This window comes from Paracoccus sp. 22332, from assembly GCF_052045125.1.
GTDB lineage: Bacteria > Pseudomonadota > Alphaproteobacteria > Rhodobacterales > Rhodobacteraceae > Paracoccus > Paracoccus haematequi_A.
Genome location: NZ_JBQEOI010000009.1, coordinates 1 through 54,024 on the forward strand (window position 1 = coordinate 1; position 54,024 = coordinate 54,024).

Genomic DNA, 54,024 nt, shown 5'->3' on the forward strand with positions numbered 1-54,024 from the left:
ATTGCCGTCGGTCAGGGTCACGTCCACATCATAGGGCACACCCGCGTCTTCGGCCCGGTTGACATAGGTCTTGCCTTTCGACCCATCCGGCCAGGACCAGTCGAAAATCGGCTCGGGCCCGGCGACCAGGCTAAGCGGCGGCGGCAGATGAAGCGTCATCGTCTCGCCCACAGCCGGAGTGCCGGTGATGTAGGGATCGCGCAGCAGGACCGGACCGAAAACCAGGGGCGCGAAGTCGATCTCCCACTCGCCCATCATCTCCGAGGGCGCGGTCGGGCTGGACAGGGCCAGGGTTTCGGGTTCCGACCCGGCGTCCACGTTCGCGATGGCGAAGATGCTGGATGGGGTGACGATCAGGTCTGGCAGCGCCGGGCTGACCTCGAAGGTCCACGGACTGGACGCGTAGCCATCTGCCGTCGCCGCGATAATCAGCGCACCGGCTGCGACGGGCGTAAATGTCCACTCGTTCATCTGGCCGACCCGCGTGGCCGTGATTGCCGTCTGGCCCTGGGCGATGGTCGGTGGGCCGTCGATGGCGGTGTTGAAGGTGACGCTGGCGGGCTGACCCGCCACCAGCGGGTCGGGGGTGATGGCGGCTTGGAGGGTGGGGATCTGCGTCACTTCGACCCAATTGGACCAGAGCGTGATCTCCCCCTGGCTGTTGAAAAAGCGCGTCCCGGTGCGGATCTGGTGGCCCACATCAAAAACCGCGTCGTCAACAAACAGGGTTTCGCCACTGGCTCCCTGGATGATCTGCGCTGCCGCATTGCTGTCCGCGCGCATCGCCCACAGCGGTGGTCCCATTTCCGGCGGGGGGTTGCTGGTCACAACGCCGGGCGACTGCCTGGTCACCGTCCCGCCTAGGACCGCGCTGCCGGAAAGCACGGGGTCGGATACGCGGGCGGGCGCTTTCAGCGCAGCCAGCGTCGATCCTTCGAACGCAGGTCCGGCCGCACGCGCAATATAAGGGGTTGGCGATTCCGCCAGATCGGCGATGGTGAAACTGCCACTTCCATCATGGAAACGATAGGTTTCCCCGCCATCCAAGCTGACGACGACGCCATCGGCTTCAATATCCGCCATTACAGCAACTCCAGGGTAAGGCCGCCGATCGCGGCGGAAATCGAGTGATCGGGGAATTTCCCGAGGTTCTGGACAGCGATGCCGCCTGGCGCCGGGGTCACGAGCATCTGCGGCCCGTTAGCAGCAGCGACCACGAAGGAAATCGACCGACTGGTCTGCGCGCCGTATATGTCCTCGACCATCAGAGTGACGGTGAAGTTGCCGACTTGGGTCGGATTTCCTATGAAATCGAAGCCATCTTGGGCAATGCCGGGCGGCAGGGTTCCCGTTACGTCCAGCGCGCTCAAGGCATGGTTGTCGGGATCCGAGAAATAGCCCGAGGCATTGAAGGAAAATGCCGTCCCAACTGTCAGGTTTTGCGTCGGAATCGCGGTGCTTGTCGGGGGGCGGTTCACAAAGCCCGGATCCAGGTTGTCGATCCGCGACTGCAACTGCGTGATCGCAGCTTGGATGGCGGTAAGATCGACCAACACAGGAAGATCGGCCAGCGTTTGTTCGGCGGCCGTCAGCCGCTCTGCGGCCTCGGCCAGATCGGCTTTGATCTGGGTGTCATCATAGCCAGCGACAGACAGGGTGCTGACAACTTCTTCCAGGTCAGCAAGATGCTGGGTCGCCAGCTCGAGGGCGTCGGCTGATGCGGCGTTGCCAAGCGACTGCTGAACAGCCAGCAATTGCGCCCTGACATCTGCAAGGTTGGTGTCGGTCGGGAGGTTCGCGGCAAGTTCGAGAATGGCTTGCGTGACTGCATCGGAGATCCGATTCAGGATCGGATCATGCTCGGCTGCCCAGCCATAGGGGGGGATCTCTACCATAGGATGCGTGCCTCAACAGGAGGAAGCGCGCACGTCCTATGCCGCGATGGGTGGGAGTATAGCAGCCGCGCCGGTCCCGCGCTACAGGGTGGGCACCGGCGTCGGCAGGTTTTCGTTCAGTCGGTGATGTGACGCAAGGAATATCCCAATTCTATCGCTTTGGCGCGGTAGGCGTCGTGTGCGGCATTGGGGCATCTGAACGTGCCGAGGCATAGCACCTTACCAGAAACAGAAATCCGCGCCTCGTATCTTGGGGCTTTGGCTTTAGTCCGAACGACCCCACGAGGGAGAGGGAAGTTCTTAGCTCCACGGATGCGATTGGTCATATTTGTGGCGCGGGGCACTGCCCGGAGGTTGGTGATGCGATTGTCGAACCGATCACCGCTCAAGTGGTCTATTTCGCCGTCAGCATGCTGCCCATAGTGGAGCGCCCAAGCCACGCGATGTGCGAGAAGGTAGTTTCCCAGAACGCTGCCGTGAAGATAGCCATTTCCTTGCTTCGCAGTCAGGGCAGGTTTGCCAGCGTAGCGGCTATTCCAGGTCTTGGATGCGGAAGGTCTTTTCTTCCACGTCATCTGGCCCGTTTCAGGATCATAATTCAAAAGTTGACGAAGATCGTCTGGCGATAGTAGCTGGCGTTTAGGCATGACGATGCTCCAATCATCGGTATGTTTAGAAACCGCCGTGCCTTGCCGGGCCGGCGGTTTCATCATCTTAGCACCATGTTCCCCAAATGAGGAACACGTTACGTCATCCAAAGATCGGCGTGGCTTCGTTCTCCCGAAGGCGGCGGTCCAGTTTCGGGTTCAAACTGATGCCGCCCTCGTTTCGCTCCGACGCGCGGGCGCGGCTCTGCATCGAGGCGCGCAGGGTTTCCGCCGTGACCGGATATTCAGGATAGCGCCGGTTGAAGTCCCGCATCTGTTCAAGCAAGCCTTCGCTGATACCCTTGCCCGACTTGACCGCATCGCCCAGGTCTTTGTGCAGCTTCTGCCGCTCTTTGGTGATCCGCTTCTCCTCATTCTTCATGCGGTTGTTGGCCTCGTAGCGTTCAGCCACCCGTGCGGGGGTCAGGCCAGATGCCTGGGCCAGCAGTTCAAGCGGTCCCAGATCCTCAACCAGCACATCGCCGTTCATCGTGGTCACGCCGTCGGTCGCATAGCGGCCTGCCTTGATCGGGTCGCGGACCGCCTTCGGCACGATCTTTTCGAGCGCGCGAACCGGATCCTCGCCGACCATGCCCGCGGCCATGAACGCGCTTGCTCCCAGCCCCGCGATGGGGCCGAGAAGATCGCCGACAAGAGCGTTCCAGGCATCAGCCCCTTCAAGGTCGCGGCCACTGTCCCTGAACCACAGGTTCGGCGATCCGATACGGTTGGTCAGGTCCACGTTCAGCGCGCGACCGGGGATGCCGACAAGGGCGGCACCGGCAATCCAATTCCAAGCTGCCGTGCCCATATCGTCGCCTTCCATCAGCAGCGCGTCCTGCAGCCAGCGTTCCGCGTCGTCGTCGTCCCCAGGCATGAACATGCCCAGCAGCATCATGGCGATACCAAAGCCCCAGGTGCCCTTGATGCCCGCGTGGGCCATCATCGACAGGGTGATGCCGATAAGCTGGGTGCGTGCCTCGGCCCGTTCTTCCTTGGTGGCTCCGGTGAACGCCTGATTGGCATCGCGGAACAGGCGCCACAGTAGGTTGACCGAGTAGGACCGGAACAGCAGCACGACCTTGGCCACGTCGCTTTGCATGATGCGGGGGCGCGACGAGTTCTGGTAATCGAAGTGCGTTTTCCAGGTCACGTCTGCCGCCGCGTCGATCGCCGCCTGATGCCCTTGGCCCGACTCGCGCGCCATCCGGTAAGAGGCCAGGAACGTCACCTCTCGGTTGGCCCTCTCCGTGTGGTGGAACAACCAGCCGATCTTGCGCATGACACGCTCGCGCGTGGCCGAGTATTCGGCCCCGCTGTCGGCCACAGATGCAAGGTCATGGCTCTGCGTCCGGTCCACGGTCCCGCGCCGATAGGCTTCCTGCATCGCGGCCTTCTCGTCGTCGGTCAGGCGAGGCGAGTTCTCCGCGCCACCTTTGCCCTTGAGGAAGTCCTTGGAAGCCCGCCCGATGTGCCGCACAGCGCCAGAGACGCCGGATGCCGGGAAGCGGGCCGCCATGATCGCCGGTCCCATGATCGTGGTCTGGCTCAAGTTCACTGCCGCCGCGGCGGGCGACATGCCGAGATACCAGATGAAGCCGATCCCGGTCAGTGTGGACGTGAGCGGGTTGCCCCGCGGGTTCATCGCAAAAGCGTGGCGGCGCTTCATTTCCTGCACCACAAACCCGGCGCGTTCGGGATTGTCCGACTGCGCGGCTTCCTCGGCGGCCTGATCGAGCGCATCCCCCATCCGAAGCCCGAAGCGCAGGCGTGCGAGCTGGTGCGCGCCGTGGAACATCGTCTTGCCGAAAGCGCGGAAGGCATCGCCATGATAGCCCTCGCGGCCCTTCCGGTGAATTTGCGACTTGCGGATCGACTGGTCGGGCAGGGTTTCCAGCCACCGCTGCCAGATCGCATCCAGCAACGCCGGATCGGCGCCTGCGCCGTCGAGCATGGCCACGATTTCGCTGGTGAACGTCGGATCGACCATGCTCTTGAGGTCAAGGTCTGATGCGTCCAAGACGCCATGTTCCACCTTGCCGGCCGGATTGTCCTTCCGTGCGTCCTCTACATAGGCCGCTTGATCGGCCTTGCTTTCAAACCGGCTGAAGCTGATGACCTTGCCGTCAGCATCCTTCACGGTGACGAAGTAATTGCCAAAGCGGGCAAGCGGGAAGTATGGCCCGGACAGGCGGTTACTCTCGAACGCCTTGCGCAGACTCGCCGCCCGCGCCGCCGATCCGGTGCGGGCGCGGCTGCGGGCGCTGTCCAAGGCACCATCAGCAGCCAGGATGGCGGCATCGCGCTCCGCCCCTTCAAGCCCCTCGTCCTCGATGCGGCGCAGTTCCTTCCGGTGCGCCCGTTCAGCCCGGCGCACGCTGATTTCGGCGGCGTTCTTGATGTTCTCGATCAGCGCCGCGTCGATGTCATCCGCCAGGGCCGTATAGGTGTCGCGCACTTCCACGAACGTCTCGCGCAGGGCTTTCGGCAGCGCATTGAACCGTGCCGACAGGGCTGCGTGCTGGTTCTTCCGACGAACCTCTGCGGCAATGCCATCGGCATCGCTGGCGTTCACATCGCGCGGCATGAACGGTCCAGACGGGTCCACCTGGGCCACCGTTGCCTTGTGCATCAGGTCCATGAGGGTCTGATTGGCCTTGCCGTCCTTCCGCGCCAATGCCGCCCATTTCTGCGCCACGGCGTCGGCCCTGCCGTGCCATGCGTCCCGCTGCGCATCCATTTCGGTCTTGAGGCCAAGATATGCCTGGGCCGACTTGATGTTCTTGCCAAGCTCCGTGAACAGCGGGCGTCCAGGCACCAAGGCCAGGGAGTTGATCGCGCCGTGCTTGCCCATGCCGTCGGTCAGCACGTCCGACCAGAAGTCGGACGCTTTTCGCCAGCCTTGGAAGCCGAAGGGAACGCCAGACTTGCGGGCCTTGGCGGTCAGCGCCTCGCGGATCGCGCCCATGTCGCGCTGTTCCTTTGGTGCGGCCTCGGTCGCAGCGGTGAACCGGCCTTGCGCATCGCGCGGCTGGCCGCCCGGACCATCCGGCCCGCGCCCGCCGACCTCACCAGAGGCGATGCGCTCCATGATGCGCGCAGCATCTACAAAGCCTTCGCCGCGCAGGGCCGAAGCCATGGCCCGGAAGAAGGATCGGATCGTCTCAAGCGCCTGGCGCAGCGGGCCGCCATCGACCTCACGCCGCCCGGCGGCCCAATCGGCGTAAAGCTCGGCAACCATTTCCTCGGATTGGCCGGTGGCGTCCAGATCGCCATAGGTGGCCTCGACGCGCGCCCGGATCCCCGCATCAGCCCGTGCCGCCGCGACCAGCGATCGCCATTCCTGCGCCGCGAACAGGCCATGCGTGCCGCCCCAGCGTGCCGGGTCGCGCAGCGCGTGGACAATCTCGTGATCTAGCGTGTGCCGCCAGCCCTGCGCGCCGTTGCGCAGGATCGACACGACGCCGCGCGAATAGCTGCCCGTGGCCCCCGTCAGGCGCCCGGCCTCGACCTTCAGCCCGATCTTGTCCAGCAGCCCGACGCGCGCCATGACAGAGCGCGCCGCCGCGTTGATCGACCGTGCCTGGACGGGGGTGATCGCCTCGCCTGTCCCGTCCATGTCCCGCCGGAACAGCTCGACGCCCTGTTCTGTCTCACGGGTCTGGATCGTCTCGAACAGCGCATCAAATGCCGGGCGCACGACCTCAATCTCGTCAGGCTTGAGATACGGGTAGCTGTCACCCAGCCCGGACATTTCGGCCTGCATCTGCCATGCTGTGCCCTCGACCACGTTTGCGAGATAGTCGTTCGCAAGGCTGTTGTCCTGCAACTTGGCGATGACATAGGACTCGAAAGCGCGGGCGTGCAGTTCAATTCCGGTGGACCAGTAGGCTTTGCTGCGGGTCTTGTCGATGTTGCCGGAGCGGGCTTTCAGGCCAGTCTTGCCGATCGCGTGGCGCAGGGCGGCAAAGGCGCCCATAACTTCGGGCCTCACACCTTCCACGGACACGCCGGATTGGATGCTGTCCGTGATGTAGGATCCGCCTTTCCCATCGGTGCGCGCCTTAGCAAAATAGTTGTCGAGCGCATGAAACCACTCATGCGCCAGCGATCCGGCGCCGTTCATCTTCGTGAGGTTGATGACCACCTGACCGGGTTCATAGTGCGCGGCCGCCGGCGTAACGCCGCCGGTCCCTCTCGCCCCGAAGGCAAGCCCTAGCGTCCCATTGAGCGAAATAGCGCGTGGCGGAATGTCCAGGATGCCCGCCATGTCCATCAGTGCGTCGTAGGCGTCGTTCAGATCCTGCTGGCGTCGGCCGCCGCTGACCCAGTTCCCGAACTGCACGCCCCGAAAGCCGAAGGTTTCACCAAACTGCTCGGGTGTCACATCGGATCCGCTGCGGTGGTCGATGCCAACCCGCGGGGCGTTCTCGGCCTTTCGATCTGCCGGAAGCTGGCGCAGGCGGTCCAACTGCTCCTGCAATGCGTCGGCTTCCTCGGCGATGATCCGGCGTGCCTCCTTCACATCATCGACACGGCGCAACTGGATATAGGTGCTGCCGACTTTGGTCCCGACTGTGAAGTATTTGCGCCCCTCATGGGCATAGACCAGCCACTTGCGCGCCGTGGCCGCTTTAGCCTTTTGCTGATCCAAGCCGCCGTAAGCGCGCTTGAAGGCTTCCAGCGCATCGGCCTCGTTTTCGGCGCGGGCAATGGTCCGGGGCATATTTGAGAAGGCCGTCGCCTTGGCCTGCTGCGACACCTCCCAGAACGCCTTGGGCTTGTCGTAGCGCACCCCGCCCAGCATAGAATAGCTGACTTGGCCGAAAGACATGCCCTTGAGGCTTTTGGCGTGGCCAACGGCGGCGTAGAGCTTCATCTGACCAAGAATTTCGCCGGGGGATTTCCCCCCTCGCACAAACAGGGCGTGGCGCAGCTTGTCCTGGTCAATCTCCCCGTCCATCACGCTTTGCGCCAGTTCCCGCATCCCCGTTACGGCATCGACCCATCCCTTGAGGCGCCATTCCTTCTGCGGCTTGGTTGGGATCATGTCTCGCGCGGCGCGGATGAACGAAACCTTCCACGGCTCGACCCCGGCCTCGATCAGCTTCTCATAGTCCGGCGCAGGCCATGATTTGGAAAGCGGCTGGCTTGATACATCGACCCCTGCAGCATTCCGCATTTCGTCGGCATAGCTGGCCCAGACATCCTTGCGGGCGCCACTGATCTTCTCGCCAAAGTCTTCGATCTTGGCGGGCTTGGCTGGTCCTTCGGCCGTGGGCTGTGATGGCGGAGCGCCTGCCGTGGACTGGTTATCTGGATGCTGATCGAGGTAGGCATCCACAATCTGCTTTACGTCGGCATAATAGTTGCTCTTGCGCTCCATCGGGATGCCAAGCGTCACCATGCCTGACAGGTGGTCCAAGGTTGAACTGCCGTCCCCCCTGACGCCGAGCTGCGCACCGATAGCTTCCTTGCTGATGCTGGCCTTTGACGTGCTGCGGCGGCCCGTCTTGCTGTATGCCTCCCATTTCAGACGCTCGACCCGATTAACCTCTTGTGTCAGCAGGTCGGTCAATTTGCTGCGCTGCGCATTGAGCTTCTGCGCGTCCGTTGCGTCTGGGTCAGAAATGACAGCTTCGGTCGGATTGGAAGCACGCGGCAGACCTTCATCGAACAAGCCTCCTTCCGCCGCAGGCGCCGGCGCCGGGGCGGCAGAGAACATATCCACTTGGTCATCGAACAGCGGCCCAGCATCGCCGCTGTTGCCGTCCAGGCGTCGCATCTTCGATTGCTTCTGGCGCGCTTCCAGTTCAAGCCGCTGGCGCTGTGTCATCTGCGCGCGGCGCTGATCCTCGCTGCCTTCCATGCCGGGCATGATCGTCTGCGGCAGACCGTCGGCGCCCGGTTCTGTGGTGAGCTGCCCCTGTTCTGGCGCAGCGTCAGCTTCACCATCGAATCCACTCTCGGGATTGGCCTGCGCCCACGCCCGCGCCTCGCTTTCGGTGGCGAACGGCCGGGCGTCGAGGTCCGACGACAGAAGCACCCAGGAACCGCCAACGGCAGTATCATCGAACAAGGTCCAGCCGCGCACGCTGCCCGTCGAGGGCACCGACTTGCGCCAGTTGCGGATCGTGTCAGGGGATGTCGGATTGACCTGCGGGTCAGAGGATGTCGTGGCAGGCTGCGCCTCCATCGGCGTCCGTTCAAGCCGGGTATATTCGACTCGGTTCTGGGTGCTGCGGTCAGTGCCGTAGCGGATAAACTCGGCCCGTTCGAACGACGACTCGTCGCCCATGCCGCGCAGGGCGGCCTTCATGTGCGAGGGGATTTCGCCGCGGAAGGTGAAGGCTTTGACCTGATACTGGCCGGGCGCGATGCCGTCCTCGTCCGCCATTTCCTGCGTGACGGTCAAAACATCATCAAGAGCAGGGTTGTGCTTGGCCTTCTCGCGCAGCCATTGCAGCGCCTTTTCCTGGCGGCTTAGGCGCCCACCTTCGGCTTGCTCGTCGCCATTTCCTTGCGGATCCTGGCCGCCTGCTGTTGCAGGTTCTGCCGGTCGCTGGGGTTCTGCTCCTGCCGGGACAGGCGATCCATTGCTTTCGCCATCCCCTTCATTGCGAGGGGTGAATAGCCCGGCTTGCTGCTGTTGCCCGTCGCTGCCATCGAGCTTGCCTTTCGCGGTGGTGGCAGTGCCCTGCGGGTCTGCCCTGTCGCCCAGCATATCAGCACCGGGCTGCGTTTTCATAGCCTCGTCTGCATAGAATTGAAGGCCATTTGCTAACTTTTCCCGACCGCGCGGCGAACCGTAGCTGCGCGGCGCATCACGGAACATCAGGGACAGGAATGCCTTGCCCATTGGGGATACGCTGTCACCGCTGAACATATCGCCTTGACCGATGAACTCATCGACCTTGCGGCCGGCACGGCGCGCACGATCGACAATCCGCACGGCTTCCAGGAGCGCGTCGGTCGCATCCATTTCGGGTGCGATGGAGTTGTCGGCCGCGGCATCGCGCATCTGCGACCAACGGGCGGCCACGTCCATCAGCGCCCCGCCGATTGCCTTGATGTTGTTGTCGGTGGCCTCCATCACCTGTCCGACAAGATCGGCGTCACCATAGGCTCGTGCCAGAAGTGCGCCCTGCACGCGGCGAACCGCGTCCTGCGTCATCGACCCGTCGTTTCGGATCAGGTTGCCCATTTCCGCCGGTGCAACCACGCTGCCCAGGAAGGCGCGCACAAACTCCCGGTTGCCAACGGCATCCACATCGCCACCCCGGTAAAGGTCGATGATCGAGGGGCGCAGGGTTTTGGCATCCGCCATCGCCTGTTCGCTCGCGCTCATCGTCGCCGTGTCACGTTCGTTCGCCTCGCGGGCGAAGGTCGCGGCCTCGGTCATGGTCATGTTCTCGGTGACAATGCGGACCAGGACCGGCTTGCGCATGTCGCCTTCGGGATAGCCTTGCGCCTTGAGGAAGGCGCGGTATTCGTCCATGCGCGCGGCTGGCGCCTGCCGCAGCGCCAGCGTGCGCCCGTTTCCAGACAGAACCTCGCCGGTCGGCAGGATGATCGGGGCGCCGTTCGACGCCTGCGGGCTTTCCCCCAGCAGGGCGGGGCGCAGATCGGCGGCGATCTTGCGCACCTGTTCGGCCGATTTGTTTGTCGATCGGTCGCGGGGCTGCAACTCCTGCGGATAGGCCGGGTTGTCGCGCCCGTCGTCACGCTGCGACGGGATCAGGTCGTCAAGCTCGACCAGGGCATAGTCAACCGGAACCTCCCGGCCGCGCGCCGTGATCGCCTTGTCGGTCTTGATGATCTTGGCCGGGATAGCGCCTGCGGGGGCGGTTTCCGCCTGCGTTTGCTGGGGCGCGGCTTCTTGATCGGGTTTTGATTCCGCGCCGTTCAGAGCCGCCCGGACCTCGGCCATGACAGCCGCCGCGTCGTCCATGTCGGACACGTCCTCGCCGTTCAGGTCCATGTCATCGCGGACATGGTTATAGGCCGCACGCATGGGCGCCTGCGCCTCGCGCATCGACAGGCCCGTCGTCTCCGCGAAGTCGCGCAGCATCTGCCCGAACCGCTTGGTGCCGGCCTCGATGTAGAGCGCCACCAGCTCGCCGCCCAGGGTGATGTATTCGGGATCGAGGCCGCTCGATGCCTGACCGCGCGCCTTGGCCGCCAGCCGGGCTTTCAGCTCTGCGGCGCGGTCCTGCTTGTCCTGCGACAGCACGCCAAGGATGCCGGGGGCAGGGGCATTATTGGTTCTTTCAATATTGCTCGGCGCGGGTTGCGCTTTCGGCGCCGCCGGTTGCGGATTGGCCGCCTGCGGTTGCGCTTTGCGGGCTTTCGGTTGACGCGGGGCCGGATCGGTTGGCATCAGGTCGCGGATCGCCGCGTTCGCCGCGTCGTCGTCCAGCTCCATGTAGTAGAAATCCGCGACGGCTTCCTCGATGGCGTCTGCCGTCACGCCGGCGGCAAGCGCGTCCTCGATCAGCTTGCGGTCCAGCCGGTCGAACTTGTTGGCCAGCGCCATGACCGGATGATCGACGGCGTTGTTCGCCATGAAGAAGCCATAGGCGAAGCCCTCGGGGGTCGCGCTGCGGGCGTTCTTCGTGGCAAGGCTCTTGCCTCCATACTTGCTGTGCATCTTCGAGCCCTCCACGGGCTCGACAGGCGCAACCGGCAGGTCGCCGTTGAAGCGCCCCCACAGCAGGGTTTTCTTGGTGTAGGGGTCGCCCAGGTCGTTCGGGTCGAAGGACAGGCGCCAGGGCGGCAGCCCGCCCAGCTTCTCGATGCGGCCAACGGGGTTCTCGATGGCCCACACCGCGGGGCGGAAATGCTCGATTGTGGCAAGGGTCTGGTGAACCAGCTTCACCGATGCGACGGTGCGCCCGTCCTTGTCCTTGGCCGCGAAGTGCCGCGCGCCGCTGCTGGCGAAATCCGTGCAGGGGCAGGCGGCGAGGATCGCGTAAATGTCCTGGCCGTCGAAGTCGCCGAACCAATCGCCAAAGAACTCGGTCGAGAAGTTGTTCACGTCCCCGACCTCGGGGTCATCCTGAATATCGAAGCGATAGACCTGATAGCCCGCTTCTTCCCAGGGCTTCGACCAGCTTCCGGTCAGATCGAACAGCGAAAGCACAACCTTGTCGGCGTTCACGCTGCCCGGCCCGCCTTGTGCGCGGGCGTGTTCCTTCCACTCCGCGATCCGGGCCTTTGCCTCGGCGGGCGTCATCCAGCCATGGTCCTTGTGATAGACACGGCTTTTCTGCGCCAGCCGCACAACCTCGCCCTTGGTCGGCGCGTCGAACAGATGGTGGATCTGCTCCTCGCCGGTCTGCATCGACGCATGGGCGTCGTTGAACTCCCCGACAATCTCGGCAAGCTCGCGGTCATCCACGCCCACGGCGGCATGTTCCGGCGCGGTGCTGGCGGTCGCGGGCGCCGCCTTGGGCGCGGAATCGCGGATAGGTGCGCCATCCTCGCGGATCGCGGCCAGCGCGCCAGCCGCGTCGGGGAACTGGCCCAGGGTCTTGGTCGGGATGGCAACGCTGCCCACAGGCTTGTGCGTGCGGGTCGCCTTGAAGCCCTGACCGGACTGGCGGATCACCCACGCCCCCTTGTCGTCGCGGATCACGCGCGCCGCAGGGTCGCCGCCGCGCTCCATGCCTGCCGCCTCGAAAGGATCGGCGGGGGCTTCCACTTCCGGTTGCGAAGGCGCCTCCGCAACCAGATCGGAAATAGGGGCGGTTTCGTCAACTGTGAGAGGTTCCAAGTTGGATTGTGTAGCGTTTTCAATGGTTCCAACTGCCGCCTGCACCTTGTCGGTGTGCTTGCGGGAGAAGATGAACCCCCCCGCCTTGTCGTCCCATTTCAGGCTGACGCCGGGCACGTCCGGGGGCGTTTCCTTCGGCACGCCGCGCAGGACCGCGGCCTTCGCGCGGATAGGCTCGATGGTCGGGGCGGCATCGGACCCGGTTTTTCTCACATTTGCGGCGGGCGCTGGGCCGCCGTCTTGCATGATCCGAGAACGGATCACGGCCCGCAGTTCCTTTTCCGCGTCAGCATTGTCGCGGCCTGCGGCACTCATTCCAGCATAGGCGCCTTCGGTTGCGGTCGCCTCGACCATGCCCTTGTCGTTGCCGCTGGTGATCTTCTTGAAGCGGGGCTTCATTGCCTCGCCCTGCGCCGCCGCATCTGCCGCAGCCCATGCGGGCGCTACTGGAACGTCCAGGTCGCCGGCATCAGCGTTGCCAGCCAGACCTTGCGCATCGCCGGTCCCATTTCCGGCGACAGGTTCAGCGGGTGCAATTCCCCCTCCTGCAACTGCGGCACCGCTTTCAGCGCCTTGGCTATCGCCCGCAGTTCCGGGCGCGTTATCAGTTTCAGCCGGTGAAGCTGCTGCGCCGCGTCCAGCGGGGTCAGCATATGGCCGTAGAGGATCGGGTTGCTCTGCATTAGTCGTGCCCTCCGAGGCAACGGACGGCGCGGGCAACTCGGCCTGGGGTTTGGGTTTCGGGGTGGTCTTGGTGCCTGCCTTCGCTGCGGCCTTGGCTTCTTCGTCAAGCCGGGTCGCCTCGGTGCGGGAACGGTCGAAATCAACCGGGGAAAGAACATGCTCCTGCCCATCGACGCGAACCACGGCCTCGCCCTCGGGCGTCTCGCGCATGAACACGCCCTCGCCGACAACCCCGTCAGGACCGGCCAGCCGGATCGCGGCGCCGGGCTTCTGGTCCGGGAAACGCGGTTCGGGCGCGGGCGGCACGATGGGCGCGGGGGCGAGCTGCTGAACTGCTGCGGTCAACGGCCCGGCGGCGGGCGCCATCGGGGCAGGGGCGGGCATGATGCCCAGCGGATCGCCCATGGACGGGGCGGGAATAGGCGCCGCGCCAACGGCCTGCTGCGACACAGGACCGGGCGCGACTGACCCCATGGGGGCGCTGCCACTCCCCACATAGGGTTTCTCGAAACCGGGATGCACCGCGCGTTCAGGCGCGGGCGGGACGATGACGCCGGGCGCGGCCTCGGCGGAGGCAGGCTCGCGCGGCCCTTCGATCATCAGCGGGCGTTCGGGCGAGCGGATGCCCAGGGGCGCCACAGGGCCGGGGCCAGGGGGCGGGGTGACAACCACGTCGGGTGTGTCTGCCGCCGTCGGGCGCTGCGGCGCGGGCAGGGCCAGGCGCTCGGGTGCGATGCCCAATCCTTCGTCTGCCGGGGCAGGCGCAGGCTCGCGCTCGCGCCGGTCCAGCGCACCGGATGCGCCGCCAACGACACCGCCGCCCAGGGCACCCAGGATCGCGTTGCCAAAGCTGCCCTCGAACAGATCACCCTCGGCGCCGGTCGCCTGATTGGTCCCGATGCGCGTTGCCACGCCTTCCGCGACTTCCTGCGTGGCTTCCTCGGCGGCCGACAATCCGGCCCGGCCCGCGATGGCACCAGCCAGGGAACCGGACACGCGGCGCTCGACGGGCGCGATGATCTTCTGTGTCGCCGCGCCGCCCAGGGCCGACACGGGGGCGGTCCAGTTGAAGGCCAGCCGCGCCGCTTCGTCAGCCGTGCGCTGCACCGCTGCGTCGTGGTCCAGCCCTTCGGAGATGGCCTTCTGATAGGCGGGGGCTCCGGCCAGGGCGGGCTTGCCGTCCGCGTCGATCTGCCCGGCCATGTCCAGCACGCTTTGCCGGGCTTCGTCGGCACCGGCGCCGCCACCCATGGCGCCACCGGCTGCGGCGGCCACGGCAGGGTTGCGCGTCAGCACGGACGCCGCCACCACGGGCGCCATGGACCCCAGCACGCCGGCAAGCTGCATGGCATAGCCGCGCACGGACGGATCCTCGCCCATGGTCCAGGACGACGGGTCGGTCAGTTCGCCACCCGGCGTCGATCCAGCCAGGGCTTCCTTGCCCGCCTCGGACACGCTGTCTGTCAGCGCCTCGCCCGCGCCCCGGATACCCTCGCCCACACGCTCCGCAAAGCGCCGGAACTCACCCTTTTCGGTGCGGCCCACGCCTTGCTCTGCCGCGATACCCAAGGCATCGACGGCGCCGCCAAGGCCGGAAACAGCCGTGCCGCCGAACTGCCGGGCCAGATCGCCCGCCACTGATCCGCTTTCCGCCTGGGGCGCGGGTGCGGCCTCGGGTTGCAGAATGTCGAGAAGCTGGTTGGCGCGCGCGCCGATGGCCCTGGCCTTGGCCGCGTCACCGGCCTTGAACTCGATGGCCTTCTTCAGATCGCCGCCGCCCTTGATGACTTCACCCAGGTCGCGCGCGGTAGCCTCGACATTGGCAAGGTCGGTGTCGCCATCGGCCTCGGCAATCGCCAGGAGGACGTTGACCGGGACGCCATGCCGCGCCGATGCCGCTTCCAGCTTCGCCTTCGGGTCAACCGCCTTGGGCCTAACACCCAGCGACTCCTGATAAATCTCGGCCGGGGACCGGGGGGCAAAGACGTTCGACGCCATGGAAACCTCAAGGGCTTACGGGCGGCACGTCCTATGCTACCGGGGATGATCGCCGCACTATAGCGCGGACCACCCCCGGCGGGCAATCATTCAGGCACGCGGGCGTAGGTCGCAGCGGCACCGGCGGGGGCGCCGCCGCCCTTCTGCCGCATGACCTCATATTCGGCCTCGGCATAGGCTTCGGCATAGCTCTTGCCTTCCTCGCCCGGCATCGCGTTCTTGTTCGCGGCATCGAAGATGCTCTTGGCGATGCTGTCGATGCGCTTCTCAAGTTCCTTCGCCTCGGCCTGCGCCATCTCGGCCTGTGCCTTCATGGCTTCGGTCTGCGCGGCCTGCTGCTGCAACTGATGCTGCATCACGGCCTCGGGCGATAGAAGCTGGATCCCCATCTGCAACAGATCGTCGGCGCTGTCGAACTGCTGCTGGAACTCGCGCCCCGTGGCATCGTCGCGGAAGGTCACGACGGCGCCCGCAACATCGCCCTCGGGCGTGCGGATGAAGTCGGATTTCTCGCGGACCATCGAATAGCCGTCGTCAAAATAGCCGTTGGTGTTGTAGGCCGCCGCCAGATTGTCCGCGAAGGCGTCGAAATCGCCGATGGATGCGGCAAGCCCGGCATTGGCCCAATGGCGCAGCCCGGTCTTGGCGCCCGACGTTTCCGCCCATTCCTGCATCTTCTGGGCCGCGTCATATTCCCCGCGCTCGACCATGCCGCGCACGATGATGGGCATTCCTTCCTTGGTGAAGTGATCCATCCAGGATCCGACGATGCGTTCGCGCTTTTCGGTCGGGTGCTTCGTCGTGGGGCTGACGCCCATGCTTTTCGCGGTCGCGGCCACGGCCTGCCCGCTGGGGGTCTGTTCCAGCGTGGCCGCCGCCGCGGTCGCGGCTTCCTGCGTCTCTGGCTTCTTGGGATCGGCGGCGGGGATAGCCTCGCTCTTGGCGGGCTTGCTCGCGCCGCCCACAAAGGCATCGAGGATCGCATTGCCTGCGGCTCCGGCCCCTTCCATCAAGCGGCCTTCCACGGTTTCGCCAACCGGCGGGTTCGGGATCGCGTCCTTGATGCCCAGCCCGTAATCCAGGGCGGCATTGATCGGGCTGATGATGCGCTCGCCGCTCTTGCGGATCGAATTGGCGGCAAGCCCGGCGGTGTCTTTCGCCACATCGAGGATCGAGCGTCCAGCAGCTTTCGCGGCCTCTTTCACATCAGGCACCAGCCCGCCGCTTTGGCCGTAAACGTGCGGCGCATCGGGCGCGGACGCGGGTTGAGCCTCGGCGGCCGGCGCTTGGACCTCGGCGCCCCTGCGGCCTCCCGGCGTAATCAGGTCGCGGTCGCGGAAGTCTGGGCTGTAGGGATAATCCCTCTCGGCAGGCGTCACCACGTCCATGGCCTGCGCCTCGGCCAGCCTGCGCTGCGCCTCGGCGTTCGGGACATGGCCGCCGCGCTGCGGCTGCGCTGCGGGCGCGGGGGTGGTGCGATCCTCTGCCACGCGCGCAACCGGCGCGGGTCTGCTCGCTTCGACCTGTGACGCCTCGCCCTGCGCCTCGCCCTGCGCCTCGCCGGGTTCGATCGCATAGGGGCGCCCGCTCGGATCGAGAGACGGCAGAAGCAAGCCGCTGCGCGACGTGGCGCGTTCGCCGGGGGACAGCGTGCGTTCAGACGTGGCGCCCTGCTGGGGGGCAGAGGAAGGCTCGGCCGCCACGGTCGCAATCGGTCCCTTGGTCGAAACACCTGCGGGGCGAACACCCAAGCCGCCCTCATAGGCCGCATCCGCAGCGGCAACCGCCGCCTGGCCATCGGCTCGGCGGGACTGGTCGTCGGAATAGATCAGGTCGCGGGCGCGGTCGGCGTCGGACTCGCGGGCGGTTTCCCAGCCGAACCGGGTCTTGGTGCGCTCGTTTTCCTCGCGCTGCCAGCCGAATTGCTCGTCGTAATAGGCGTCCAGCTTCTCGTGGCGCTTCTTCTTGTCGGCCCGATCTTCCCAGGCGTGCCGCTGGTTCACGCCTCCGAACCAACCCTCGGTCAAAGCGGCGAAAGCATTGCCCATGCCCATGTCACGAAACTCCCATGCCGCGCGCCGGAACGGCGCCGCGCGTTTTCTCGAAATGTTGGATCGCCGCGTCAAGCTGGTTGTCAGGCACGCCCTTGTAGCCGGGATATTCCAGCCGCAGGGTCGCGCGCTTGACGGCGGTGTCGGGCTTCGGCGCCGTTGCTGATGCCTGGGCCTGTGCTGCGGCAGGGGCCGCGCGCCGCGTGCCCGCACCCGGACGCCCATCTGCGAAGCCAAAGATATGGTTGCCGATCTGCTGCCAGTTGCCGCCCGCGTCCTTGCCCCATTTGGGCTTGGCTGCAGCGGGGTTGTAGTAATGGGTCGCCCCGCCGGTCGGATCGTCGTATTTGCCAGCGAGGATCGCATCAGCCACGCGCAGCGCGTGTTCGGACGGCGTGATGCGGTCCATGTTCAAAGCACCTTCGCCCTTGGCATAGCCGGTGACGCCGTTCCATGCGGAAAACTGGCCCGGCGCCATGATGACATCGCGGAAGCTCGTGCCGCCATACTTGCCCGACCGCGCCCGATTGCCGATCACGGCACCGACGGCCAGCATCCCGTCGTAGCCTTCGCCGCCCGCCTCGGCCTGGATGGTGCGCGCCAGCAATTCGCGTTCGTCGTCGGGCACCGATCCGAAGCCAGCCGCGACAGGGCCGCCGCCCGGACGGATGCCCAGGCCGCCGCCATAGCCGCCGCCCTGCGCCGCGGCCATTGACCGCATGGCGTCCGCGTTGGTCTTGGCAATCTCAAGCTGAAGATCCAGAACGCGGTCGGCGCGGGCGTTCGCTTCCTTGCGATCGCCATCCTGCTTGCGCTGAACCATTCCGCCCGCCAATCCCTGCGCGAACGCGCCAAGCCCTACCGATGCCATATCACGCCGCCTTCTTCAGCTTGCCGTCGATCTTCTTGTCGAGATCCTGAACCGCCTTCATGGTGACGCTGATGGCCTCCATGAGCGGGATGGTCTGGCCGTCGCCCTTTCCGGTCGCCGCCTGGAAGTCCTGCGCATAGGGGCCGACGTGTTCGCCCTCGTCGCCCATGCCTTCCTTGTAGCGCCAGCGTTCGACCGGCATCTTGCGGATCGCGCCCAGGGCCTCGCCGTCAGGGATCGGGCGCTTGTCGGTCTTGGCGTCCTTCGAGGACAGCGCAAGCAGGGACGGCCCATAGGCGCCTGCAATCGAACCGATAGCGCCAAGCAGGCCAGCCGAACCCGCTTGATCCTGCTGCCATGACTGCATCCGCGCCTGATAGTCCTGGTTCAGGATGCTGGCCTGCTGGCCGTATCCCTGCATCGCCCCGCTGAACCCGGCTTGCCCGGCACCGTTGGAAAGGCCCATGGACGTTCCAGGGTTGACCGCCAGACCGGACCCCATGTTGATCGCGTTGGCCTTCTTCGCCTCGGCCTCGGCCTCGATCTGCCGGTTCGAGAGGTTGATCGCCCCGGCGCGGGCCAGGGCGGTGTCGGTCGAGGCGCGACGGCGGGAGGCAAGAGCCGCGCCAGATGCCGGGTTGACACCCATAGCCATCATCTGCCGGTCGGTCTGGCCCTGCGCCAGCCGGGACGCCAGCGACACCTGCGAGGCGGCCTCGGACGCCTTGGCGGCCTTGCGCCCTGGGCTGGCCCAGGTCTGCGCATCCTTGATGAACTGATCTTGAAGCGGTCGGAACGTGTTGATGTCGCGCGCCCGGTCGTCGGCGGCCCATTCGTTCGTGATGGACGCCTGACTTTTCATGAACTCCAGCATCTGCTGGCCGGTTTCAGCCGACATCTTGGCGGCTTCACCCATCTGCGGGTCGGGTCGTGGTGAGCTGTTGTTGCCCATGATCCTGTCACGCCCCTTGCGGGGCGCCCTCGTCGGCGGGCGTGGCAGGCGCCGGCATGGTGAAGATGTTCTCGCGTCGCAGCGCCATCAGGATAGCATCGGTGCCGTCTGCGGAATAGCCCCGGCGGCGGGACTCGAACTGGCAACCGAGTTTCAGCGCCGCGATCTGCGCCTTTCGGTTCCCCTCGGCAATGGGCATCCAGAGCGCATCCAGCCCCATGTGATCGGGATGGAAGGCGAGCTTGATCAGGATCTTGATGGCGTCGGCCGACAGGATGCGCCCCGGCATGGCGGCAATGTGGAAATCAGAATGAAACTCGGTGATGTGCTGGAACACCGCGACCCCGATCAGCCCGCGATCATCGACAAAGCCCACGGCCTGGGCGTCCTTTGCCCAGCCGGTCGAGGCGGTTTCGCGGGCGGCTGCTTCCAGCAGCATGTCCTGGTTTTCAGTGGTGACGATCATGGCAGCGATCCTTTCATCGGGCCGTTAAGCCGCAGGAGTTTCGATTTGCGCCGCCAGTGCGGCGAGGATGGCGTCTATGGTGTCCGCGTCAGGCGCTTGTCGGACCGCCGCCTCGGCCTGAAAACAGGCGGCGTCCAGCGATCCCGCTGCATATCTCCACAGCGAATTCAGGTTTGCGAAGACCTGCGCCACCTCATAGGCGGTTGGAGCCGTGATCCCGACCTCGGACATGACCAGCGGATAATCCGCATCTGTCGGAGCGGGATCGGACAGATAGGCGCGGGCTTCCTCGGCCTTGGCCATGTAAAGCATGTCCTGGCCGGGCAGGTCGGTGATGTAGGCCAGCCGTGCCCGGCCGCGCAGGACGGTGATTTCTGCTAATCCGTTACGCTTCCAGGCTTCCAGTTCGGCTGCATTGTCGCGTGGATCAAACCATTGCCTGGCGAAGAAATCGAATTCGGCCCATGGTCCTGGCCTCGGCGGGAATTCTCGCCAGTCATTGATGAGATAATCCCAGAAATGAGAATCGTCGGTTACACCAGGGACAGCTTCTTTGAGGGATTCACCGGCCACAGCCATTGCCGCGAACGACTCTGGGCTGCAAATCCCCGAGCGTAGGATTTGGCCTGTGCCGGGATCGATTGCGACGTAGGGGATTTGCTTGGACTCATTTGAGGACATTCAGCACCCCCATGAACCTGTTTACGATACGAACCGGCCCGGCTCCGTTGGCGATGTTCGTTACAACCATGCGGTAGCTGACGGAACCGGACAGAGTGCCAGGGTCCACGACGCGCTGTGAGTAGGAACCCCCGCTTGCAATTCCTACTCCACGAGCGGCCCAGATGGTTGTCGCGACACCGCCGGAAACCCGCTGAACACTGATTTGGAGATCGTTCCCACCCCCTTGCTCAAGTCCGAAGTAGATGTCGATCAGTTGAGGGCCGGGCCTGCCGATCATGTAAGTCAGGGATTGAACCACGCCCCCGTTGCCGCCGATATACTGGAGCATAGATGCTGTGAAGGACGCCTCATAAGTGCTGATGGCGTTGCCGCGGATCTTGATCGTATCGACTTCCAGATCCTTGATGTGAGCGAACAGGATCTGGGCATTGTCGATATGTGCTGATTTGATGATGGCGCGCGGCATGTTCATCACGCCCGCTTTGGTGATCCGCCAGCCGGTGAAACTCGCCGCGTCGAAATTGTCGGATTGCAGACGGCCATTGAAGATAGCCAGCCCCGACACTTCCAGATCGTCGGTGTCCAGGTGCCGGGTCAGGATCGACTTGGCGAACAGGCGCCCGCCGTTGATATAGGTAGTCCCGCCAGGACTCCATGCCTTTGGCTCCGTCGCCTTGGCATGGATTTCTTCAAGCTGCGGCTTCCAGATGAATAGGTAGCTGCTGGCGAAACCTGACAGGGTGTCTCGTTTGATGAAGCTGATTGAGGCAAAGGCCGCGCCGGTCGGCGCGACAGCGGCAAGACTCGCACGCTCCCAAGCATCTGGCGAAGCACTCGCACCCTGCGTGAACTGCTTTCGTGCCGTTGATGGCGATCCAAGCTGCGTGCCGGAAGCATCATACCAATAGAGATATAGTTGCGCCTCGGCGTTGATCGTTCTGAAATAGGCTGATGCCATATACCGCTTGCCGGGCGTGACCGGGACACCGGGGTGTCGTGCGCCTGCGCCGTTGGCCGAAGGTCGCTGAAGGATCTGGCCGTAGCGGGCGCCATCGGCATAGCCAGTGTTCTGGAAGATCATCAGCGTCGGCCAGCCCGGATGGGCATAGGTCTGTCCCGGCAGACGTAGGGTGATGACTCGTTGCGCGGCTGGCAAATTGCCGGTCGCAATCCAGTTCGCCTCGAATCCATCATCGAATGAGGGATCCACTACAAGGTTGCCGCCAAGGCCAACCACCAGGGCATTCGTGGACAGTGTTCCTTCCGCAATGACGTTATCGCCGATCAGCTTGAGCAGTGATCCAGTGGCGCCGCCAACATTGTTGAAGGCCACGGCCTCGATACCAGCGGCCACCAGTTCGCCGTCGACGGTCACGATGTTTCGGAACCGGGCTACGGATCCGTCCAGACCGGCCAAGGCGGTTGCCGACTGCTTGACCTGCGCCCAGGCCGTTCCAAGCTGCGCCGTGCCGGTCAGATCGAACCCCGCGATGGCCTGATTAGTTTGGGCCTTTGTATAATGGTTGGCCGACAGTTCCGCCTTGACGGCGTTCATGACCTCGCCGGAACCGACTTCCTCGTCTGTCGCCACGCGGACCTTGACGCGGTGAAACTTGATGCGTTTGGCCGCCATGCCGGTGCCGTAGTTCGCCATCACGAACAGATCGTGCGTCGTGAAGGTGCCGACGAACGGAGACGGCCTCTTGAACACGCCCCGCGCCGTGCTGAACCGGCCGATTTCCACCGGCCCGCTCGTCATGTCGGCCAAGGTCTTCTGCGCCCGGTTGTTGTTGCCGGTGCTGCCGTTCCAGTCCAGCAGGACATGGGCGCCGCCCAAAGTGCCTGACATCAGGGTGTAATCGACCTCGATGACATAGGCATCTGCATTCTTGGCGCCCGGCCAGATGGTGTCGGGGCTGTCGGTGAAATAGACGCCCTCTTGCTGGGCCGCGGTGGTGGTGAAATCCCAGGTGCGCCCGGTGTCGAACTTCTCGTTGTCGCGCAAGACCAACGTGCCTTGCCCGATGTAGCGAATCCATCCGCTTGACGCCAGATAGGGGTCGGACAGGACACCCCCGGCTTCTCGGTCTATCGTGGCGCTCAATCTGGTCTGCCGAGTCGTCAGCGCCGAATCCTCGCTGGCGCGCGTGGTGGCTTCGTCCTCGATTGCCGCAAAGGCGTCATCGAACCGGCTGTTGACCTGTGCGCCGATGATGGCGATCACATCAGTTTCGGTGATCTGCGTGGCCTCGATCTGCGTCACCCGCGCTTCAAGCGCGACGTTGACGGTCGAAACCTCGACGGCGGTAATCAGCGCCGCAGCCCCGCCCGATGCCTTGGAGATGGTCAGGGTCGCGCCGACGGCGGTATCAGGCGGATCGACCTGCTTGCCATAAGCCTTCCAGGTGTTCGCGGGCGTGATGGTCAGGGTTTCAGTGGACGGCGTGCCGACCGGGTTCCCGGCCGCATCTTCCCAGGCCAGCGTGACCGTGACGGTGCGAGTGGCGGTCGCCGCAGCGAAGAACCGGACCTGCACCCGGTCGTTGGCGGTTACGGCGAAGGTGTTCAGTTCGGTGCTGATCGAAGCCGCTGTCGCCGCGTCCAATTCCACCAGGTTGGGCTGCGGCGCGGCGGCGCCAAGTCCGGTCAGGTCGGCCCGCGCCAGCACCGTGGCGGCCGTCAGGGTCCAGGTTGCATCCCCCAGGGCGAACAGTCCGTTCTGGACAAGGTTCGCGCTTGTCAGGGCGGCGGTCAGTTGCTCGATCTGGCCCGCGAAGCTGGCGAATTGCCCCTGGATCGTCTCGTTGTAGGATGCGAACCCGGTGTCGGTATAAGCGTTGGCCGCGTTCAGCCCGTCTTGCAGGTCGTCCGCAATCTGCCCGGTCGCCTGTTCCAGCGCCAGAATGTCCTGATTTACCAATGCAAGCTGTTCGTCGGTGTAGGCGTTGGCCGCATCAGCTTGCGCCAGGGCGTTCAGCGCGTCCTGTTTGGCCTGCTCGGCGTCCTGTTCAGCCTGTTCGATGCGCTCGATGATCGGGTCGATGCCTGGCGGGGTATATCCATCAAGCGCGTCATCGACGGCCTTGTCCACGATGGGTTTCAGGATGGATGGGTCGATGGTGCCCACCAGTCCCGTCGTGCTGCGCAGGATGCTTTCGATCTCGCGCAGACGCACGGCGCGGTCCCGCTCGGCCCCTTTGCGCTCGCCCAGCAGGACTTCGACCTTGGACTTGAACGCCTTGTCCGTCGCAACGCTCAATCGCCCAACTCCGAAATGATGGTGGCCATGCGGACTTGGATCACAGACGCGGTGCCGGTCAGCTCGATCTGCCATTCCCGGCCGCGGCCAGCGGGCAGGCGGAACGGATTGTCGCGGACGGAGGAACGATAGAACTCGGCACCATCGGCACGGATGATGCAGGTCACGCTTCCAGCCCCGCCGTCAGTGTCCACGATGGCGATGCCGAAGGGCTGGCTGTCCGTCACGCGGAAGGGCTTGGACCGCCATGTATAGGGTTTCAGGCCGCCTGTGACCGGGTTGAACTCACGGATCTCCGATCCGTTCACGGTCAGGTAAAACAGCTTCCCGGATCGGTCATGGCTGAACAGCGCGCGGGCGGTATCGTCGGACCGGACCAGGAAGGGTGCGCCGCCGGTCGTATCGACCATGGCGATAGCCTGCCCCATGGTGCTGCTCGCGGCCGACACGAAGGCGTAACGCTGGCCATAGCGCGCGGCCCTGATATTGTGCGGCTCCATCAGGGTCCACTGGCGCTGCGTCCACAGGTTCTGCGAGATCAGTGTGGCGCCCTGCGTGCCGATCTGCACAAGGCCGTCCGGGGTGGCGTAGATCGCGGCATAGCCCATATCGACCACGCTGCGTTTGGACACGCAGGGAAGGGGCTGCTCGATCTTCTCCATCGTCATCTGCTCGGGGTGAAGCCCCTGCACGACATAGGGCATCCCCGTCGTCAGAACCGCCAGCGACGTGCCGAAGGCGGCGAGGGCTACGATGAAGTCATTGGTTGTCAGCATGTAAATGCTGGGCCATGCGTGCGGCTGATAGGGTTCAGAGAACCACAGTTCCTTGCCCCGGAACCCGGCCATGATGCCGTTGGGCAGCGCGGTCAGCCCTTGCAGGTTCGCCGGGACCGGCCCGAAATCCTTGGTCCTGATGGCCTCCTGAATGGGCGCCAGGGCCGGGTCGTGGACATAGGACACGTTGGCCGCCGGGATCTCGGCCACGAAGAACAGTTCTGTTTCGCCGGTTGCGCTTGTCTCGCTGCGATAGATGCGCTTGCCGGTGACAAGGCGGTTGGCCGGGGGCGTGTTCGGCATCCCGCCCACGGTGACGGTGCAGCCGTCCGACCACAGGATCGACGGGGAAAGGGGGGAGGGCGCGGTTTCCTCGCCCAGCAATGTCACCCAGGTCCAGGCATAGACATAGGCGGTGGCCACGGCGCTGTTCACGGTCCCTGTCAGGACGACGGTGGGCGCCACGGTCGGCGTCGGCAGGGCAAGCGGGCGCTCGACGCCATCCACGCGCATGACAGGCGCGGCCCCGGCGCGGGTGATGTAAAGGCGATCGGTCGCCACGGGACCGGGCACGGCGTCGGCATCGCTGGCCCAGGACAGCCATGTGGCGTCATGCAGATACAGGCTGTCGGCCACGCTGGACAGGGCTTGCCGCAAGGCGCTGGCGCGAAGGGGCGACAGGTCGCCGGTTTCCAGCGCAGCGTTTATGCTGCTGGCCGCGTGGGTTTCCGGCAGGTAGTGCGGCGGAACCTTGGGTGTCTCGCCTGCGAAGCCGCGAAGGGCGATGCGGTCAACCACGGCTCACCTCACATATAGCTCGTGGGCATCCGAATGGGCGCACGCTGCTGGCCGCGCATGTTGGCGGCGTGGTTGCGATTCAGCGCCTTGTCGAACAGCGCGCGGTGATAGGCGGCACGCTGGGGGTTATACCAGGGCTGGCCTTCCATCATCAGCACGCGCGACAGGGCGCCGTCGGCCAGCTTCTCGCCATGCTGCTGCATCATCCACTCCGGGACCACGCACAGGCTGTCCAGCAGCGGCTTGTCCGCGTCGAGGCCCGTCACGATGTCCGAACGGGGTTTCAGGAACACCGACATGTCGATGCGGACCGGCCCTGTTTCCGGGAAGGGATGCACGACGATGGCCCAGGGATTGATCTGGCTGATGTAACGGGGGTTTCCGACCGTGATGCTGTCCTTGGCCACGTCGGTATGCTGCACCGCCGTCAGCGGCTGGCCGTCCGCGCTCGCCCGCTCGATTTCCCAGATGGCCGCCTCAACGGGGATCACATGGGGAATGACGGCCTGGGGCGCGTCGAAGCTGACCAGATGCCGCCAGCAGCGGGTCCGTTCGCAGAACTCGACGGCGGCGAACCGGGCCATCTGCGTGACCCAGAAGCCCGGACAGCCGTTCGCCTGCGGCAGAGCGATCGGCAGAAGCCCGTCAAGATGCGCGAACAGCACGCTCATGGCGGTCAGGCCCGCACACGGGCGGCGGCGGTGATGCCCGCCTCACCTGCGGTCAGATCGGAAAGCGCCTTGTCGGCTTTCGCCTGATGCCCTTGCGACTGAACGACTGCGGCCTGATTGTCGCCGTCCTTCGAGAAGGCCCGAACGAGAGCAAGATGCAGGACTGCGGTCTTGTAGGTGTCAGGCAGGTCCACATTCGCGGTGTATTGCGTCATGTCGGCGGCGCTGGCGCCGGTCGGCCCAGCGGCGGGCGTCGGCGCAAGAGCCACTTCAAGTTCCAGCGATGCGGCGGCGGTCGCGGGCGGGACGACAGTGAAGATCCGAGGCGTCACCTGCGAGTGATGAACATACTGGATCTTGGCCGCCCCTGGCAGGGTGTCCCAGCCCGGTTGCCAGCGGTTCAGGGTGTCCAGATTGTCCAGCATCTCCACGGCGCCGCCTGACGTATTGCGCAGGAAAGCCAGCGCCATGGCGTATTCGGGACGCAGGGTCTGCCGCGATCCCGCGACCAGCGGGTGTTGCACGACCGCCACCTTGGCGTTGGGCTTGGCGGTGAACACATCAACCAAGGCGAGGTCGATCCATTCCTTCATTTCCGGCGCGGTCCAGCGCACGGCCCCGGCGTCTTGCAGGATGGTTGCCATCTGCCGCATGACGGACGCATAGGTGAAGGCCATGATCGAATCCTCGTCTGTGCCCCTCTGGGCTGGGGGCTTAGGCGGTCGCTTGCTTGATCTGGTCGATCAGCGTTTCACGGGCGGCGCGCGGCGACGGCTTGCGGCCGATCTTCTTCTCGAACAGCGCGCGCAGGGCGTCGTCATCCATGGCCTCAAGCTCGACAGGCTCGTCGCCCTGGGTCACGCCGGTATCGTTGCCGTCGGTGCCCTCGGCGCCGTCCTGGCCTTCGCCCTCGTCGCCGTCCGAAACCGTGACCAGATCGGGGTCGGTGTTTCCGGTCGCGCCATATTCGGGCGCCACGGGCGCGGGCGCGGCGGGCTTGCGGGCCTTCTTGGGGGCTTCCAGCGGCTCGCCGTTCTCATCGACACGGCGATAGGCTTGCGGGATCGCATCGAGGAAGTGCGCCTTGTCGGCGGGCACATCGGCGAACTCGCGGCCGGTTTCCTCGTCGGCCTTGAAGCGAATGGGGGAATGGCCGCCCAGGTCAACCTGGGTGCCCACGGGCGGGCGGCGGCGGAGGCTTTCGAAGCGCACGGTATCGGTCATGGCAGCGGTCCTTGCGGGTCAGGGGAAAGACGCCCGGCGGGGGCCGGGCGCCTGGGAGGGCATCAGGTGGCGTTGTGCGTGGGCTGCGCGCCATAGGTCAGGCGAAGGTGGATCTTCGCGCTGACCGGGATGGCCGCCGAAGTCTTGAGGCCGATGGATCGGTTGCCGGGATCACGCGCAATCGCGGCCAGGGCCTTGATGGCGGCTTTCGCCTCGGTGCCGGCAGGAACGGCGTTGAACAGTTCGGCGCCCGACGTGCGGGCGGGGTCCGGGTCGTTCGGCTTGCCCGACATGATGCCGACGGTCAGGTTGGTCGTGCCCGCGCCCTCGGTGTCGATAACGGCATCCAGGAGCTTCATGTCTGCCGGGATGGCCGCCAGTTCCAGAATGTCGGCGGTGCCGATCTGTTCCTTGACGACATGGGTGATGAGCAGCGTGTGGGCTTCGCCGTTCATCTGCGGGATGGTGATGGCCGAATACAGGCCAAGCTGGTTCAGTTTGCGGATCGCCACGGCGTTATCTCCTATCCTGGCGTTTCAGGGGGAAGGCCGCCCCCGAAGGGACGGCCGGGCGATCATCAGGCCGCCAGGGCGTTCGGGTCGGTGTAGGCCACATCGACCGACACCACGCCGAAGTCCTTGCCGTTGTAGCGGACCTTCTTCATCCCGCCGATCAGGCCGGGGTAGATGTTGACGAGGTTGTCAGCATCCGCCTTCTTCTCGACCCAATTGTAGCGGGTCTTGCCGCCAGCACCGCCGTAGGCGATCACGCCCGCCTGCGCGCCCAGCAAGAGGCAGCGGGTGGCGGTGACGTTCGCCGAAGCGCCGTAGCCGTTGAACATGCGGACCTTCTCATGCTCGTGCAGGATGGTGCCCGCGACCAAGCCCAGGCCGCCCCGGAAGATTTCAGCCTTACGGCCTTCGGCGGTGACAAGCGCCTGCTGGATGCGGACCCAGCCGGTGTCGCCAACCTGGGTGCGCAGCGCGAAGCCGTTCAGCGGCGACATCAGGAAGCAATAGCGAGCCTCGCCGCCTTCGGTGGCAACCGGACGCATCCGCACCACGTCGGGGTTGTTGGCCGCCATCATCACCGGCTTGAGCGCGACACGCTCGATCAGGCCCGTGGTCATGGTGTCGGCGGCGGTCAGTTCGGCCTTGGCCTTGGCGGCGCCACCGTAAAGCTGGTGTTCGGCGTCGGGTGCCTGGACCGGGTTGCCCGCGAACTCGCGCTTGACCTTGTTGTCCGGGTTCGTGGCGGCAAAGGCCGCATCGCCCGACATATAGGTGAAGCACAGATCGTCATGCCATTGCGAGATATACTCGGCGGCAGCGTTCTTGGCGACCTTGCGCAGATCGTGGATGGTGCGCTTGCGGGTCATGCGGCCGCCAGCCGACGCGGCTTTCCGGGCTTGGTCGATCTTCACTTCGTCCTGGTAGAACGTCAGATCTTCTTCGGTGCCTTCGACGCGGTTGTCGCCATAGACCATTTCGCCTTTCAGGGGCACGGTCAGGTCGAAGCGGATGGTATCGCCCGCATCTTCCTCCAGTTCCGTTTTCATCTGGATGATGTTGTTCTCACCCTCGCCGATGAAGCGGGTCCAGTAGGTTTTGGCGGAAGTGGCGACGGCAAGCTGGGTCGCCCAGATTTTCTTGGCTTGCGGATCGTTGATGCGGATGACCGTCTGCACGGGTGCCTCCATTGGTCACGGGTTTCGTGGCCCAGGCACTTCCTATGCTTGGATATTCCAGGTGCGACATTACCACGTCGCACCCGGTTTCATCAATCCCTTGGGATCCTGCGCGCGGCGTTCGGCGACATGCTGATCGGAACGCTCCGGTCGGCGTCGATGGCGACGGTCACAATGCGTTCTCCGACGCGGCGCAGCACAACAGCCACGTCGCCGATCCTGAACGTGACCGGCCCGCCTTCCGTAGAGACTTCGATGTTCCTGACCAGCACGAACGCGACTCCTTACGAGCGATAGAGCGCGTCGAGCTGGGCTTGGGTCAGGCTCGCCATCGCCTTTTCCGCCGCCATGGCATCGCCGCTGTTGATGAGCGCCTTGACCTGGGCGACGACAGGATCCCCGGTCAGGGATGCGTTCTGCGCGCCGCTGATGCCCGCCAGGGTCACGGGGGCATCGGGGCGCGGATCGGTGCGCGGGCCGTCCTGCTTGGCCTGGGCGGGCTTGTCCTGCGCCTTGGGCGCGGGGGCAGGGGCAGGCGCTGCCTTCGCCGTGCGCAGGGAAACCATGCCGGGCATCCGCTCGCCTCGATTGACGAGATAGGCATCATCGAGGCGGCGATGCGCAATCTCGATCTGATCCACCGCCGGAAGCCGGTTCAGCGTCGGATCCCCGGATACTTGCTTCAGGATTGCATCGAATGCTTCCAGAACCTCCGGGTCTGCACTGATGGCAGGGTTGGCTGTCATGTGCTGATCCACCAGCTTGAACCAGCCGTCGCGGAACGTCTCGAACTCGGGCTGGGGCGTATTGGCCGCGACACGCTGATCGGCGCGGAGGTCCACAAGCTGATCGGTCAGGGTGCCTTTCTGCGCGTCGAACTCATCCTCGGTCAGATCGCCGTCGTCGTATTGCTTCTGTAGGTCTTTCAACTGCTGCTGCACGGCCTGCTGCTCGCTGGCGAAGTCGCGGGCGGGCACGACAGGCTCGGGGCGCTTCAGGTCCAGCAGGGCGTCCAGATCGGGGTCAGGCGCGGCGGTGTCGTCCCTGGGCGCATCCTCGGGCTTGGCGTCGTCGGCCTTGGCCTCGGTGTCGCCGTCGCGCACCGGGTCGTATTCCTGGATGACGATGCCGTCGCCTTCGCCCAGGTCGTTCGCGGCATCGACCACGACAATCTCACCGTCGCTGCCGTCGGTGCCGGGCATTTCGTCGCCGTCATAGCCCATATCGGCCGCCTTGGGCGCGGGCTGATCGCTGGCCGGCGCATCAGTCGCGGGCGCCGGATCGGCGGCAGGGGTCACAACGTCGTCGCCCAGGGCGGCAATCTCGGATTTCGTCAGTCCAGCCGACAGCAGATCGGCGGCGCTGATGGTCGTGGGGATATTCAGGGGATTGGACACGGGGTCACTCCTTCGATTGGGCTTCAAGGACTGCGCGCACGAGGCAGTCCTTTGCTTCCAGCAGCTTGCGAAGCCCGGCGGTCTTTTCGGCGCATTCGGGCAGGGCGGCATCCATGGCCTGCGCCAGTTCGCCGATTGGGCGGCTGACCGCTTGCAGGTGCGGGGGCAGATGTTCGTATTCGAACCAGCGCAACAGTCGGTTTTTCACGGGTCACTCCTTCGGGGTGGCAGCTTGAAGCTGGGCAAGGCGCACGGTGTCGCCTTCGCGTTCGGCCTTGCGGATCGCATTGGCGCGGTGCGCGGGGTGCATGTCGCCATACTCGGCCTTGGGGCGCGCAGGGCGGGCATGGCGGGCAGGGGCGGGCTTTGGAACCCGCCGCATCAGGTCGGCAATGTCGCTCACGTCACGGCCCCCTGCATCGCTGGATCGGCCACAGGCACCGGCGCCTCGATCACGGGCACGTCGCCCGCCTGCGCGGCCAGGTCGTCGCCTTCCGACATGGCGGCGGCCATGATCGCGTCGGCCACTTGGGCAAGGCGCGGGTCCATGGCGAGGATGCCGGAGGCTTCGAGCGCGGCAATCTGGCTCTGCACCTTCTCGCGCACGCTCTGATCGCGCCGGGCTGCGGCCTCTGCTGCGGCTTTGATGGCTTGGTTCTCCTTCAGCGCCGTTTCGGCCTCGATCATCCGATCCTGCTGCGCCTGCTGGCGTGCCTGGGCTTCCTGCTTGGCGAGCGTTTCCGGGCTGGGGTTGTTCGGATCCTCGTCGGGGTCCGGGGCGCCGGTCAACTCGCGGGCCATGCGGGCGAACTCCTGCGCCTTCGGAATGTCCATCATGCCCAAGAGGGTTGGCAGCATCCCGACGGCCAGTTGCGGCGCCACGGGGGCAAGCTGGATCATCAGGTCCATGAGCTGCGCCACCTGGGCCTGACGGACGGTCGCGCGCCATTCGTCCTGACTGATGACGAAATCCGCCTTGAAGCCTGTGATGCTGGTCGCGGGGCTGTCGTTGATCTGCTTCCAGATCGGCTTGCTCTGGTCGTCCAGGATGCGGAACTGCATCTGCCGGTCGTAGAACTGCTCGATGTTCACCAGGAGCTTTTCGCCGTGCAGGATCTCGGCATAGCGCAGGTTGTCGTAATAGTTCGACGTGGCCAGGGCGCCCTGATCCTGCCGCGCCACGATGGCCTTGCCGCTGGTGGCGTTGGTCGTGCGGCCCATGGCCTCGTCGGTGACGCCGCTGACGGATTGCAGAAGGGCGGCATCGCGAGAAAAGAAGCCGTCCATCAGCGCGGGCGTGGTCGTGTCAGACTCGCGCACCGGCGGGCGGGCACCAGCCTTATAGACGATCACGCCATCGGGCCGCGCCAATTCGGTGCGGGTTTCCTCGATGTCGTCCACCGCATTGTCCTCGATGAACACGCGGTTGGAACTGACGGCGTGCAGGCCCTTGGACGCATACTTGTTGATCGCCTGATTGATCGGGCGCATGGACCGGATGATGCCATAGGGCATCCCGTCGGAGGCGCGGCGGTTGCCCCAGACGGGCGTGAAGGGATAGCGGTTGTGCCGGTAGGGGCTGCGGCGCAGGTCCAGCACGCCCTTCTCGGTCATCATCATCAGCCAGACGCTTTCGCGCGGGCGGGTGACGACGGTGGCGGTGCCGGTCCTGATTTCATCCCAATGGCCGGGCGACCATTCGTCATAGACCTCGCCGTTGAACTGGCCGCCGCGCATCACGCGCAGGTTTTCCAGGCGCTTAAACCAGAACTCGATCACGCGCAGGCGCGGACGCACGGCGCCATAGTCTTCGTTGCCGGTGCGGCCGAGGATCCCGGTGTGATCCCTGAACTCGACCGAATCCATGGCGCCGTCGGCCATTTCCTCGTCGCCGGGGGATGATCCGCCGCTGTGAACGCCATGCAGGGATTGCCGCAGCAGCTCGACGCGCGACGGCCACAGCACCTTGCCATGATCGAAGTCCAGCCATTTGGTGCGGCTGATGAAGCGCGCGTCCTGAAGGTTCTCCTGGGTGGCAAGGCTGTCCCACAGGATCGAGCGCCAGGAAGTCGAGCGATCGAACACCAAGGCGCCATCTTCCTCGTCGCTCTGGCCGGTTTCGAGCCAGCCCAGGCCCACCTTCACGGCATCGGTGAAAGCCGCGCTGCGGCCCCGCTGGGAATGGTTCATGTCGCGGACGTGGGCGAACAGTTCCGTCTTGCGCTGCGCGCTGTCGGCACCGTCCGGGCGGCGGGGCAGGATCTTGTAATCCATGGCGCTGCGGCGCTGCGTGCCCAGCATCCAGTTCACGCTGGTCTGGATCATGTTATAGACGGTCGGCGCCTGCCCGCGTTCGGCCAGGATTTCCAGTTCTTCTGGCGTCCACTGGTCGCCGTCGTAGAACGCCTCGTCCATCTCCATTTCGCGGCGGTTGTCGGCCTGCCGCTCAAGCTCTGCGAGATACAGCCCCCGGCATTGCTTCCAGATCGCACGGACGGCCTCGCTGTCCAGGTCGATGGCGTCAGGATTGCCGCCGCTGTTGTGCCCGATGCCGGGCTGTGCGTCCCGCTCCATGGCGGCAAAAATGCCGTCGCCGGGCGCGTCGTGCCGCGTGCGCTGAAAGGTAAGGGCTGACATGATCAGGTAATCTCCGCTGCGCCGATGGTCTTGCCGGTGTTGGTGTTGACGATTTCGACCTCGGCCAAGACGAGCTTGGATTTGCGCGGCGGCAGCGGCGGCATGTGGATGAGGTCACGAAGGCTGTCGATGATGGCGCCCGCGACCGCGATCAGGTCTGGCAGGCTGTTGGGGTTGCCGGGCAACAACCCCTCGCGCAGCCATCCAGCGATGGTGCGCTTGGCCCAGGTCGGGCCGCCCTCTGTGTGGGTGTTGAGGCCGGGGATAGGATCGGGCGTGTCGGGCGCCCACTTCCAGGCATCATCGAGCTTTATGACGACGGGCACGGTCACGCCGGCACGCACGCGGCGCAGGGGATGCAGCAGGACAAGGCAGGGCCGGGGCATCTTCATGCCCTGCTCATCGAGCCACCATGAGCCGATCACGCGCACAGGGCCGATCTGCCGGTCAAAGGCAGTCAGGGACAGGTCCAGGGCAGGGATCGGCCCCTTGTAGGCGTTGTCGGCGGTCATGCAGTCAGTCCTGATACTCGGCGCCCGGTCTTGCGACGGCGCGGGATTGCAAGGGGGTCGTCACGGTCTTGGACGAGCGCGCGGGGCGTGAGCATCTTGTGTTCCATCGCCTGCGCCCATTGGCGGAAGGCGTCGGCGCCTTCGCTGTTGCCGTCGGCTTTCACGGGTTCATCGACATAGCGGCCCAGCATCTTGTTCCAGCGTTTGCGGTAGTTCGTCAGCCGGTCGATGCCCGCAGCGCATCCGTCAGCGTCGAACCACGCCTGGGCAAAGTGCGTGCGGGTGGTCTGGATGCCGTGCTGTAGGTCGTGGACGCGCGGCACCACGCGCCAGTCCCAGCCCGGCCGCAGGTTGCGCAGCATGATGAGGGGCGAGATTGTGGACCGCTCGCCCTGCCGCTCTTGCGTGGCGTCGTGGGGCAGGAAGTGCGCGCCCCAGACATGGCCGCGCTTCTCAAGCTCCGCGATGAAATGGGCATAGGGTTCTTCCCATCCTTCGATGAAGAACGGGAAGCGGTGGACGAGCCCGACCTGCTGGTGCAGCCAGATCGCTGTCCCGTCGCTGTTGCCGATGTCCCAGAAGGTGTTGATCGGCACGCCCGTCACCAGGGGCACCTTGCCGATGCGGCCTTCGGCGCGGACGCGGGCGAGCTGCTGGGCATACCATGTGCCCTCGTTGCTGGTCATCCAGCATTCTTCGGGCGTCGATGGCATTTCCCGGTGCATCTTCTCCGGGTCGCCCGAGAATTCGAACTCGCGCTTCCAGATATACCAAGCCCGCTGTTCGAGCGTCAGCGTGGTATCCATCTCGGCTTCAACCGCGTCGAAATACTCGTGCATCTCGGGGCTGATGGGATAGTCGCGCGGGTCCATCCTGTATCCGGGTTCTTTGAACCAGGGATAGAACCGGAAGGCCCAGACGCCAGGGCGCTCGTCCTGCTTGGCCCGCCAACGGTCCTCGGCGGCCTTGGCGATGCGGAAGAACTCGCCTTCGGTCCCTTCGGCGGTGGATTCGATGAATGCCCAGCCTGACTTGGGCACGGCGGGCAGCGAGCCGGTGACGATTTCCACGGCCTTGCCGGGGTCGCGCACGGCGATCTTGCCCATTTCCGAGATATGCAGGCGGTGGATGGTGCCCGACCGGGCCGACGTGCTGACCGCAAGGCTGCTGTTGTTGTGGGCGAACAGCATTTCATCGGCCGACAGCTTGGCGGTCGGCATGGCCTCGCGCAGCGGTTCGGGCAGGCGGTCATAGGCGAACTTGATCTTGTCGCGGAAGATCTTCTTGGCGTCGTCCAGCTTGTGCGCGATCAGCAGGCAGCGTTGATCCGGCACGAATAGCGCGTGGTCGAGCCACATGATCGCGATCAACGTGGTGAACCCCAACTGCCGCGCCTTGGTGATGACGCTGCGGTCGTGGGTGGTCTGAAGGAACTCAAGCTGGTTTACGTTCGGGATGAAGGGCGCGACGTGACCGGGGCTGTCCTCGTCGTCGTCGTCGCCCTTGACCATGATCTGATAAAGCTGGCCCGATGTGAGCCGCCACCATGGATCCTTGAGCGCCAGCTCCCAATCTTCCTCGGACGCAGGAACGAAGGTCGCGGGAACACCTGCGGCCTGTTCGTCTGCGCTGACGGGGAAGGGGGAACTGGCGTCGAGCATGTCAGGCTGCGGACCCCCGCGACTTGGCCTTGGCCTGCTGGTAGTCCGCATAGGAATTGTGGTCAGCGCCCAACCACCGGCCATCGGGCGTCTGATACGGATAGCGGGGATGCTTCCCCGCCGCCTCGCCCAGCAGGTAGGCGTCGATCTCTTTGGCGTGGTCGATCAGCATTCCGCTGACGCTGCTCGATCCGGCTTGAATCGCCATGTCCAGCGCCCGGAGGCGGCGCCATTCGGTGTCTGCGGGGTCCACAGGCTTCACCGCCGCGCTTGCCGTCACAGGGGCGTCCTGCGCGTCCATGGGGCGGCTGTAGTCGTTCTTGCGGGGGTCGGTTCCCCAGCCTTCATCAGCGGCGCGCGCGGACTGCTCGAACTCGCCCGCCTGCCACATGCGTTCGCGCAGCAGGTAGCCTTCCAGCGGCCAGACCTGCTTGATCGCGTCCTCGCGGGCGTATTTGCGGCCCAGCTCGGCGTTGAACTTGGCCGGATCGGCGCAGCCGCTTGTCCCAACCACATCGAAGCCGTTGGCCAGCGTCAGCACGCAGATGGTCAGCGTGCCGCCGTTCAGTTCCTGGATATAGTCCTCGCGGACGATCTTGCCCTCGATCTGTTCGAGGGTGACGGTCTGCGGCGCGTCGGTCGCGGGTGCCGGCGCCTCGGGGGCTTCCTCGACGCGCACGCCGTCGTCGCGAATGATGCCGAACTTCTCCTGAAGCGCGGTCATCACCGCGTCGGTCTTGCCGCACTGGCGGGCTGCGATGAACACGGCGCTGCGGTCGCTTCCGGGTTCAGCCAGATCGACACCGACAAAGGGCGACTCGATCAGCCGAAATTCCAGGTCGCCGCTATGCACGCGGCTGATGTGGACCATGGCGGTGCCCACTCGAGCAGCCTTATCCATGGCGCGCAGCATCACCGATGCCTGGGCGCCGATGAGATTGATGGGGATCGTGCTGGATTGATCGTTCACGGGTTTAGTCCTTCCTGTTGGCAGCTTCGGAAAGGGCGCGGCGGATGGCCGCAGACAGGCGTTCGCCCTCGATGGGTGCGAAGCCTGGGATCTGGTAAAGCTCGCCCCACGCGGCGATCAGGTCGCTCTCTGCGCGGTCCAGGCGCGTGAGCGGGTCGTGGGCCGGATCGGGTTGGTAGGCTCGCGGCGGTCGCGCCACGGCCTTGCTGTCGTCCAGCATGGCGGCTGCGGTGGCGACGTGGCCACGCTCGAAGTCGTCGGCAGCGGCCAGGAGGCCGTCCTTGATGAAGTCGTCACTCATTCGGGCTTGTCCTTTTTGCGGCCGAGGGGCAGGGCGTGGCCCTGCGCGCCCTCGATCAGACGGGTGATGGCGTCGACCTTCTGGGCGTTGTCGCGCTCGTAGCCGCCCAGGTGCTTCATCAGCATGTCCAGGGCGTTGGTCTTGGAGTGCAGCTTGATCTTGAAGCCGGTCTTGCCCTGGCTGACCTCGGCGACGGCTGCGGCCACGTCGGGGGATAGCTCGTTGCTGTCCTTCGGCTCGGCGAAGGCCATGTCGATTTCGGTGTTGTTGCCGATGTCGACGCCGCGCGTCCCCCATTGCATCACGTCGCGCATGTCGGCGAAGGCCACGCGGGCAATCTCGGCCACGGTGCGTTCGAGGGTCACGCCGGTGGACGCGGCCAGGGCAGCGCGGCGTTCGGCCAGATACTGCTGCACATCTTCCCGGCGAAGGAGCTTGTAGCCGATCTGGCCCGCCGTCTTTTCCGAGAAGCCAGCATCGACCGCCGCCTTGGTGGCGTTGAAGGACAGCAGGTAGCTGTCGCAGAACTTTTGGTGACGCGCTTCCATAGGTTGAAATCTGATCATGTCCCTGAACGGGGATTATGAACAAATTTCAATCGCAGCGAAAGAGTTTGTTCCTCATGTGAGGAACATGGGGTTTGCAAGAGTTTCCTACCGATGCGAAGGCCCGGTTGGCACGTCCTATGCCTGAACCGGGCCGGGCAGTCTCGCGGGGGAACGCGCTAGGGTTGTGGGGGTTCCGATTTATCGAACAGCGGCATCCCTGCCGCTTGCTGTTCCTGCGCCTTCTTGGTGCGCGGCACATAGCCGAACGGCACCAGATAATCGCGGCGGGCTGCTTGCCATGCCTTGCGGGGCCAGCTTGTGCCGTGCCAGCAACCGGGGAAAGCCGCATCGACTGCCCGCTTCCGGTCTGCCAGGGTCGCATCGGCGGGAAGGTCGCGCGTGGCCTGTGAGATGATGATCGCCGCATCCTGTCGCCATGTCATGCCTCGTTCCTTTCAAACCTGGGCCACTTGCCCTTAATCCCGCTGGGCGGTCCTACGTCGTTGGGGTCGATGCCTTCGGCCCACATGCGGGCCAGGGCTGCGTCCTTCTCGGCATCGCGCCGTGCCCATATTTCGGCCTGCTTTTCAGGCCCCCATTGGTCCCAGACCTTCGATCGGTCAAGATGGCGCAGCTCAAACGCGACGTTTCCGCGCCATTGGCTGACATACATCGGCCACCAGCGTTTGAGCTTTCCGCCACAGCCAGAACCGTCCTTGCTTGGTGCGTCGATGTATCGCTCGACGGCTGCGGCGAACGCGGCCGGATCGTCCGAGGCGATGGAGAAGCTGCGAAACCCGGAGTCGGACCAGAACAGCGATCCGGGTCCGTCGATCACATAGGTGCAGCCTTTTGACACCGTGGCGCGGATACCGCGAACCTCGATCTCGTAAGGCGCGTGGTCGAAGTCGCAGATGGTGATTTCGGTTTCGCCACCATAGGCGCGGATCGTCACGGGGCGCCGGGTATCGACCCATACTGGAGTCGGTGGGGGCGGGCACAACAGGTCCATCATGGATAGCTGCTGCATGGTCATTCCTCCTTTGGCCAATCATCGGGCCTGTGCCCTGCCAGATACGCCTGGATCAGCCTGACGCTCTGCCCGTCGGGCGACTTCACGCCGCGTTCCCATTCGCTGACGGTCTGCTTGCCTCGCAGCCCCATGACGGCGGCCAGTTGGTCCTGGGTCAGCCCGAGCTTGCGCCGGGCATCCTTGATGTCGCTAGGGGTCATGGTTTAGCCCGTGGCGCGGAACTGTTCGAGGGTCATGGTCATGTCTCCGGTTGGTTTGATCGTCCAGCGTGACGCCCCCGCAGGGGCGCCCAACAAGGCGGTCAGAGGAACCGGCCTGCGTCGGTCGTCATGGCGAACCGCAGGTGGTTTTCAACATCGCGCGGGGCTGCGTTGCCGTAGGCTTTCGCGCTGTTGAAAGCGTCCATGATGACGGCGGCAACGCGCTCGTTGGTGTTGGCTTCGGTCAAGGTCCAGATTTTGGCTTGGGTCTGCATCGCGGTATCTCCTGGTTTGCGACTCGGGCATCTGCCCTTACCCATAAAGTAACGCTAGGCGTTACCTAATGCAAGGGGGAGGGTCGGGATTTTTACCGCGCCCCGATCAGGCGGCACGCCTCTGCATCTGCTTGGCCTGGGCGGCCATCATCGCGCCGATGATGCGTTCGTCGGCGGCGCGGATCGCGGCCAGGATGCGGGCCTCGTCCTTGCGCCGGATCCACTTCCAGATGGTCGAACAGGCCACGCCGCAGTAGAGCGCCAGGGCACGCGCCGACTGCCACTTGCGCCCGCCATACTCGACCGGGCGCTTGCGTCCGCCCTTGCCGCCCCCGGTCTTGATCCCGAGCCGGGCAAGGTGGCCGTGCTTGTTCAGGTGGTAGGCGATGGCGCGCTCGCTCACGCCCAGGGCGGCGCCGGCGGCGGCCTGCGTGCGATAGACCACGCCGTCAACCTCAACCGGGTTGCCCTGCGGCATGATGCCCTTGCGACGGCGCAGCAGGCGGCAGTAATCGCGCCGGGCCGTCGTGCAGTCGTCGCAGCGGCAGCCCTTGGAGTAACGGCTTGTCGTGCCATGTTCCGCGCTCATGCCTTGCCCCTCCGCGCCTGCTCGCGCCGGATGGCGTCGGCCACGACCGTTGGGTGACGCTGCATGACCTTGGCAATCTGGGCGAAGTTGAAGCCGTCGCGGTGGGCGACGTAGCACGCAATGTCCCGGACCCGGACGGCCGCAACGCTGCGGTCGGTGCCGGTGAGGCGGGCCAGCGTCATGCCAGCCGTGGCGGCGGCGCGGCCCGCGATGGCGCGGATCGCCGTCTCGGCGTTGATCGCGCGCAGGGCGTGCATGTCCTCGTCGGTGAAGGTGGCGCGGGCGGTCATTCTGCGGCCTCGATGTTCAGCCCTTCGGTTGCGGCCTGGATCTCGGCCTCGGTGGCGCGTTCCTTGGGCGGCTCGACGCGCTTGGGGGCGAAACCAAAGGCGGCGCAGAGTTCGGCGGCGCGGTCGGCGCTGATCGTCTCGCGGGGCGCTTCGGGCTGCTTCTGGGCGGCCATGCGGGCGGCTTCAGCCTTGCCGCGTTCGGCCTTCAGGATGGCCAGCACATCGCCTGCGTTCGGCTTGCGGCGCGGGTTCTCGCGGCGCCATTCGCGCAAGGCCCAGCGGACTTGCTCAAGGTGCCAATCCTCCAACTCGTCGGCCCAATCAGCCAGGACGGCGGCCTTCATCTGCGGGGCCAGTTCGGTCTGCCAGTAGCCTTGCAGGATCACCTCGACCTCAAAAGCAATCTTTGCTCGATGGTCGGCGCATTCGTCCTGCGACATCGAGAGCGTTGCGCAGGGCGTCGGATGCGGCAGCTTCACGGCCAGGGCGGGTAGGTTGGACATCGTATCCTCCTTCGATGGGGGTCAGTTTGGGCTTGTTCTTGCGACCGGCTTCGCGCTGCATGGGCCGGTCGAAGTAGGACAGGCGGCTTGGCGGCCCGTCGCGCTTTCTGGACATAGCGTCCTCGATGACGGCGAGGATCTGATCCTCGGTCAGCCCCAGATCGGCTTGCCATGCGGCAGCAGCTTCCATGTCGGCCTTGACACCCAGGACCGTCCCATTCGGGCCAGTCAGCCCGGTTTCAGGATCGGCACCGCAGGCCACCAACAATCGCTCCCGGAAGGACTGGATTTCGGCTTTGACAACTGGCCGCTGATCGCCGGTTGGGTCGCCCGCGCTACCACCACCACCACCACTACTGTTGGGTTGTTGGGAAGGATGGTGCCGCGGTTCATCCCCGGATATATCCGCGGTTAATGTCGGGTCGTTGTTTTCCAATGAGTTAGCTAGATTTTCGCCCGTTTTACGGTCGTGCTGTTGCGTAACCTGACGTTCAACGTAACGGGCTTCTTCCCGTAGCCGCTTGGAAATCAGGGTGGCGTTTGCGACCTGAAAGAAGGGGCGCAGCGCGGGGCCGATGCGGCTTTTCCAGAGCCTCACGGACACGCGGCTGACGCGCGCAAGGCGGCTGTCGTCGTCGGGGAAGTCGCAGCTTTCCCGCGTCCACATGGCCATGAGGATCAGGAAGTATGCCCCGACCTCATCAGCCTCCAGGTGCTGGGTGTCGCGCTGAAATGCGTCAACCCAGATCGGGCAGGGGCGCTTTGATCGGGATGCTTTGGGATTGAACCGGCTCATCGCCTGATCCCCCCGTTCTTGCGCAGCCGGATCGCGCGGGCGCGTGCATGGCGGTTGCTTTCTTCCTCGGCACGCATGGCCTCGAACTCCTGACGCTTGCGGCGAGCCTTCCTAGCGGCCTTGGTGACGGCGATCTGCTCTTGGGAAAGCACGGTGATAGGCCGTGCGCTCTTGTCGCAGACCACGACGTAAATGCTCTGTTCCGCGACCCTGATGCGCCAGATCGTGCGCTTGATAAGGCCGTCCTTGGACCGGGCAGGCATGACGCGCTCGATCACGTCATGCTGTTCTTTGCGGATCGCCCTGGAGATTTCGTTGGCCAACTGGTCGGCATCGGTGCCCGCTGGGCACCGTTCCGCGACCCGCTGGCGGAAGTGATCGAGCGCGGCCATCAGGTAAGCTCCCTGATGGTCACGCCCTGGGCGGCGAGGATCGCGCGCTTCATCAGGTAAACCTCGGTGCGGTATCCCTTGGCGTCGGCCACCACGGGGGCGCCGCTGCGCTCGATCCAGGTGAAGTCGGCCCGGTAGTGCATGGGCCTGCCCTTGGGCGTCAGGATCGGCCCGTCGCGGCCCAGCAGCGGGATATTCACCTGCCGCTTAAGCTCGATGATCTGACCGGCGGCTTGCAGCAGGCACAGGTTCGTCCACCAGCGGGCTTCAAGCTCGCTGTCAAAGTTGGTGTCGCCCAACCTCGTCCGCTGATGGCCGGTCAGGCGCGCCTTCTTCGGCTTGTTGTGCATCGCCACCAGTTCGGCGGCCGTCATGCGGAGAGGGGTTGTCATACGCCCAGCCTCGCCAGGGCGCGGTCCAGCCGTTGCCGGATGGTCGCGGTGCTTGTGGCCTTGGGCGCCCGGCAGGGGCATTCAGCGAGCGCCACGCGCAGACCGTGGATCTCGCGCAGCGGCACGCGGATCACGGCCATGCCGCGTTCCACGGTCACGCTGCCGCCGAATCCTTCATCTGATGGTGCGGGATCGGTCATAGCAGCGCCTCCTGGCGAGGATCCGCGGTCGGCTTGTCCATCCAGCGAAAGGCGGGTTCACCCTGCCAGTCGCGGCGCCAGACGAACCACGCATTGCGCTGCGGGGGCGAACCTTCGCCGGTGAAGTCGAGCTTCCAGCGCATGAGGTAGGAGTAGGAGAAGGGGCGCGCGTCCAGCAGCTCGCCCAGGCCGTTGGCGCGGGCGGCAGGCCAGTCCCAGGACAGCAACAGGGCGAGATAGTCCCAGCCGGGCATGTCGAGCGTGTGGCGCAGCCAGCGGCCATGGCCGTCGCGGGCATTGATGAGATTGAAAGGCGGGTTGGTGATGATCGCCCGGCCACGGGACCGGAAGCAGGTGAAGAAGTCGGCGGTCCAGCTATCGGGACAGCCCCGGTCGATCAGGTCAGACGCGCAGCACGGAATACCGGCCGCACGGATTTCCTTCACCAAGGCACCGTCCCCGCAGGCCGGTTCCCAGACGGACCCACAGGCGCGGATCGCGTCACCATCGAGGGCGAGAAGCCCCCGGATCGCCTCGGGCTGACCCGTGGGATAGTAATCGTGCGCCCGCCGGTCAGTGTCGGGCTTCATCTGCGTGGGCAGGTCGTCATAGAGCGTCGGCGCTTGGACGCGACCGCGCCCTGACGTTGCCCGGAACAGCGCCTTGCTGGTGTTGGACTTGGCGCGGGGGGCGGTGTTCATGCCCGCACCGCCATCTGTTCGAGATCTTCGTCCACCCGTTCGGTGATGCCGTTGTAGTTGGACGGATCGGTGATCGTGGTGCGGAAGCGCGTCAGCCAGCCGGAAATCTGCGCGACGCGGCGCACGCGGGGCAGGGACACGTCCAAGTGGTCGGCCACGTCGGCGAGAGTCATGTCCCAGCCGCGCGCCTCGGCGGCCTGCCAGATGCGGAATGCGAGGGTCTTGGTCTGGACGGTCATGCCGTCCGGGAAGCGGTGTGTCATTTCCGGATCTCCGGAACTTCCCCGGAAAGTTTTCCGAGGCGGTGAGCTGCACGAGCAGCCCACCATTCCCCAACTGTGCCGAGGTGAAGCGCGGCCGAGAGTTCGGCGCTATAGATTACGGTAAGAATTCTTCTCATACCTGACCTGTAAGAAGTTCCAGGGCGGCCGCGCGCATGGCAGGGTCAGAGATCGCTTTTCCGACGACCCATCCTGACGGTGCATTGAGGCCACGAAACCATTTGTCGGCGGTAGACGCATCGACTTGGAACACATGCGCGGCATGAGCCGGGCTTTCGAAGTTCTCGGTAACGAAACGCTGCCAAACGACGGCGAAGTGCTGGCGGTAGGACAAAACCTCCCGCCTTCCAGAAAACTTTCCAGAGGACATACTGATTACACCTGTGCTGTTGTTCACTTGTGACGAGTGAATGTGTTCAGCAGAGGAAAAGAGGGCGGCTTGAGCCATCAGGCCGCCCCTTCCTGTTTTGCTGCGCGCTTGGCGCGCTCTTCCGCTTCGAACCGCTCAAATCGTTCGATTTCGTCACCAAGACGTTCGAGCCGACGTTCGAGCCGTTCCAAGTAGAAAGGGTTACTGAAAGCGCCCTGGCAGATCGTGGACGTTTTCAGCCCCGTTTCTGCGGCAAGACGCTCGATTTTTTCGATGATGATGCGCGGGTCCATGGCTGCATATTTGGCAATTGTCAAAGTAAAGTCAATGACAATTGCCAAATTGCGTTTGGCACCCGCCAAATTTAGCGTGTGCGCATGGAACTAGGACCGATCGCCCAACGGATTAAGGCACTCATGAACGCGCGAGGGTTGGAAAACCCACGCGACTTGGAACGTGAGGTCGGGATCCCTTACCACCGCTCGTATTCATGGTTTCGCAGATACAAGGCCGTTCCGAATGCGGAGGACATGGAAGCCTTGGCAGCATATTTCCAGGTTCCTATTGGGCACATCCTGAATGGCGACGAAATCGCTGCGGACGATCCGAGGGAAGCCCTGGTGTCAGCTTATGCCCATCTTTCGGCGGAACGTCGTCGCCAAGCCGAGCAGTTTGTTCAATTTCTTCTTCAAGAACAGCGCGCTGCAAGTGCAGGCGAACCTTCTCAAGATTAATCGGAGTGAGATCGCAAAGCATGTCTCGAAACCGCTGTTCTTCCTCCATCACCTTCTCCAAGTGAACTCTCTAGGCGGGAACATAAGCGGAACATTGCGCAACGATCAACCTTGAGATGCGGCTGTTCGCGCTAAATCCTGTGGGCGGATCGGTGCATATCAAGGCATTACGATAGTCAGGGTGCGAGGCGGACGGTGAACGCGAGTTTTTACATGGCCTTCGGGCCGGCATTGGCGGTAAGCGGCGGGGCGCTTGTCTGGGCCCTTACGAGGCCGGCCAGGCCAACGCTGCTGCATCTGCTGGGTGCGTCGTGGCTTGGCGCCTCGATGATCACTACCGGGTTCGGATTGTCGGTTCTGCCATCTGGCACAGATCCCTCCCTATTTGGGCTTCTTCTTTATCTCGGGTCAGTTGTCGGCGCTGTTGTCGGCATGACGTTTCTCGGCCTGCTCGGTGCGCTGCAACCGGATGGTAGAGTTCGATCCACGGCTGCGGGGCTTGCAGGCATTTCCGCAGTGTTTGTGCTGGCATCAATCTTCGAAACAGGTTCGCCCGAGTTCGACAGGTTCATCGACAGGATCGTTCACGCATTGAACGGCATCCCTTTTGTTACGCTGATCGTCATGTTGCCGATCTGCCTGCTGTTTTTCCGAAGCAGGAATCACGCCGCGTCGTAACTGACCTCGCCTCGGCCCAGCAGTGACGATCTGACTGTCGGATCCTCGAAAAGCCCCGCCTCCTGGTCGGGGCTATTTTCTATGCAGCGCCTTGGTCGCGGAACGTTGCGCGTAGGATTATTGCTGGCGCGTGCGAATCGCACCCGGAACCAACGTGTTTGGCATTTGCCAAAATAAACCGTTGACGTTTGGCAATTGCCAAACTAACTTACTCCTGTGGCCCCCATCTCCCGGGCCGAATGGAGGAACGCCCTCGATGGACGACGAAACCATCTATGCCGCGCGCCTGGGCGGCCACGACAACCCGGAACCGCCTGCGCCGCAGGATGATCGCGCCGAAACCGCGCTTCTGCTGGCCGCTGTCGCCATCTGTGGCTGTATCGCCTTCCTGCTGATGTATGCGGCGATGGTCTATGGCATCCCGCTGCTCTGCGCCCTGATCGCCTGGGGCGGGGGGATGCTGTAATGGACCTTGCAACCCTCCGCCGCCGCGCCCGCTACGGGCACAAGCAGATCATCTACTGGACCAATGCCGAAGGCGATCTGGAACATGTCCCTTACAGCAAGGACGGCCTCAAGCGCGCCATTCTCTCTGTAGGGGCAAGGGGCCGGTTCTACTGGCTCGACGGCAGCGGCGTGTCCCATATCGCGCGTTCGCTGCACTTCATGATCTATCTGTGGCGCTGCGCCCCGAAAGGCGGTGCGTAATGGCAACCGTCCATCCTTACGGTGACGACGCTCCGGTCATGCACCTGATCGGATACGGCTTTCGGCCCGCGTATCAACCCGCAGACTACATCGGCCCCCGGTTGGATTGCCCTATGTGGTTGCCGACCGCCGATGCTGATGTGGCTTATTTGGCGAAGTGGGAAGCCCCGGCCGCCGGTTATGCTTGGGGTGATGTCCTCTGGCCTACGGCGCCCGCCGACGCCGCGCCGCAGATCACCGCCGCATCGCTGGCAGGGCCGATCCCCGGCCCGCTGATCCCCGGTTTCACGCCGGGCGGCAATCCCTTCTTCCCGCCGATCATCGACTGCTGCGACGGCACGACGCCGCCGGGAACGGTCGTGGTTGTGCCGCCGGTCAATCCGGTGCCGCAGCCCGCGCCGGTGTCCGTCGAGGCCGGGGCAGGGGCCTTCCTGCTGGCCGCCATAGGCCTCCTGTTCGCCCGCAAGGTTTGGGCCGCAATGGGCCGCTTTGGCGACTGGTTCACCGCAGAACGCGGCACCGCGCCGCATCAGAATGGATGGGTATGATGTTTCGCCGTGTCTTATCTTGGCGCAAAACCGCCGCTGGTGTCTGGTCCGAATGGATCATCTGTGCCGCGCTGCTGATTGCCGCCGCCGCTATCAGTGCAGCCCTTGGCTGGCATTGGATTATTACCGGGCTACTGGCCCTGATCGCCGTCATCGTCTGCGCCCTGATCGCCCTGATGTGGTCGATCCGCAATGATCTTGGCGAATATGACCGTGCAGCCCTCCATCGCCACAATGCCGAGGCGATGAAGCAATCCGCCGCCGCCATGACCCCCGACCTGGACGAGAACGGGGATCCAAAATGAACCTGTCGATCCGCAACACCGAGTTCACGATGCCGGTCCAGTGGCAGGGCTTCCATGGTAGCGAGCCGCGCGAGGCAACCTTTGTGGTCGTCACCGAGGACGAACGGACGCTTGCCCTGCGCCTGATCCGGGTGAAGGGCGATGTCGTCAGCTTCGGGCGCCGCGACTGCGTGCTGTTCGAGCAGCCCGTGTTGGCCTGGGAACAACAGGCCGCAGCATTCATCGCAATCAAGGAGGCCGCGTAATGCGTGACCAAGCTGAAACCGTCGCCATCGACATGAAGGTGATGAACGAAACCGACAAGGCATACTGCCTTTCGGCCACGGGCGCGCGCCGCGATAGCGTCTGGCTTCCAAAGAGCCAAGTCACCATCGAGGACGAATTTGCCGTGCGCTCGTCGCATGTCGTGCATGTCCCGGTCTGGCTGGCCGAGAAGAACGGGCTGGTCTGATGATCCGGCGCCCAACCACAGAAGCCGAGGCTTACCGCTGGTGGCGCGAGACGCTGGCGGGCCTGCGCCCGGCCCGGCACGAGGACGATCCGCAATGCGGCTTCTACAAGACCCGCATCGTGCGCGGCGGTCCCTGGGTGGGTGTCGCCGTCTGGCTGGAACAGAGCATTGACCCGGAAACGGGCGATCTGACCGAACCCGAGACGCTGGCCGCGATCTGTAACGGCCAGCCCAAGCGCCCCGCCTGGATCCACCGCAACTGGACCTATTTTCGGCCGATCACGTCCGAGGACTATGACGCGCTGATCGGCGTCCAGAGCCGCATCGAAGAAATGGCCGCGACCCACGCGCGCCTTGATCTGGCCGCAATGGCCCCCATCGCCCCGTAAAGGAAACTGACATGGACGATCAACACGGCCTCATCGGCCACAACAGCGGCGCCGTCGCCCCCTATGACGAAGCCAAGTTCCTGGAACTGAAAGGCCGCGTGTCGGCTCTCGCCGAGACGGGCGGGACATGGCTGGATCTCGGTGCGATCGACACCGAGGAACGCGCCCAAAAGGCGGTCGATTTCACCGCCCAGGTCAAGAAGGCCGTCAAGTCCATCGAGGACGAACGCAAGGCCGCCAAGCAGCCGCACATGGACGCCGCCAAGGCTGTCGATGATGCCTACAAGGCGCTTTCTGCTCCGCTGACCAAGCTGGCCGACCGGCTGTCGGCCCTGATGACTGCCTATCAACGCGAGCAACAGCGTCGCCTGGACGAAGAACGCCGCGAGCGTGAGGCCGAGGCTCGTCGCGTGGCCGAGGAATCCCGCCGCGCGGCCGAGGAAGCCGCCCGCCGCAACGATGTGATCGGCGAAGCCGCCGCCGAGGAAGCCGCAGCGGCGGCAGAGAAGGCCGCGAAGGCCGCCGCCAAGCCGGTTGTCGCCCGCCTGGAAAGCGCCACGGGCGGCGCCCGCACCGTCGCCATGCGGACCTACTACACCGCGCATTTCGACCCGGAACTACCCGAGGACGTGGCCCGCACCAAGGCGTTTGTCGTGCTGTCCAAGAACCCCGAACACCGCGCCAAGCTCGACACCCTCTTGCTGCAACTGGCCGAGGCCGAGCGCCGCAGCAAGGACGGCGCCGACCAGATCGCCGGCATCACTTTCACCACCGAACAGAAAGCTGTGTAATGAACACGACAACCGCCCTTCGCCCCGCCCCGACCGCGCCCAACAGCATCGCCGCCAAGCCGCTGCGTCAGGTGGGCAACGTCCGTGAACTGCTGGTCAACGACATGGCTAAAGGCCAGCTTGCCGCAGTCGCCGCCTCTCACATGAAGCCCGAGCGCATGATGCGCCTGATCGCCAACGCGATCCGCGTCACGCCGAAGCTGGCCGATTGCGAGCCAATGTCCCTTCTTGGCGCCCTGATGCAATGCGCCAGCTTGGGTCTGGAACCGAACACGGTGCTGGGCCACGCCTATCTCATCCCCTTCGATAAGAAGCAGAAGAACAGGGAAACCGGACGCTGGGAAACGGTCGGGACCAATGTTCAGCTTATCGTCGGATACAAGGGGCTGATCGACCTAGCCCGCCGGTCAGGCCACATCACCAGCATCTCCGCGAATATCCACTATTCCGACGATGACCTCTGGGAATACGAGGAAGGGACCGAGGCCACGTTGCGCCATCGTCCTGGCAACCTCGAAGGTCAGAAGCTGCACGCCTATGCCATCGCCAAGTTCCGCGACGGCGGGCACGCTTATGTCGTGCTGCCCTGGGCGCATGTCATGCGGATCCGTGACAATTCGGAAGGCTGGAAAACCGCCGTTCGCATGGGTGGCACCGACAAAAGCCCGTGGAAGGCGCATGAGGACGAAATGGCAAAGAAGACCGCCATCCGTGCCTTGGCCAAGTATCTGCCGCTGTCCGTCGAGTTCCAGGATGCGGTTCAGTTGGACGGAGCCCGCGCCGACTATGGCGCCTTTGCCCTGAACCCCACGCACGGCATGGCCGAAATCGAAGCCGTTTCGCAGAACGGCGACGAAGACGGGGTGCCTTATGCGGGCGAACAGGTCGATGCCGAAACCGGCGAAGTGACCCGGATCGAGGACCGGCGCGGGACCGAACAGACCATCGAGCAGCAGCGCGAGCCGGAACGGGCCGAGACGCCGCGCGAGGAACCCGCGAAGCGCCAGACCCGCACCGCCAAGCCGAAGCAGGAAGAAGCCCCGGCCTTGGCGCTTGAAGGCGAGACAGCCCACGCCGCGGATCCCGAAATCGGGGCCTTGGTCGAGCGGGTCCGCGAATGGGCGCTGAACGACATGCACGACGGCGCGTCGGCTGAATCCACCATCGCGGCCTACGAGAACCAGCTTGGCATCATCAAGAAGTCGGACGCGAAAGCGCATGACGCCTTGGTGGCCGAGATCCGCGCAGCCAAGCAACAGGGCTGATCCCGCCTTTGTGGTGAGCCGCCCCACGCGGGCGGCCATCCATAACGGCAACTGCTCACAGAAAGGAAAGAGCGTGTCCCATACCCCAGAGCTAAGAAGTCTGGACCAGATGCTGTCGCTTGCGGACAACGGCGACTATCTGCCCGACCTGCTGTCGCGCATAGAGGCAAACAACGTCGAAATGCGCCAGTTCGCGCAGGACTTTTCGACCGGCGCCAAGGGCAAGATCACCATCACCATCGACATGCGGCTTGATCGCTTCGGCCAGATGGAAATGGCGATTGAGGACAAGATCGTTGGTCCCAAGCCGCCGAAGCACAAGGCCGTCGGCTGGGTCACGGGAACGGGCGGCCTGACCACCCACAACCCCGCCCAATCCCGCATGGAAATCCGCGACGCAGGCGAAGGCCGCCGCGAACTGCGCGCAGCCGACTAAGGAGACATGACTGTGACTATCGAAGCACCCAAGAACATCGCTGAAACCATCATCGAGGAATTCCGCCACACGGGCGAGTTCCAGGTTGTCGTCCAGCCTGACGCCAAAGCCCCCGATGCTCCGTTCCTGATCGCCGCCCCCGACGGCATCCGCATCCATGATCTGACCGAGCAGCACCGCAAGGCCGCCCAGGCACTCAAGCCGATGCAGCGCACCGGCCAAGCCAAGCTGGACGACCTGGATAGCATCATCGAGTGGACCAACCGCTTCAAAGGCAAGGAAACGGTGCTGTTCGGTCAGCTTCATCCCACCCCGAAGCTGGTGTCGGTCATCGACTATCACGGCGAGGGCGCTTTCACGGTTTCGCCTGACATGGGCGACCCAACCGCGAACTACGGCCGCCACACCGCCCTCTATACCTTCCCTGTGTCGCAGGAATGGAAACGCTGGAACGCCATCAGCGGCCAGCCTCTTTCGAAAGACGAGTTCGGCGAGTTCATCGAGGAAAATGCAAAGGACTTCCTCGATCCGACTCCCGCCTTGCTGGGCATGGGGGCAGGGGATCCGACCCCTTGGGAACAGCGGATGATCGACGTTGCCGCCAAGATCCAAGGACGCTTCGGCCAGTATGCCGCACTCGCCGCCTTGTCGCGTGAGTTCCGCGTGCATGAAACCGGACACCTGCAGGTGACGACCAACCGCGACACGGGCGAAACGCAGGTTCAGTTCCTGGACGAGCATCGCGGACCGGACGGTCAACCGCTGCGCCTGCCCAACTTGTTCATGATCGCAATTCCGGTTTTCGAGGAAGGCGCTCTTTATCGGCTGGCCGTGCGCTTCCGCTACCGCAAGGCGGGCCAGGACGTGAAGTTCTTCGCCACCCTCTACAACCCCGACGCCGCGCTGCGTGACGCAGCTCGTGAGGCGCTGACGATCGCACACGAAGGAACCAACGTCCCGCTTCTGATTGGCACGCCGGAAATCGGCGCCAGATAACACCAGACACCGCGCGCCCTCATCCTCCCTGCGCGCGGCACGCGCCCGGCCATCCCCTCATCCCTGGGCCGGGCGCACCTAACACCCTCCAAGGACAAGACCGATGACCGCGCATCCTGTTTCCCTCGCCCGCCTGCAAGCCGCGCAGCAGATCATCGCGGAGCGGCTGATCGAGAACCTGGACTATGCCGACGCCTTCGAGCGCATCGAGGCGGAAATCGCCTTGGCCGAGGCCCTGGCCGACCCGAACCCCGTCACCCGCGCACGCCGCACCATCGCGGCCCGCAGCACCCTGGAAGCCTTCATGAACGCAAAGGAAGCAGCATGAACCGAGACATGATGCGCGCCCTTGAGGCCGACGCCGCCCGCTTTTCCGACAACCGGCGCACCTGCTGCGCTGACCCCCACCCGACATATCCGAAGGAATAAGACCATGAGTGACATAACCTGGGACGATGCTGGCGAATGGGTCAGCGATACGAACGGCAACCGCTGCTCGGTCACGTATTTCGGCAACAAAGATGCGGCTGAACGGGCGTTGAACAGCCTCAAGGGGTGCAGGAATTGCATCAACTGCTCGGACTGCTCGCGCTGCTCGTACTGCTCGGGCTGCTCGGGCTGCTCGGACTGCTCGGACTGCTCGTACTGCTCGGACTGCTCGTACTGCTCGTACTGCTCGTACTGCTCGGACTGCTCGTACTGCTCGGACTGCTCGTACTGCTCGGACTGCTCGTACTGCTCGGACTGCTTGTACTGCTCGGACTGCTCGGACTGCTCGGACTGCTCGGACTGCTCGGACTGCTCGGACTGCTCGGACTGCTCGGACTGCTCGGACTGCTCGTACTGCTCGGGCTGCTCGCGCTGCTCGGACTGCTCGGGCTGCTCGGGCTGCTCGGGCTGCTCGGGCTGCTCGGGCAAAACAGGTGCCCTTACAGTCCCTGAAACGCCGAAGATCGAGAACATCCACAGCGCAGTGTTAGCTGCGGTCAGCGCCGAGGGTGCGCTTGATATGGGATCCTGGCACACCTGCGAAACCACGCATTGCCGGGCCGGTTGGGTCGTCCATTTGGCCGGAGAAGCGGGCTATGCGCTTGAGCGGTTTTTCAACACCGAACTGGCCGCGATGAAGATTTACGAGGCCAGCGGCTACAAGATCAATCCGGCTCGGTTTTACGACACATCGTCTGATGCACTCGCGGACATGCGGCGGCTCGCAGATGGTGAGGTATCCGCCACCCCGGAAGGCGGTTCAGCATGACCGCCCAGAGCAACACCGGAGGGGCGGGGCTGACCTTCGCATTCGAGCGCAGCGACAAGAAAGCTGATGCCCCGCGCTTTACGTGGTCAGTCGTTGGCCCAGACGGCGGCGTCCATATCTGGGCACAGGCTCACACCGCCGAAAGCAAGGCAATCATGCACGAGGATTTCTATGGTGGCATCGAATGTCACTGGCGGAAATCACAGTATGGCGAAAGCCAGCCGTCGCATGATCATTGCTGGCTGCTGAAAGGGCCGTGCTGGCATGATGGTTCCAGCCTGTATTTCAGCGACCACATTGCCCCGATCCTCCACATCGCCCGCATGGAAGCACCGGGCATTCGCGCTTTCATGGAAGCGGAATTAGCGGACTGGTATCAGACGAAGATCGCCGCCCGCCCCTCTGCCACGGAGGGGAGCGATGATGCCTGACCCCATAGACACGGACGCCCTGCGGCTGCCGACAGTGCGCTGCAACAACTGCATGACGGACTGGTCCGAGGACGATCTGGAAGGCCGGAACTGCGCCGTAGACGGCGAACCCTGCCAAGCCTGCCCGAACTGCGGCACCGATCATCACCTGATGGATCTCGACATGGACAGCGGCGTGGTCGGGACGATCAGCACGGCCCGGCATCCTGTGGTCCGCTATAGCATCGGCCATGAAGGCGGCGACGTTTTCGGGCTGGACAGCGATTATGATGGGCCGACACTGACGGTCGAGGTCGCGGACCTGGATGACGCCTGTGCGATGCTCTCGGACATCGCCCTCGCCCCGCAGCTTGCCGCCGAGAACCTGGCCCTGCGCGCCGACCTGTCCGCCCTCCGCGCCCGTGAGGCGGAGATGCGGGCGGCGCTGCGCCCGTTCGCCGAATACATGCACACCAACGAGGGGCGGATGGATTGCGACTATTTTGGCAAGCCTTTGCCTGATGATCTGACCGTGGGATGGATTTACCTCACGCATGGCGATTTCCGTCGCGCCCGCGCCGCCCTGTCGCAGCCTGACAGCGGGGAGGGGGCGACGTGACCTGGCGCCAGGAAGCCGCTGCGATCATCGCGCAGGCAACGCGCAACCTTCCCGCCGACGCGCCCCTGCACGAACGCAAGCGCGTCGTGGACGCTGCCAAGCCGGGCTGGTGCATGAGCTGGCCGCAGAAAGCATGGCAGGCCGCGCGCCGCGATTACCTGGTGCCGTTCGGCTACCAGCCCAAGACCAAGAAGGCGAAGCAACAGGCAGCCGCAGGGATGCCGCTTTTCGAGGACCACCCCCATGACTGACCAACCCACCACCCCCGCGCAGGTGGCCGTGAAGCCGCTGCTTAAGAGAGACACGGCAACCAATCTCGGGTGGACGCTCGACTTTGAACTCCTTGAAAGTCTCCGTAACGAAGCAGGTGATTACGGTAGGCTCACGACATTGGAGGCTGTCGAAGCCGTTGCCCTCGCTGTTGAGGCCCGCATCCGCAGCGCCCTGATCCCCGCCCCGTCGCCCGAGGAACAGGAGCCGGTGGCGACTGCGGCCCGCCGCATCCTCGAACTCTACGATGATGCGATGCACGACCTGCTCGACCCCGGCGCGCACGGATCGCACCCTGATAGCGACGAAATGGCTGAACTGCGTCGCATCGTCGGTGCTCAACCGCACCAGTGGTCGCCCGCCCACCCCGCACCGGTCCCTGCCGTGCTGGATGATGTGGCGCGGCTGGTAGCGGAACTGCGCGCTGATGCCGAGATGCATCAAGACCTGCTGCCGGACCGCGCCGCCGACGCGCTGGAAGCCCAAGCCGCCGAACTGGCGCGGCTGCGGAAGGAACTGGCCCGCGTCAACGAGGCGCTTGAATGGTATGGCGACCAAGCGCGACTTGCCCGATTGATCCATAGCGGAGGGGATGCTGGACGCCACGCGCTGCAAGAGGATGGTGGCACTCGCGCCCGAGCCGCCTTTGCCCGCAATGACGCCCTTCGCGCCGCCCTCGCCCAGCCCGCCGATGGCAGTCACGGGGAGGAAGGGTGATGCGCCGCGTCCTAGCCTATGTCCTGCCGATGAAGTTCCTCGGCTATCATTTCACCGACAAGGTTTCCGGTAAATCCGTCTGCCGCTGGCAGGAACGTTTCACTGGCCGGATCGTCATGGCCGAGGGGCCGCTATCATTGTTCCGCGTGGAGATTTCCCGATGACCGACACCAGCACCCTGCGCGAGGCCCGTAACAAAGTTCATACGCTTCGACTTTTCGGGCCAATCACTGATCCTCTAGTGAAGAAGTCCGAAGTCCTCGCCATCCTCGATGCCCAGACCGAGCAGCCCGACGACCTTCAACTTTCCGGACCTAAAGTTGGAAGTGCCCCGCAGGATCAAACCGGAGTTTCGACCGCCCCCGATGCGGTGGCAGAGGCGGCGATCCGCAGCGTAACCGCTTTTCTGGCGAAGGAGGCTGACTGGTTCGACAAGAACAACGGGGCACTTGACGGCATCCCCTATCAGCAAGCCGCCAGGACCATCCGCAGCGCGATCAGCATTATGGAAACATCGTGGGGCGCGAGAGAAATCCGCGAAGGCATCGCCAAAGGACATCAGCCATGACAGACACACCTAAGATCAACACGCAAGCGCCTGAGCGGATCTGGCTGCACTATGCCGCAGAAGCCATTGGCGAGAAGCCTGAACGGTGGTGGGAATACCAGGACTACGAGCGCCGCGACCTTGCCGACGCCCGCGCAGCCGCAGCCTGGATCGAGGGACGCGATGCGGCGGCGAATGAGACGGAACGAGGATGGGAAACGGCACCCCGGCAACATGGCGAGATGATGCAGGCTCTTGCCGACAATATCCGCGACTTGCAGCCACCCACCGACGCATCCGCCGCGCTAGACCGGCTGATCGCAGAGCGGGTGCGGGTGGAGGTGGAAGCCCGCGCTGCGGCAGCCGCAGACGAAACGCGGATGATTGTCGAACAGATGCGGAAGGCGGCAGAGCAG

The 54,024-nt window shown here is 64.6% G+C and carries 64 protein-coding genes (1 of these 64 only partly in view); 23 read left to right on the top strand and 41 right to left on the bottom strand.

Annotated features, from left to right (window positions below; genetic code table 11):
• The 41 genes from ACTJI6_RS11710 to ACTJI6_RS11910 all read right to left on the bottom strand — a co-directional run.
• Positions 1-1,083, bottom strand: a 1,083-nt coding sequence (locus ACTJI6_RS11710; protein WP_440800904.1) for a hypothetical protein, incomplete at its 3' end; no start/stop codon positions are given.
• Positions 1,083-1,895 (bottom strand): putative Ig domain-containing protein, encoded by an 813-nt coding sequence (locus ACTJI6_RS11715; protein ID WP_440800906.1) that lies wholly within the window; start codon positions 1,893-1,895, stop codon positions 1,083-1,085. The genes ACTJI6_RS11710 and ACTJI6_RS11715, both read right to left, overlap by 1 nt.
• Before the next feature lie 116 nt (positions 1,896-2,011).
• The gene (locus ACTJI6_RS11720; protein ID WP_440800908.1) at positions 2,012-2,608 is read right to left on the bottom strand and encodes an HNH endonuclease signature motif containing protein; all 597 of its coding nucleotides are present in this window, start codon (positions 2,606-2,608) and stop codon (positions 2,012-2,014) included.
• Between the two features lie 37 nt (positions 2,609-2,645).
• Positions 2,646-14,999, bottom strand: coding sequence for a PLxRFG domain-containing protein (locus ACTJI6_RS11725; protein ID WP_440800910.1), 12,354 nt, complete (start codon positions 14,997-14,999; stop codon positions 2,646-2,648).
• Between the two features lie 86 nt (positions 15,000-15,085).
• Positions 15,086-17,047, bottom strand: coding sequence for a hypothetical protein (locus ACTJI6_RS11730; RefSeq protein ID WP_440800912.1), 1,962 nt, complete (start codon positions 17,045-17,047; stop codon positions 15,086-15,088).
• A gap of 7 nt (positions 17,048-17,054) precedes the next feature.
• Positions 17,055-17,921 (bottom strand): cell wall hydrolase, encoded by an 867-nt coding sequence (locus ACTJI6_RS11735; protein ID WP_440800913.1) that lies wholly within the window; start codon positions 17,919-17,921, stop codon positions 17,055-17,057.
• A gap of 1 nt (position 17,922) precedes the next feature.
• Positions 17,923-18,873: a tail fiber domain-containing protein gene (locus ACTJI6_RS11740; protein ID WP_440800915.1), complete on the bottom strand. Its 951-nt coding sequence runs from the start codon at positions 18,871-18,873 to the stop codon at positions 17,923-17,925.
• Positions 18,874-18,880: 7 nt separating this feature from the next.
• Positions 18,881-19,339: a hypothetical protein gene (locus ACTJI6_RS11745; protein WP_440800917.1), complete on the bottom strand. Its 459-nt coding sequence runs from the start codon at positions 19,337-19,339 to the stop codon at positions 18,881-18,883.
• A 24-nt stretch (positions 19,340-19,363) separates the two neighbouring features.
• Entirely contained in the window at positions 19,364-20,020 is a 657-nt protein-coding gene (locus ACTJI6_RS11750) for a hypothetical protein (protein ID WP_440800918.1), read from the bottom strand.
• On the bottom strand, positions 20,007-23,150 hold the full coding sequence (locus tag ACTJI6_RS11755) for a hypothetical protein (RefSeq protein ID WP_440800920.1): 3,144 nt from the start codon (positions 23,148-23,150) through the stop codon (positions 20,007-20,009). The genes ACTJI6_RS11750 and ACTJI6_RS11755 overlap by 14 nt, the downstream gene beginning before the upstream one ends.
• Before the next feature lie 128 nt (positions 23,151-23,278).
• Positions 23,279-24,856 carry a hypothetical protein gene (locus ACTJI6_RS11760; RefSeq protein WP_440800921.1) on the bottom strand — a complete coding sequence of 526 codons (1,578 nt, stop codon included), beginning with the start codon at positions 24,854-24,856 and terminating at the stop codon, positions 23,279-23,281.
• An 8-nt stretch (positions 24,857-24,864) separates the two neighbouring features.
• Positions 24,865-25,527, bottom strand: coding sequence for a phage adaptor protein (locus ACTJI6_RS11765; protein WP_440800923.1), 663 nt, complete (start codon positions 25,525-25,527; stop codon positions 24,865-24,867).
• A gap of 5 nt (positions 25,528-25,532) precedes the next feature.
• Positions 25,533-26,204 (bottom strand): phage adaptor protein, encoded by a 672-nt coding sequence (locus ACTJI6_RS11770; RefSeq protein WP_440800924.1) that lies wholly within the window; start codon positions 26,202-26,204, stop codon positions 25,533-25,535.
• A gap of 37 nt (positions 26,205-26,241) precedes the next feature.
• Positions 26,242-26,751 (bottom strand): hypothetical protein, encoded by a 510-nt coding sequence (locus tag ACTJI6_RS11775; RefSeq protein ID WP_440800926.1) that lies wholly within the window; start codon positions 26,749-26,751, stop codon positions 26,242-26,244.
• 62 nt (positions 26,752-26,813) lie between these two features.
• Positions 26,814-27,263, bottom strand: coding sequence for a hypothetical protein (locus ACTJI6_RS11780; RefSeq protein ID WP_440800927.1), 450 nt, complete (start codon positions 27,261-27,263; stop codon positions 26,814-26,816).
• Positions 27,264-27,328: 65 nt separating this feature from the next.
• The gene (locus ACTJI6_RS11785; protein ID WP_440800929.1) at positions 27,329-28,438 is read right to left on the bottom strand and encodes a N4-gp56 family major capsid protein; all 1,110 of its coding nucleotides are present in this window, start codon (positions 28,436-28,438) and stop codon (positions 27,329-27,331) included.
• Positions 28,439-28,530: 92 nt separating this feature from the next.
• Entirely contained in the window at positions 28,531-28,710 is a 180-nt protein-coding gene (locus tag ACTJI6_RS11790) for a hypothetical protein (protein ID WP_440800931.1), read from the bottom strand.
• A gap of 12 nt (positions 28,711-28,722) precedes the next feature.
• Positions 28,723-29,835, bottom strand: a complete 1,113-nt coding sequence (locus tag ACTJI6_RS11795) for a gas vesicle protein GvpG (protein WP_440800933.1) — start codon at positions 29,833-29,835, stop codon at positions 28,723-28,725.
• Positions 29,836-29,839: 4 nt separating this feature from the next.
• Entirely contained in the window at positions 29,840-30,043 is a 204-nt protein-coding gene (locus tag ACTJI6_RS11800; protein ID WP_440800935.1) for a hypothetical protein, read from the bottom strand.
• A gap of 3 nt (positions 30,044-30,046) precedes the next feature.
• Positions 30,047-30,238 carry a hypothetical protein gene (locus tag ACTJI6_RS11805; RefSeq protein ID WP_440800937.1) on the bottom strand — a complete coding sequence of 64 codons (192 nt, stop codon included), beginning with the start codon at positions 30,236-30,238 and terminating at the stop codon, positions 30,047-30,049.
• On the bottom strand, positions 30,235-32,472 hold the full coding sequence (locus ACTJI6_RS11810; protein ID WP_440800939.1) for a hypothetical protein: 2,238 nt from the start codon (positions 32,470-32,472) through the stop codon (positions 30,235-30,237). The genes ACTJI6_RS11805 and ACTJI6_RS11810 overlap by 4 nt, the downstream gene beginning before the upstream one ends.
• Before the next feature lie 2 nt (positions 32,473-32,474).
• Complete coding sequence (locus ACTJI6_RS11815) at positions 32,475-32,984, bottom strand: hypothetical protein (protein WP_440800940.1); 510 nt, start codon at positions 32,982-32,984, stop codon at positions 32,475-32,477.
• On the bottom strand, positions 32,981-34,645 hold the full coding sequence (locus ACTJI6_RS11820; protein ID WP_440800942.1) for a hypothetical protein: 1,665 nt from the start codon (positions 34,643-34,645) through the stop codon (positions 32,981-32,983). Before ACTJI6_RS11820 ends, ACTJI6_RS11815 begins: the two co-directional genes overlap by 4 nt.
• A 1-nt stretch (position 34,646) precedes the next feature.
• Positions 34,647-35,615: a Gp49 family protein gene (locus ACTJI6_RS11825; RefSeq protein WP_440800943.1), complete on the bottom strand. Its 969-nt coding sequence runs from the start codon at positions 35,613-35,615 to the stop codon at positions 34,647-34,649.
• A gap of 4 nt (positions 35,616-35,619) precedes the next feature.
• A complete protein-coding gene (locus ACTJI6_RS11830; RefSeq protein ID WP_440800945.1) occupies positions 35,620-35,916 on the bottom strand; it encodes a hypothetical protein in 297 nt (98 codons plus the stop codon).
• The gene (locus tag ACTJI6_RS11835; protein WP_440800946.1) at positions 35,913-36,464 is read right to left on the bottom strand and encodes a terminase small subunit; all 552 of its coding nucleotides are present in this window, start codon (positions 36,462-36,464) and stop codon (positions 35,913-35,915) included. The genes ACTJI6_RS11830 and ACTJI6_RS11835 overlap by 4 nt, the downstream gene beginning before the upstream one ends.
• A gap of 176 nt (positions 36,465-36,640) precedes the next feature.
• Positions 36,641-36,907 carry a hypothetical protein gene (locus ACTJI6_RS11840; RefSeq protein ID WP_440800948.1) on the bottom strand — a complete coding sequence of 89 codons (267 nt, stop codon included), beginning with the start codon at positions 36,905-36,907 and terminating at the stop codon, positions 36,641-36,643.
• A complete protein-coding gene (locus ACTJI6_RS11845; protein WP_440800949.1) occupies positions 36,904-37,494 on the bottom strand; it encodes a hypothetical protein in 591 nt (196 codons plus the stop codon). Before ACTJI6_RS11845 ends, ACTJI6_RS11840 begins: the two co-directional genes overlap by 4 nt.
• 2 nt (positions 37,495-37,496) lie before the next feature.
• Positions 37,497-37,697, bottom strand: a complete 201-nt coding sequence (locus ACTJI6_RS11850) for a helix-turn-helix domain-containing protein (RefSeq protein WP_440800951.1) — start codon at positions 37,695-37,697, stop codon at positions 37,497-37,499.
• A 101-nt stretch (positions 37,698-37,798) separates the two neighbouring features.
• Positions 37,799-37,972, bottom strand: a complete 174-nt coding sequence (locus tag ACTJI6_RS11855; RefSeq protein ID WP_440800952.1) for a hypothetical protein — start codon at positions 37,970-37,972, stop codon at positions 37,799-37,801.
• A gap of 106 nt (positions 37,973-38,078) precedes the next feature.
• Positions 38,079-38,561: a hypothetical protein gene (locus ACTJI6_RS11860; RefSeq protein WP_440800954.1), complete on the bottom strand. Its 483-nt coding sequence runs from the start codon at positions 38,559-38,561 to the stop codon at positions 38,079-38,081.
• Positions 38,558-38,851, bottom strand: coding sequence for a hypothetical protein (locus tag ACTJI6_RS11865; RefSeq protein ID WP_440800956.1), 294 nt, complete (start codon positions 38,849-38,851; stop codon positions 38,558-38,560). The genes ACTJI6_RS11860 and ACTJI6_RS11865 overlap by 4 nt, the downstream gene beginning before the upstream one ends.
• Positions 38,848-39,354 (bottom strand): hypothetical protein, encoded by a 507-nt coding sequence (locus ACTJI6_RS11870; RefSeq protein ID WP_440800957.1) that lies wholly within the window; start codon positions 39,352-39,354, stop codon positions 38,848-38,850. Before ACTJI6_RS11870 ends, ACTJI6_RS11865 begins: the two co-directional genes overlap by 4 nt.
• Positions 39,245-40,150, bottom strand: a complete 906-nt coding sequence (locus ACTJI6_RS11875; protein ID WP_440800958.1) for a YdaU family protein — start codon at positions 40,148-40,150, stop codon at positions 39,245-39,247. Before ACTJI6_RS11875 ends, ACTJI6_RS11870 begins: the two co-directional genes overlap by 110 nt.
• The gene (locus tag ACTJI6_RS11880) at positions 40,147-40,542 is read right to left on the bottom strand and encodes a hypothetical protein (RefSeq protein ID WP_440800960.1); all 396 of its coding nucleotides are present in this window, start codon (positions 40,540-40,542) and stop codon (positions 40,147-40,149) included. The genes ACTJI6_RS11875 and ACTJI6_RS11880 overlap by 4 nt, the downstream gene beginning before the upstream one ends.
• Entirely contained in the window at positions 40,542-40,934 is a 393-nt protein-coding gene (locus tag ACTJI6_RS11885; RefSeq protein WP_440800962.1) for a DUF1064 domain-containing protein, read from the bottom strand. Before ACTJI6_RS11885 ends, ACTJI6_RS11880 begins: the two co-directional genes overlap by 1 nt.
• Positions 40,931-41,134 (bottom strand): hypothetical protein, encoded by a 204-nt coding sequence (locus ACTJI6_RS11890; protein WP_440800963.1) that lies wholly within the window; start codon positions 41,132-41,134, stop codon positions 40,931-40,933. Before ACTJI6_RS11890 ends, ACTJI6_RS11885 begins: the two co-directional genes overlap by 4 nt.
• Entirely contained in the window at positions 41,131-41,835 is a 705-nt protein-coding gene (locus ACTJI6_RS11895) for a hypothetical protein (protein ID WP_440800964.1), read from the bottom strand. Before ACTJI6_RS11895 ends, ACTJI6_RS11890 begins: the two co-directional genes overlap by 4 nt.
• Positions 41,832-42,098 (bottom strand): hypothetical protein, encoded by a 267-nt coding sequence (locus ACTJI6_RS11900; RefSeq protein ID WP_440800965.1) that lies wholly within the window; start codon positions 42,096-42,098, stop codon positions 41,832-41,834. The genes ACTJI6_RS11895 and ACTJI6_RS11900 overlap by 4 nt, the downstream gene beginning before the upstream one ends.
• A 133-nt stretch (positions 42,099-42,231) precedes the next feature.
• Positions 42,232-42,564, bottom strand: a complete 333-nt coding sequence (locus ACTJI6_RS11905; RefSeq protein ID WP_440800966.1) for a hypothetical protein — start codon at positions 42,562-42,564, stop codon at positions 42,232-42,234.
• Positions 42,564-42,779, bottom strand: a complete 216-nt coding sequence (locus ACTJI6_RS11910; protein WP_440800968.1) for a hypothetical protein — start codon at positions 42,777-42,779, stop codon at positions 42,564-42,566. The genes ACTJI6_RS11905 and ACTJI6_RS11910 overlap by 1 nt, the downstream gene beginning before the upstream one ends.
• A 237-nt stretch (positions 42,780-43,016) precedes the next feature.
• Between ACTJI6_RS11910 and ACTJI6_RS11915 the strand changes: the two genes are divergently transcribed.
• The 23 genes from ACTJI6_RS11915 to ACTJI6_RS12025 form a co-directional block, all read left to right on the top strand.
• Entirely contained in the window at positions 43,017-43,220 is a 204-nt protein-coding gene (locus tag ACTJI6_RS11915; RefSeq protein ID WP_440800970.1) for a hypothetical protein, read from the top strand.
• A gap of 195 nt (positions 43,221-43,415) precedes the next feature.
• Positions 43,416-43,898 (top strand): hypothetical protein, encoded by a 483-nt coding sequence (locus ACTJI6_RS11920; RefSeq protein WP_440800972.1) that lies wholly within the window; start codon positions 43,416-43,418, stop codon positions 43,896-43,898.
• Between the two features lie 256 nt (positions 43,899-44,154).
• Positions 44,155-44,364: a hypothetical protein gene (locus tag ACTJI6_RS11925; protein WP_440800973.1), complete on the top strand. Its 210-nt coding sequence runs from the start codon at positions 44,155-44,157 to the stop codon at positions 44,362-44,364.
• Positions 44,364-44,606 (top strand): hypothetical protein, encoded by a 243-nt coding sequence (locus tag ACTJI6_RS11930; RefSeq protein ID WP_440800975.1) that lies wholly within the window; start codon positions 44,364-44,366, stop codon positions 44,604-44,606. Before ACTJI6_RS11925 ends, ACTJI6_RS11930 begins: the two co-directional genes overlap by 1 nt.
• Positions 44,606-45,154 carry a hypothetical protein gene (locus ACTJI6_RS11935; RefSeq protein ID WP_440800977.1) on the top strand — a complete coding sequence of 183 codons (549 nt, stop codon included), beginning with the start codon at positions 44,606-44,608 and terminating at the stop codon, positions 45,152-45,154. Before ACTJI6_RS11930 ends, ACTJI6_RS11935 begins: the two co-directional genes overlap by 1 nt.
• Positions 45,154-45,459 carry a hypothetical protein gene (locus ACTJI6_RS11940; RefSeq protein ID WP_440800979.1) on the top strand — a complete coding sequence of 102 codons (306 nt, stop codon included), beginning with the start codon at positions 45,154-45,156 and terminating at the stop codon, positions 45,457-45,459. The genes ACTJI6_RS11935 and ACTJI6_RS11940 overlap by 1 nt, the downstream gene beginning before the upstream one ends.
• On the top strand, positions 45,456-45,704 hold the full coding sequence (locus ACTJI6_RS11945) for a hypothetical protein (RefSeq protein WP_440800980.1): 249 nt from the start codon (positions 45,456-45,458) through the stop codon (positions 45,702-45,704). Before ACTJI6_RS11940 ends, ACTJI6_RS11945 begins: the two co-directional genes overlap by 4 nt.
• Positions 45,704-45,910 (top strand): hypothetical protein, encoded by a 207-nt coding sequence (locus ACTJI6_RS11950; RefSeq protein ID WP_440800982.1) that lies wholly within the window; start codon positions 45,704-45,706, stop codon positions 45,908-45,910. The genes ACTJI6_RS11945 and ACTJI6_RS11950 overlap by 1 nt, the downstream gene beginning before the upstream one ends.
• The gene (locus ACTJI6_RS11955) at positions 45,910-46,299 is read left to right on the top strand and encodes a hypothetical protein (protein WP_440800984.1); all 390 of its coding nucleotides are present in this window, start codon (positions 45,910-45,912) and stop codon (positions 46,297-46,299) included. Before ACTJI6_RS11950 ends, ACTJI6_RS11955 begins: the two co-directional genes overlap by 1 nt.
• 11 nt (positions 46,300-46,310) lie before the next feature.
• The gene (locus ACTJI6_RS11960; RefSeq protein ID WP_440800985.1) at positions 46,311-47,090 is read left to right on the top strand and encodes a hypothetical protein; all 780 of its coding nucleotides are present in this window, start codon (positions 46,311-46,313) and stop codon (positions 47,088-47,090) included.
• A complete protein-coding gene (locus ACTJI6_RS11965) occupies positions 47,090-48,355 on the top strand; it encodes a recombinase RecT (RefSeq protein WP_440800987.1) in 1,266 nt (421 codons plus the stop codon). Before ACTJI6_RS11960 ends, ACTJI6_RS11965 begins: the two co-directional genes overlap by 1 nt.
• 73 nt (positions 48,356-48,428) lie before the next feature.
• Positions 48,429-48,791, top strand: a complete 363-nt coding sequence (locus tag ACTJI6_RS11970) for a hypothetical protein (RefSeq protein WP_440800989.1) — start codon at positions 48,429-48,431, stop codon at positions 48,789-48,791.
• 6 nt (positions 48,792-48,797) lie between these two features.
• Positions 48,798-49,787, top strand: coding sequence for a DUF2303 family protein (locus ACTJI6_RS11975; protein ID WP_440800991.1), 990 nt, complete (start codon positions 48,798-48,800; stop codon positions 49,785-49,787).
• Positions 49,788-49,890: 103 nt separating this feature from the next.
• Positions 49,891-50,115, top strand: coding sequence for a hypothetical protein (locus tag ACTJI6_RS11980; RefSeq protein ID WP_440800992.1), 225 nt, complete (start codon positions 49,891-49,893; stop codon positions 50,113-50,115).
• A gap of 236 nt (positions 50,116-50,351) precedes the next feature.
• Positions 50,352-50,729: a hypothetical protein gene (locus tag ACTJI6_RS11985; protein ID WP_440800994.1), complete on the top strand. Its 378-nt coding sequence runs from the start codon at positions 50,352-50,354 to the stop codon at positions 50,727-50,729.
• Positions 50,730-50,796: 67 nt separating this feature from the next.
• Complete coding sequence (locus ACTJI6_RS11990; RefSeq protein WP_440800996.1) at positions 50,797-51,045, top strand: hypothetical protein; 249 nt, start codon at positions 50,797-50,799, stop codon at positions 51,043-51,045.
• Positions 51,042-51,476, top strand: coding sequence for a hypothetical protein (locus ACTJI6_RS11995; protein WP_440800998.1), 435 nt, complete (start codon positions 51,042-51,044; stop codon positions 51,474-51,476). The genes ACTJI6_RS11990 and ACTJI6_RS11995 overlap by 4 nt, the downstream gene beginning before the upstream one ends.
• Positions 51,469-52,074, top strand: coding sequence for a hypothetical protein (locus tag ACTJI6_RS12000; protein ID WP_440800999.1), 606 nt, complete (start codon positions 51,469-51,471; stop codon positions 52,072-52,074). Before ACTJI6_RS11995 ends, ACTJI6_RS12000 begins: the two co-directional genes overlap by 8 nt.
• On the top strand, positions 52,071-52,325 hold the full coding sequence (locus ACTJI6_RS12005) for a hypothetical protein (protein ID WP_440801000.1): 255 nt from the start codon (positions 52,071-52,073) through the stop codon (positions 52,323-52,325). Before ACTJI6_RS12000 ends, ACTJI6_RS12005 begins: the two co-directional genes overlap by 4 nt.
• Entirely contained in the window at positions 52,318-53,061 is a 744-nt protein-coding gene (locus ACTJI6_RS12010) for a hypothetical protein (RefSeq protein ID WP_440801001.1), read from the top strand. Before ACTJI6_RS12005 ends, ACTJI6_RS12010 begins: the two co-directional genes overlap by 8 nt.
• Entirely contained in the window at positions 53,061-53,225 is a 165-nt protein-coding gene (locus tag ACTJI6_RS12015; protein WP_440801003.1) for a hypothetical protein, read from the top strand. The genes ACTJI6_RS12010 and ACTJI6_RS12015 overlap by 1 nt, the downstream gene beginning before the upstream one ends.
• Positions 53,222-53,629, top strand: coding sequence for a hypothetical protein (locus ACTJI6_RS12020; protein ID WP_440801004.1), 408 nt, complete (start codon positions 53,222-53,224; stop codon positions 53,627-53,629). The genes ACTJI6_RS12015 and ACTJI6_RS12020 overlap by 4 nt, the downstream gene beginning before the upstream one ends.
• A protein-coding gene (locus tag ACTJI6_RS12025; protein ID WP_440801005.1) for a hypothetical protein crosses the window boundary here: on the top strand, positions 53,626-54,024 show its 5' portion. 135 nt of this gene lie beyond the right edge of the window; 399 of the gene's 534 nt are visible here — the first part of the coding sequence; its start codon is at positions 53,626-53,628; its stop codon lies beyond the right edge, outside the window. The genes ACTJI6_RS12020 and ACTJI6_RS12025 overlap by 4 nt, the downstream gene beginning before the upstream one ends.

What these genes read in the sequence shown, in the direction of transcription:
- ACTJI6_RS11895 (WP_440800964.1), bottom strand. Translation starts at nt 41,835, where the DNA reads ATGAACACCGCCCCCCGCGCCAAGTCCAACACCAGCAAGGCGCTGTTC.
- ACTJI6_RS11730 (WP_440800912.1), bottom strand. Translation starts at nt 17,047, where the DNA reads ATGGGCAATGCTTTCGCCGCTTTGACCGAGGGTTGGTTCGGAGGCGTG.
- ACTJI6_RS11930 (WP_440800975.1), top strand. Translation starts at nt 44,364, where the DNA reads ATGGACCTTGCAACCCTCCGCCGCCGCGCCCGCTACGGGCACAAGCAG.
- ACTJI6_RS11765 (WP_440800923.1), bottom strand. Translation starts at nt 25,527, where the DNA reads ATGAGCGTGCTGTTCGCGCATCTTGACGGGCTTCTGCCGATCGCTCTG.
- ACTJI6_RS12000 (WP_440800999.1), top strand. Translation starts at nt 51,469, where the DNA reads ATGCCTGACCCCATAGACACGGACGCCCTGCGGCTGCCGACAGTGCGC.
- ACTJI6_RS11990 (WP_440800996.1), top strand. Translation starts at nt 50,797, where the DNA reads ATGGGATCCTGGCACACCTGCGAAACCACGCATTGCCGGGCCGGTTGG.
- ACTJI6_RS11860 (WP_440800954.1), bottom strand. Translation starts at nt 38,561, where the DNA reads ATGAGCGCGGAACATGGCACGACAAGCCGTTACTCCAAGGGCTGCCGC.
- ACTJI6_RS11735 (WP_440800913.1), bottom strand. Translation starts at nt 17,921, where the DNA reads ATGGCATCGGTAGGGCTTGGCGCGTTCGCGCAGGGATTGGCGGGCGGA.
- ACTJI6_RS11745 (WP_440800917.1), bottom strand. Translation starts at nt 19,339, where the DNA reads ATGATCGTCACCACTGAAAACCAGGACATGCTGCTGGAAGCAGCCGCC.
- ACTJI6_RS11830 (WP_440800945.1), bottom strand. Translation starts at nt 35,916, where the DNA reads ATGAGTGACGACTTCATCAAGGACGGCCTCCTGGCCGCTGCCGACGAC.
- ACTJI6_RS11950 (WP_440800982.1), top strand. Translation starts at nt 45,704, where the DNA reads ATGCGTGACCAAGCTGAAACCGTCGCCATCGACATGAAGGTGATGAAC.
- ACTJI6_RS11935 (WP_440800977.1), top strand. Translation starts at nt 44,606, where the DNA reads ATGGCAACCGTCCATCCTTACGGTGACGACGCTCCGGTCATGCACCTG.
- ACTJI6_RS11980 (WP_440800992.1), top strand. Translation starts at nt 49,891, where the DNA reads ATGACCGCGCATCCTGTTTCCCTCGCCCGCCTGCAAGCCGCGCAGCAG.
- ACTJI6_RS11815 (WP_440800940.1), bottom strand. Translation starts at nt 32,984, where the DNA reads ATGACCGCCGACAACGCCTACAAGGGGCCGATCCCTGCCCTGGACCTG.
- ACTJI6_RS11960 (WP_440800985.1), top strand. Translation starts at nt 46,311, where the DNA reads ATGGACGATCAACACGGCCTCATCGGCCACAACAGCGGCGCCGTCGCC.
- ACTJI6_RS12010 (WP_440801001.1), top strand. Translation starts at nt 52,318, where the DNA reads ATGACTGACCAACCCACCACCCCCGCGCAGGTGGCCGTGAAGCCGCTG.
- ACTJI6_RS11975 (WP_440800991.1), top strand. Translation starts at nt 48,798, where the DNA reads ATGACTGTGACTATCGAAGCACCCAAGAACATCGCTGAAACCATCATC.
- ACTJI6_RS11965 (WP_440800987.1), top strand. Translation starts at nt 47,090, where the DNA reads ATGAACACGACAACCGCCCTTCGCCCCGCCCCGACCGCGCCCAACAGC.
- ACTJI6_RS11865 (WP_440800956.1), bottom strand. Translation starts at nt 38,851, where the DNA reads ATGACCGCCCGCGCCACCTTCACCGACGAGGACATGCACGCCCTGCGC.
- ACTJI6_RS11905 (WP_440800966.1), bottom strand. Translation starts at nt 42,564, where the DNA reads ATGGCTCAAGCCGCCCTCTTTTCCTCTGCTGAACACATTCACTCGTCA.
- ACTJI6_RS11945 (WP_440800980.1), top strand. Translation starts at nt 45,456, where the DNA reads ATGAACCTGTCGATCCGCAACACCGAGTTCACGATGCCGGTCCAGTGG.
- ACTJI6_RS11940 (WP_440800979.1), top strand. Translation starts at nt 45,154, where the DNA reads ATGTTTCGCCGTGTCTTATCTTGGCGCAAAACCGCCGCTGGTGTCTGG.
- ACTJI6_RS11955 (WP_440800984.1), top strand. Translation starts at nt 45,910, where the DNA reads ATGATCCGGCGCCCAACCACAGAAGCCGAGGCTTACCGCTGGTGGCGC.
- ACTJI6_RS11855 (WP_440800952.1), bottom strand. Translation starts at nt 37,972, where the DNA reads ATGCAGACCCAAGCCAAAATCTGGACCTTGACCGAAGCCAACACCAAC.
- ACTJI6_RS11870 (WP_440800957.1), bottom strand. Translation starts at nt 39,354, where the DNA reads ATGTCCAACCTACCCGCCCTGGCCGTGAAGCTGCCGCATCCGACGCCC.
- ACTJI6_RS11900 (WP_440800965.1), bottom strand. Translation starts at nt 42,098, where the DNA reads ATGACACACCGCTTCCCGGACGGCATGACCGTCCAGACCAAGACCCTC.
- ACTJI6_RS11875 (WP_440800958.1), bottom strand. Translation starts at nt 40,150, where the DNA reads ATGAGCCGGTTCAATCCCAAAGCATCCCGATCAAAGCGCCCCTGCCCG.
- ACTJI6_RS11775 (WP_440800926.1), bottom strand. Translation starts at nt 26,751, where the DNA reads ATGACCGATACCGTGCGCTTCGAAAGCCTCCGCCGCCGCCCGCCCGTG.
- ACTJI6_RS12015 (WP_440801003.1), top strand. Translation starts at nt 53,061, where the DNA reads ATGCGCCGCGTCCTAGCCTATGTCCTGCCGATGAAGTTCCTCGGCTAT.
- ACTJI6_RS11715 (WP_440800906.1), bottom strand. Translation starts at nt 1,895, where the DNA reads ATGGTAGAGATCCCCCCCTATGGCTGGGCAGCCGAGCATGATCCGATC.
- ACTJI6_RS11890 (WP_440800963.1), bottom strand. Translation starts at nt 41,134, where the DNA reads ATGACCGATCCCGCACCATCAGATGAAGGATTCGGCGGCAGCGTGACC.
- ACTJI6_RS11720 (WP_440800908.1), bottom strand. Translation starts at nt 2,608, where the DNA reads ATGATGAAACCGCCGGCCCGGCAAGGCACGGCGGTTTCTAAACATACC.
- ACTJI6_RS11925 (WP_440800973.1), top strand. Translation starts at nt 44,155, where the DNA reads ATGGACGACGAAACCATCTATGCCGCGCGCCTGGGCGGCCACGACAAC.
- ACTJI6_RS11850 (WP_440800951.1), bottom strand. Translation starts at nt 37,697, where the DNA reads ATGACCCCTAGCGACATCAAGGATGCCCGGCGCAAGCTCGGGCTGACC.
- ACTJI6_RS11835 (WP_440800946.1), bottom strand. Translation starts at nt 36,464, where the DNA reads ATGGAAGCGCGTCACCAAAAGTTCTGCGACAGCTACCTGCTGTCCTTC.
- ACTJI6_RS11810 (WP_440800939.1), bottom strand. Translation starts at nt 32,472, where the DNA reads ATGTCAGCCCTTACCTTTCAGCGCACGCGGCACGACGCGCCCGGCGAC.
- ACTJI6_RS11725 (WP_440800910.1), bottom strand. Translation starts at nt 14,999, where the DNA reads ATGGCGTCGAACGTCTTTGCCCCCCGGTCCCCGGCCGAGATTTATCAG.
- ACTJI6_RS12020 (WP_440801004.1), top strand. Translation starts at nt 53,222, where the DNA reads ATGACCGACACCAGCACCCTGCGCGAGGCCCGTAACAAAGTTCATACG.
- ACTJI6_RS11910 (WP_440800968.1), bottom strand. Translation starts at nt 42,779, where the DNA reads ATGGACCCGCGCATCATCATCGAAAAAATCGAGCGTCTTGCCGCAGAA.
- ACTJI6_RS11740 (WP_440800915.1), bottom strand. Translation starts at nt 18,873, where the DNA reads ATGGGCAACAACAGCTCACCACGACCCGACCCGCAGATGGGTGAAGCC.
- ACTJI6_RS11845 (WP_440800949.1), bottom strand. Translation starts at nt 37,494, where the DNA reads ATGCAGCAGCTATCCATGATGGACCTGTTGTGCCCGCCCCCACCGACT.
- ACTJI6_RS11915 (WP_440800970.1), top strand. Translation starts at nt 43,017, where the DNA reads ATGGAAGCCTTGGCAGCATATTTCCAGGTTCCTATTGGGCACATCCTG.
- ACTJI6_RS11995 (WP_440800998.1), top strand. Translation starts at nt 51,042, where the DNA reads ATGACCGCCCAGAGCAACACCGGAGGGGCGGGGCTGACCTTCGCATTC.
- ACTJI6_RS11770 (WP_440800924.1), bottom strand. Translation starts at nt 26,204, where the DNA reads ATGGCCTTCACCTATGCGTCCGTCATGCGGCAGATGGCAACCATCCTG.
- ACTJI6_RS11885 (WP_440800962.1), bottom strand. Translation starts at nt 40,934, where the DNA reads ATGACAACCCCTCTCCGCATGACGGCCGCCGAACTGGTGGCGATGCAC.
- ACTJI6_RS11750 (WP_440800918.1), bottom strand. Translation starts at nt 20,020, where the DNA reads ATGTCCTCAAATGAGTCCAAGCAAATCCCCTACGTCGCAATCGATCCC.
- ACTJI6_RS11880 (WP_440800960.1), bottom strand. Translation starts at nt 40,542, where the DNA reads ATGGCCGCGCTCGATCACTTCCGCCAGCGGGTCGCGGAACGGTGCCCA.
- ACTJI6_RS11820 (WP_440800942.1), bottom strand. Translation starts at nt 34,645, where the DNA reads ATGCTCGACGCCAGTTCCCCCTTCCCCGTCAGCGCAGACGAACAGGCC.
- ACTJI6_RS11840 (WP_440800948.1), bottom strand. Translation starts at nt 36,907, where the DNA reads ATGACATGGCGACAGGATGCGGCGATCATCATCTCACAGGCCACGCGC.